This window comes from Kitasatospora sp. NPDC096140, from assembly GCF_040303045.1.
Lineage (GTDB): Bacteria > Actinomycetota > Actinomycetes > Streptomycetales > Streptomycetaceae > Kitasatospora.
Window position 1 is genome coordinate 1 of sequence record NZ_JBEOUW010000036.1, and the last position, 56,390, is coordinate 56,390.

At 74.2% G+C, this 56,390-nt stretch carries 50 protein-coding genes and 3 pseudogenes; 30 read left to right on the top strand and 23 right to left on the bottom strand.

Features of this window, described 5'->3' with window-relative positions:
- From ABT048_RS30280 to ABT048_RS30300, 5 genes are all read right to left on the bottom strand, one after another.
- The coding region (locus ABT048_RS30280; protein ID WP_350524728.1) for a transcriptional regulator at nt 1-746 on the bottom strand (746 nt) is incomplete at its 3' end.
- Nucleotides 747-939: 193 nt separating this feature from the next.
- A complete protein-coding gene (locus tag ABT048_RS30285) occupies nt 940-1,323 on the bottom strand; it encodes a hypothetical protein (protein WP_350524811.1) in 384 nt (127 codons plus the stop codon).
- A 726-nt stretch (nt 1,324-2,049) separates the two neighbouring features.
- Entirely contained in the window at nt 2,050-3,057 is a 1,008-nt protein-coding gene (locus ABT048_RS30290; protein ID WP_350524729.1) for an MsnO8 family LLM class oxidoreductase, read from the bottom strand.
- A gap of 50 nt (nt 3,058-3,107) precedes the next feature.
- Nucleotides 3,108-3,650 carry a DUF2269 domain-containing protein gene (locus ABT048_RS30295; RefSeq protein WP_350524730.1) on the bottom strand — a complete coding sequence of 181 codons (543 nt, stop codon included), beginning with the start codon at nt 3,648-3,650 and terminating at the stop codon, nt 3,108-3,110.
- A gap of 319 nt (nt 3,651-3,969) precedes the next feature.
- On the bottom strand, nt 3,970-5,169 hold the full coding sequence (locus tag ABT048_RS30300) for a peptidoglycan-binding protein (RefSeq protein WP_350524731.1): 1,200 nt from the start codon (nt 5,167-5,169) through the stop codon (nt 3,970-3,972).
- Between the two features lie 373 nt (nt 5,170-5,542).
- On the opposite strand from ABT048_RS30300, the gene ABT048_RS30305 reads away from it, so the two are divergent.
- The 4 genes from ABT048_RS30305 (at nt 5,543) to ABT048_RS30320 (ending at nt 10,369) form a co-directional block, all read left to right on the top strand.
- On the top strand, nt 5,543-6,886 hold the full coding sequence (locus ABT048_RS30305; RefSeq protein ID WP_350524732.1) for a DUF6271 family protein: 1,344 nt from the start codon (nt 5,543-5,545) through the stop codon (nt 6,884-6,886).
- On the top strand, nt 6,883-7,500 hold the full coding sequence (locus ABT048_RS30310) for a GNAT family N-acetyltransferase (protein WP_350524733.1): 618 nt from the start codon (nt 6,883-6,885) through the stop codon (nt 7,498-7,500). The genes ABT048_RS30305 and ABT048_RS30310 overlap by 4 nt, the downstream gene beginning before the upstream one ends.
- Before the next feature lie 165 nt (nt 7,501-7,665).
- Nucleotides 7,666-9,018: a hypothetical protein gene (locus ABT048_RS30315; RefSeq protein ID WP_350524734.1), complete on the top strand. Its 1,353-nt coding sequence runs from the start codon at nt 7,666-7,668 to the stop codon at nt 9,016-9,018.
- A 280-nt stretch (nt 9,019-9,298) separates the two neighbouring features.
- The gene (locus ABT048_RS30320) at nt 9,299-10,369 is read left to right on the top strand and encodes a hypothetical protein (protein WP_350524735.1); all 1,071 of its coding nucleotides are present in this window, start codon (nt 9,299-9,301) and stop codon (nt 10,367-10,369) included.
- Between the two features lie 3 nt (nt 10,370-10,372).
- On the opposite strand, the gene ABT048_RS30325 is transcribed toward ABT048_RS30320, so the two are convergent.
- Both ABT048_RS30325 and ABT048_RS30330 read right to left on the bottom strand, forming a co-directional pair.
- Nucleotides 10,373-11,020 carry a response regulator transcription factor gene (locus tag ABT048_RS30325; RefSeq protein ID WP_350524736.1) on the bottom strand — a complete coding sequence of 216 codons (648 nt, stop codon included), beginning with the start codon at nt 11,018-11,020 and terminating at the stop codon, nt 10,373-10,375.
- Nucleotides 11,005-12,267, bottom strand: coding sequence for a sensor histidine kinase (locus ABT048_RS30330; RefSeq protein WP_350524737.1), 1,263 nt, complete (start codon nt 12,265-12,267; stop codon nt 11,005-11,007). Before ABT048_RS30330 ends, ABT048_RS30325 begins: the two co-directional genes overlap by 16 nt.
- A 305-nt stretch (nt 12,268-12,572) precedes the next feature.
- On the opposite strand from ABT048_RS30330, the pseudogene ABT048_RS30335 reads away from it, so the two are divergent.
- The 9 genes and pseudogenes from ABT048_RS30335 to ABT048_RS30375 form a co-directional block, all read left to right on the top strand.
- Nucleotides 12,573-14,183, top strand: a pseudogene (locus ABT048_RS30335) (AMP-binding protein); the annotation flags it as partial.
- Nucleotides 14,184-14,276: 93 nt separating this feature from the next.
- Nucleotides 14,277-14,600: pseudogene (locus ABT048_RS30340) on the top strand (acyl-CoA thioesterase); the annotation flags it as partial.
- Nucleotides 14,597-16,975, top strand: a complete 2,379-nt coding sequence (locus ABT048_RS30345; RefSeq protein WP_350524738.1) for an oxidoreductase — start codon at nt 14,597-14,599, stop codon at nt 16,973-16,975. The pseudogene ABT048_RS30340 and the gene ABT048_RS30345, both read left to right, overlap by 4 nt.
- Nucleotides 16,976-16,984: 9 nt before the next feature.
- Entirely contained in the window at nt 16,985-17,959 is a 975-nt protein-coding gene (locus ABT048_RS30350) for a carbon-nitrogen hydrolase family protein (protein ID WP_350524739.1), read from the top strand.
- Nucleotides 17,956-19,155, top strand: coding sequence for a cupin domain-containing protein (locus ABT048_RS30355; protein WP_350524740.1), 1,200 nt, complete (start codon nt 17,956-17,958; stop codon nt 19,153-19,155). The genes ABT048_RS30350 and ABT048_RS30355 overlap by 4 nt, the downstream gene beginning before the upstream one ends.
- 17 nt (nt 19,156-19,172) lie before the next feature.
- Nucleotides 19,173-20,066: a fumarylacetoacetate hydrolase family protein gene (locus tag ABT048_RS30360; protein WP_350524741.1), complete on the top strand. Its 894-nt coding sequence runs from the start codon at nt 19,173-19,175 to the stop codon at nt 20,064-20,066.
- Nucleotides 20,067-20,113: 47 nt separating this feature from the next.
- Nucleotides 20,114-20,872, top strand: a complete 759-nt coding sequence (locus tag ABT048_RS30365; RefSeq protein ID WP_350524742.1) for a maleate cis-trans isomerase family protein — start codon at nt 20,114-20,116, stop codon at nt 20,870-20,872.
- Between the two features lie 93 nt (nt 20,873-20,965).
- On the top strand, nt 20,966-21,895 hold the full coding sequence (locus ABT048_RS30370) for a PaaX family transcriptional regulator (protein ID WP_350524743.1): 930 nt from the start codon (nt 20,966-20,968) through the stop codon (nt 21,893-21,895).
- Nucleotides 21,892-23,511: an amidohydrolase gene (locus ABT048_RS30375; RefSeq protein WP_350524744.1), complete on the top strand. Its 1,620-nt coding sequence runs from the start codon at nt 21,892-21,894 to the stop codon at nt 23,509-23,511. The genes ABT048_RS30370 and ABT048_RS30375 overlap by 4 nt, the downstream gene beginning before the upstream one ends.
- Before the next feature lie 7 nt (nt 23,512-23,518).
- Here ABT048_RS30375 and ABT048_RS30380 read toward each other — a convergent pair whose 3' ends face one another.
- Together ABT048_RS30380 and ABT048_RS30385 are read right to left on the bottom strand one after the other, a co-directional pair.
- A complete protein-coding gene (locus ABT048_RS30380; RefSeq protein ID WP_350524745.1) occupies nt 23,519-24,037 on the bottom strand; it encodes a universal stress protein in 519 nt (172 codons plus the stop codon).
- A gap of 105 nt (nt 24,038-24,142) precedes the next feature.
- On the bottom strand, nt 24,143-24,760 hold the full coding sequence (locus tag ABT048_RS30385) for a hypothetical protein (protein ID WP_350524746.1): 618 nt from the start codon (nt 24,758-24,760) through the stop codon (nt 24,143-24,145).
- A gap of 92 nt (nt 24,761-24,852) precedes the next feature.
- Between ABT048_RS30385 and ABT048_RS30390 the strand changes: the two genes are divergently transcribed.
- The 3 genes from ABT048_RS30390 to ABT048_RS30400 all read left to right on the top strand — a co-directional run bounded on the left by ABT048_RS30390 (nt 24,853) and on the right by ABT048_RS30400 (nt 26,764).
- Nucleotides 24,853-25,494 (top strand): alpha-ketoglutarate-dependent dioxygenase AlkB, encoded by a 642-nt coding sequence (locus tag ABT048_RS30390; protein ID WP_350524747.1) that lies wholly within the window; start codon nt 24,853-24,855, stop codon nt 25,492-25,494.
- A 147-nt stretch (nt 25,495-25,641) separates the two neighbouring features.
- Complete coding sequence (locus ABT048_RS30395; RefSeq protein ID WP_350524748.1) at nt 25,642-26,424, top strand: VOC family protein; 783 nt, start codon at nt 25,642-25,644, stop codon at nt 26,422-26,424.
- Nucleotide 26,425: 1 nt separating this feature from the next.
- Nucleotides 26,426-26,764 carry a hypothetical protein gene (locus ABT048_RS30400; protein ID WP_350524749.1) on the top strand — a complete coding sequence of 113 codons (339 nt, stop codon included), beginning with the start codon at nt 26,426-26,428 and terminating at the stop codon, nt 26,762-26,764.
- Between the two features lie 35 nt (nt 26,765-26,799).
- Here ABT048_RS30400 and ABT048_RS30405 read toward each other — a convergent pair whose 3' ends face one another.
- The 3 genes from ABT048_RS30405 to ABT048_RS30415 all read right to left on the bottom strand — a co-directional run bounded on the left by ABT048_RS30405 (nt 26,800) and on the right by ABT048_RS30415 (nt 30,042).
- The gene (locus ABT048_RS30405) at nt 26,800-27,660 is read right to left on the bottom strand and encodes a carbohydrate ABC transporter permease (RefSeq protein ID WP_350524750.1); all 861 of its coding nucleotides are present in this window, start codon (nt 27,658-27,660) and stop codon (nt 26,800-26,802) included.
- The gene (locus ABT048_RS30410; RefSeq protein ID WP_350524751.1) at nt 27,657-28,637 is read right to left on the bottom strand and encodes a carbohydrate ABC transporter permease; all 981 of its coding nucleotides are present in this window, start codon (nt 28,635-28,637) and stop codon (nt 27,657-27,659) included. Before ABT048_RS30410 ends, ABT048_RS30405 begins: the two co-directional genes overlap by 4 nt.
- Nucleotides 28,638-28,731: 94 nt before the next feature.
- Entirely contained in the window at nt 28,732-30,042 is a 1,311-nt protein-coding gene (locus tag ABT048_RS30415) for an extracellular solute-binding protein (RefSeq protein WP_350524752.1), read from the bottom strand.
- A 421-nt stretch (nt 30,043-30,463) separates the two neighbouring features.
- On the opposite strand from ABT048_RS30415, the gene ABT048_RS30420 reads away from it, so the two are divergent.
- On the top strand, nt 30,464-31,270 hold the full coding sequence (locus ABT048_RS30420) for an IclR family transcriptional regulator (protein ID WP_350524753.1): 807 nt from the start codon (nt 30,464-30,466) through the stop codon (nt 31,268-31,270).
- Nucleotides 31,271-31,336: 66 nt separating this feature from the next.
- On the opposite strand, the gene ABT048_RS30425 is transcribed toward ABT048_RS30420, so the two are convergent.
- The gene (locus ABT048_RS30425; protein ID WP_350524754.1) at nt 31,337-31,876 is read right to left on the bottom strand and encodes an Lrp/AsnC family transcriptional regulator; all 540 of its coding nucleotides are present in this window, start codon (nt 31,874-31,876) and stop codon (nt 31,337-31,339) included.
- A 45-nt stretch (nt 31,877-31,921) separates the two neighbouring features.
- On the opposite strand from ABT048_RS30425, the gene ABT048_RS30430 reads away from it, so the two are divergent.
- From ABT048_RS30430 to ABT048_RS30440, 3 genes are all read left to right on the top strand, one after another.
- The gene (locus ABT048_RS30430; protein WP_350524755.1) at nt 31,922-32,830 is read left to right on the top strand and encodes an NAD-dependent epimerase/dehydratase family protein; all 909 of its coding nucleotides are present in this window, start codon (nt 31,922-31,924) and stop codon (nt 32,828-32,830) included.
- Nucleotides 32,827-33,717 (top strand): aldo/keto reductase, encoded by an 891-nt coding sequence (locus ABT048_RS30435; RefSeq protein WP_350524756.1) that lies wholly within the window; start codon nt 32,827-32,829, stop codon nt 33,715-33,717. Before ABT048_RS30430 ends, ABT048_RS30435 begins: the two co-directional genes overlap by 4 nt.
- Before the next feature lie 404 nt (nt 33,718-34,121).
- Nucleotides 34,122-34,832, top strand: a complete 711-nt coding sequence (locus ABT048_RS30440; RefSeq protein ID WP_350524757.1) for an alpha/beta hydrolase — start codon at nt 34,122-34,124, stop codon at nt 34,830-34,832.
- A gap of 167 nt (nt 34,833-34,999) precedes the next feature.
- Here the strand turns inward: ABT048_RS30440 and ABT048_RS30445 are convergent, their stop codons facing one another.
- Together ABT048_RS30445 and ABT048_RS30450 are read right to left on the bottom strand one after the other, a co-directional pair.
- On the bottom strand, nt 35,000-35,578 hold the full coding sequence (locus tag ABT048_RS30445; protein ID WP_350524758.1) for a universal stress protein: 579 nt from the start codon (nt 35,576-35,578) through the stop codon (nt 35,000-35,002).
- A gap of 259 nt (nt 35,579-35,837) precedes the next feature.
- Nucleotides 35,838-36,509: a TetR/AcrR family transcriptional regulator gene (locus ABT048_RS30450; protein ID WP_350524759.1), complete on the bottom strand. Its 672-nt coding sequence runs from the start codon at nt 36,507-36,509 to the stop codon at nt 35,838-35,840.
- A gap of 158 nt (nt 36,510-36,667) precedes the next feature.
- On the opposite strand from ABT048_RS30450, the gene ABT048_RS30455 reads away from it, so the two are divergent.
- The gene (locus ABT048_RS30455; RefSeq protein WP_350524760.1) at nt 36,668-37,486 is read left to right on the top strand and encodes an MOSC domain-containing protein; all 819 of its coding nucleotides are present in this window, start codon (nt 36,668-36,670) and stop codon (nt 37,484-37,486) included.
- A 204-nt stretch (nt 37,487-37,690) separates the two neighbouring features.
- On the opposite strand, the gene ABT048_RS30460 is transcribed toward ABT048_RS30455, so the two are convergent.
- Complete coding sequence (locus tag ABT048_RS30460) at nt 37,691-38,080, bottom strand: ribonuclease (RefSeq protein ID WP_502894095.1); 390 nt, start codon at nt 38,078-38,080, stop codon at nt 37,691-37,693.
- A 281-nt stretch (nt 38,081-38,361) separates the two neighbouring features.
- Here ABT048_RS30460 and ABT048_RS30465 point away from each other — a divergent pair, with 281 nt between their 5' ends.
- Both ABT048_RS30465 and ABT048_RS30470 read left to right on the top strand, forming a co-directional pair.
- On the top strand, nt 38,362-40,014 hold the full coding sequence (locus ABT048_RS30465) for a carboxyl transferase domain-containing protein (RefSeq protein ID WP_350524761.1): 1,653 nt from the start codon (nt 38,362-38,364) through the stop codon (nt 40,012-40,014).
- Between the two features lie 529 nt (nt 40,015-40,543).
- Nucleotides 40,544-40,918, top strand: coding sequence for an aggregation-promoting factor C-terminal-like domain-containing protein (locus tag ABT048_RS30470; RefSeq protein ID WP_350524762.1), 375 nt, complete (start codon nt 40,544-40,546; stop codon nt 40,916-40,918).
- Nucleotides 40,919-41,144: 226 nt separating this feature from the next.
- Here ABT048_RS30470 and ABT048_RS30475 read toward each other — a convergent pair whose 3' ends face one another.
- On the bottom strand, nt 41,145-41,603 hold the full coding sequence (locus ABT048_RS30475) for an HD domain-containing protein (protein WP_350524763.1): 459 nt from the start codon (nt 41,601-41,603) through the stop codon (nt 41,145-41,147).
- Between the two features lie 186 nt (nt 41,604-41,789).
- Between ABT048_RS30475 and ABT048_RS30480 the strand changes: the two genes are divergently transcribed.
- Nucleotides 41,790-42,716, top strand: a complete 927-nt coding sequence (locus ABT048_RS30480) for an AEC family transporter (RefSeq protein ID WP_350524764.1) — start codon at nt 41,790-41,792, stop codon at nt 42,714-42,716.
- A gap of 60 nt (nt 42,717-42,776) precedes the next feature.
- Here the strand turns inward: ABT048_RS30480 and ABT048_RS30485 are convergent, their stop codons facing one another.
- On the bottom strand, nt 42,777-43,214 hold the full coding sequence (locus ABT048_RS30485; protein WP_350524814.1) for a MarR family winged helix-turn-helix transcriptional regulator: 438 nt from the start codon (nt 43,212-43,214) through the stop codon (nt 42,777-42,779).
- A 163-nt stretch (nt 43,215-43,377) separates the two neighbouring features.
- Here ABT048_RS30485 and ABT048_RS30490 point away from each other — a divergent pair, with 163 nt between their 5' ends.
- Nucleotides 43,378-44,238, top strand: coding sequence for an alpha/beta fold hydrolase (locus ABT048_RS30490; protein ID WP_350524765.1), 861 nt, complete (start codon nt 43,378-43,380; stop codon nt 44,236-44,238).
- A gap of 745 nt (nt 44,239-44,983) precedes the next feature.
- Here ABT048_RS30490 and ABT048_RS30495 read toward each other — a convergent pair.
- The gene (locus ABT048_RS30495) at nt 44,984-45,247 is read right to left on the bottom strand and encodes a dsRBD fold-containing protein (RefSeq protein WP_350524766.1); all 264 of its coding nucleotides are present in this window, start codon (nt 45,245-45,247) and stop codon (nt 44,984-44,986) included.
- A gap of 351 nt (nt 45,248-45,598) precedes the next feature.
- Here ABT048_RS30495 and ABT048_RS30500 point away from each other — a divergent pair.
- Nucleotides 45,599-46,438, top strand: a pseudogene (locus ABT048_RS30500) (DMT family transporter); the annotation flags it as partial.
- 272 nt (nt 46,439-46,710) lie between these two features.
- On the top strand, nt 46,711-47,385 hold the full coding sequence (locus tag ABT048_RS30505) for a DUF6629 family protein (RefSeq protein WP_350524767.1): 675 nt from the start codon (nt 46,711-46,713) through the stop codon (nt 47,383-47,385).
- Between the two features lie 69 nt (nt 47,386-47,454).
- On the opposite strand, the gene ABT048_RS30510 is transcribed toward ABT048_RS30505, so the two are convergent.
- The gene (locus ABT048_RS30510) at nt 47,455-48,843 is read right to left on the bottom strand and encodes an MFS transporter (RefSeq protein ID WP_350524768.1); all 1,389 of its coding nucleotides are present in this window, start codon (nt 48,841-48,843) and stop codon (nt 47,455-47,457) included.
- Complete coding sequence (locus ABT048_RS30515; protein WP_350524769.1) at nt 48,840-49,457, bottom strand: ArsR/SmtB family transcription factor; 618 nt, start codon at nt 49,455-49,457, stop codon at nt 48,840-48,842. Before ABT048_RS30515 ends, ABT048_RS30510 begins: the two co-directional genes overlap by 4 nt.
- A gap of 297 nt (nt 49,458-49,754) precedes the next feature.
- Between ABT048_RS30515 and ABT048_RS30520 the strand changes: the two genes are divergently transcribed.
- Entirely contained in the window at nt 49,755-50,567 is an 813-nt protein-coding gene (locus ABT048_RS30520) for a histidine kinase (protein WP_350524770.1), read from the top strand.
- Between the two features lie 128 nt (nt 50,568-50,695).
- On the top strand, nt 50,696-52,423 hold the full coding sequence (polX, locus tag ABT048_RS30525) for a DNA polymerase/3'-5' exonuclease PolX (protein ID WP_350524771.1): 1,728 nt from the start codon (nt 50,696-50,698) through the stop codon (nt 52,421-52,423).
- A 139-nt stretch (nt 52,424-52,562) separates the two neighbouring features.
- Here polX and ABT048_RS30530 read toward each other — a convergent pair whose 3' ends face one another.
- Together ABT048_RS30530 and ABT048_RS30535 are read right to left on the bottom strand one after the other, a co-directional pair.
- A complete protein-coding gene (locus ABT048_RS30530) occupies nt 52,563-53,441 on the bottom strand; it encodes a carbohydrate kinase family protein (RefSeq protein WP_350524772.1) in 879 nt (292 codons plus the stop codon).
- Nucleotides 53,442-53,444: 3 nt separating this feature from the next.
- Nucleotides 53,445-54,455, bottom strand: a complete 1,011-nt coding sequence (locus ABT048_RS30535) for a pseudouridine-5'-phosphate glycosidase (protein WP_350524773.1) — start codon at nt 54,453-54,455, stop codon at nt 53,445-53,447.
- A 198-nt stretch (nt 54,456-54,653) separates the two neighbouring features.
- Between ABT048_RS30535 and ABT048_RS30540 the strand changes: the two genes are divergently transcribed.
- Nucleotides 54,654-56,318, top strand: a complete 1,665-nt coding sequence (locus ABT048_RS30540) for a peptide-N4-asparagine amidase (protein ID WP_350524774.1) — start codon at nt 54,654-54,656, stop codon at nt 56,316-56,318.
- Nucleotides 56,319-56,390: the final 72 nt, after the last annotated feature.

The window sequence follows — 56,390 nt, forward strand, 5'->3', positions numbered from 1 at the left end:
GCGCCGGGCCCCGGCGCGACGGGCCCCGGCGCGACGGGCCCCGGCGCGTCGAGCAGTCCGGCGGCGGCCAGACGGCGGACGTCCGCCGTGACGCCGAAGCCGGAGCGGCCGAGCAGGCGGGCCAGGTCCGCCGGGGTTCTTCGGCCGTCGGCGTGGTCGATCAGCTCCCGGCGCCGCCGACCGGGCGGACGGTGGGACGGCAGGCGGTTGTGCTCCACCGGGCGGACCGGGGCGGTGTCGAGCTGCGCCCAGGGCCAGATCCGGTCGAGCAGCCGGCCTCGGCGCTCCACCTCGCGGCGGAGCCGGTCCGGCTCGACCGTCGCGACCGGTCCGAGCCAGTGCCGGACGTCCGACTCGAACCGCCAGAGGCCGCCGCCCGGATCGGCGAGGACGAAGAAGGCGGCGTCGAACAGCGTTCCCAGGTGGCCGAGTTCGAGCTCTCCCCGGGTCAGCAACCGCCGTTCGACCAGGACGTCACCGACCCGGGCCTGCGGGCCGTGGACGCGGACGAGGTCCGCCCAGTCCTCGGGAGTGATCCGGCCGCAGCCGGTGAGCAGGTCGGCCAGGCCGGGTGCGCGCGGGGACTCGGCGCCGGCCACCGCGCCGTCGACGAGGTGGAGGGTGCCGAGCGGACCGTGCAGGGCGCCGGTGGCGCGACGGCCGGCGAGCAGGGCGAGCGCCTCGCCCGGGGTCTTCGGTGCGGCGTACTCCGTCGGGGGCGGGACGGTGCCGATGGCGGCGGTCACGCGGGCCACCGCCGGGAGGCGGCTTCAGGGGAGGATGCGGGTGCGGAGATGGAGGTGGATCCGGATCCGGGTGCGGGTACGGGTGCGGGTGCGGGTGCGGGTGCGGAGGCTGGTCCGGAGCCGGCGGCAGGACGCGTCGGCGGCCGAAATGCGACGGGCAGCCGGAGGGGTTCGGGTGTCACGGACGTCGGGTTCACCCCAGCACCAGCTCCTCGGCCAGCGCCTGGAGGCGGAAGCGGGCGACGGCGAGGTTGCCCGCCGTACGGTCCAGCCAGAGATGGAGGACGAGCCGGCTGTCGAAGACCGTGTCGATGAAGCGGATCAGGTGGTAACTCCGGCCGGCAGTGACGATGATGTCCTCCAGCGGCGACCGCCGGTTCTCCGCCGCCGTGAAGGTCTGGCTCTCGACGGCCGCTCGGACCAGGTCCGTTGCCTCGGCGGCGGAGGTCTCGTGCTCGCCCGTCGGGCTTTCTCCGACGCTGCCGAGGGCGAGCCCGCTACTCCAGTCGACCAGGCTCGCGGCGCGGGCTCCGGCGATTTCCATCGCTCCGGAGAGGCATTCGTCGATACCCGGCACACCGGCTCCTTCGCGGGGTCTGGGCGGCCGGGCGCTCTGCGGCACCGACCGGATCGCCACCAGCAGTGGCAGGTTCGACACGGAAGGCTACTGCCGGGGTTCAGTCTGACGAACGTTCCAATGGCATATTCACATCATTAGCGGCTGGTTCCAGCCAAGGTATGACGATTCATCAGACCGGCCCGGGTGGGCAAACCCGCTGGCCCGCCCACCGTTCGGGAACGGTGCTCATCGGCCACCTGGCACGGGACCTTGGCCGATACCGGGCCGACGGGGAGGGTTTCGAGCCCAGGAATGCGATAAAGGGACGAACGCGCGGGAGGCGAACACCTGAGCCCTGGCCATGAGCGGCGCTCATGTCGAACGCGATGAGGCACGCTCATGGGCAGCGCCATGAGGGGCGCTCATGGCGGCCCTCATGAGGAACCGCGATGAGGCAGGCTCATGGGCAGCGGCCATGAGCAACACGCATGACGAAGGGGCCCGTTCCGCTGGACGGAACGAGCCCCTTCGAGTGGAGCGCCAGGCCCGGATCGCACGGACTCTTCCTACTGAAAGTAGGACGTGCTCTGGTAGCACCGCTGACGCATGTTCGAGAGATTCGCTCTCCGGAAGATCACTTCCTCTCGACGGACAGAACAGTAGCAGGTCATCGGGCCTGCTCAGAAATCGAGCCGGACGGATCGTGGCTGGTCGGCCCGGTACCGCCCGAGGGGTGCCACCGGCTCAGGCCTGGCCGACCGCCTCGGCGAGCAGGCGGTAGGAGTCGAGCAGCGCGACACGGTCGTAGGTGCTGGTGGTGACCAGGAACTCGTCAGCCCCGCTGCGCTCGACCAGCGCGGCCAGCTCGGCGGCGGCATCGTCCGGGGTGCCCGCGATGTGGCCCTTGAGCGACTGCTCGTACGCGGCCCGCTCCCGCGCCGTCATAGCCCGCGCACGGATCTCCGCGGCCGGGGCCAGCGGCGGGAACTCGCCGTGGGTGCGGGAGTACGCGCCGGACCAGGCCTCCGGGACGAGGAGCTCCTGGGCCCGCTCGGCGGTCCCGGCGACCGCGACCGTGCCCGAGACCACCACGTACGGCTCGGCGGCCTGCACGGAGGGACGGAACCGGGTGCGGTAGCGGTCGATCGCCGCGAGCATCCGCTCCTCCCCGCGCGCGGCGGCGATGACCAGCGGCAGCCCGGCGTCGGCGGCCAGATCGGCGCCGGCCCCGGTGGCCAGCACGAAGGCCGGAACGTGCAGTCCCTCCGCGGGCCGGGCATGGACACCGCGGTGCGCCTGCTGCGACCCGTCGAAGTAACCGAGCAGCTCGGCCAGCTGGGCGCCGAAGTCGTCCGCCGCGCCCTTCTCCCGCCCGAGCGCCCGGCGGACACCGTCGGTGAAACCCACCGAGCGGCCGAGGCCCATGTCGATCCGGCCGGGGAACAGGGCCGCGAGCACCCCGAACTGCTCGGCCACCACCATGGGTTGGTGGTTGGGCAGCATCACCCCTCCGGTGCCGACCCTGATCCGCGAGGTGGCCGCCGCCACCGCGGCGGCGAGCACGGTGGGTGCCGAACCGGCCACCCCCGGCACCCCGTGGTGCTCGGAGACCCAGAAGCGGTGGTACCCGAGCCGCTCGGCCTCGCGGGCGAAGTCCACCGTGTCCCGCAGCGCCCGGGCCGGCTCCTCGCCCTGGCGGGTGCGGGAACGGTCGAGCACGGAGAGCCTGGTGGTGGGCGCGGTGCTGGTCACATGGGTGGACAACGCCTGCCTGCCGGGTGGGCATTCCCCTTCCCCCGGCCTCAGGGGCCGGCCGGCGGTATTCGCGGACGCGTGCTCCCGGCCGTGCGGCGGCGGCCCCAGGGCTTGTACACCGACAGCACCACCGCGAACAGGTAGAGCGACAGGGCGATTGCCGGAACGATCACCGTGGTGTAGCGGACGACGCCGAGCTCCGACGCCCGGATCGGGCCGGTCGGATGCGCATCCACCGCGCGCACCGCGTCGTGCAGCCGGGCGGTGAGGGCGAAGACCGAGGCCGTCATCGCCGCCAGCGTCAGCCAGAACTTGGTGCTCACCCAGTAGTACCGGAACAGGCCCCAGGAGGTGCCGAGCCCGAGCACCACCCCGCTCAGGAAGGTGAGCAGGCTGAGCGGCAGCACCAGGGCATCGCCGAGCAGACCCATCGCCCGGTAGGCGGTGCGCAGCCGGTCGGCGTCCCCCGTCGTCAGCGCCGTCACCGCCAGGGTGAGCAGGCAGAGCATCAGCGCCAGCCAGCTCACCGAGGCGACGACGTGCAGGACGACCAGGGCCTTGCGCGCCCTCGGCGGCAGGATGCGATCCACCGATCGCCGCCTGCCGCCGGGGGCCGTTCCGGACGTCGCGACGGCTCCGACCGCCGCGGTGGAAGCGCCGGCCGCGGCGGAAGCGGTCGCACCGACGGCCCCGCCGGCCCCACCGGCTCCGGTGGACGAGCGCACGGGGTACCTCCTTCGAGTCGTGGCCACGGACACGACCCCGAGACTGTCCCGCTCGCCCCTCATCGGGCATCTGCCGACGGAAGTAACATCGGCTACTCCCGGGCGAGTAGGCGTCCCCACTCCGGACGCGCCGACACACCTCCCCCGGGAGTACCCGAGCCGCTCCCCCGGAGCTCCGCGCCGCTCAGTCGGCCACCGAGAAGCCCTGCGCCGCGCCGAGCCGTTGCAGCGAGGCCTGTCCGGGGATGCCGTCCGCCGCGCCCGCCTGGTACCCGCAGCGCCGCTGCCAGGCCGCGTACGCGGCGACCGTGCGGGTGCCGAAGGAGCCGTCCGCCCAGCGCTGGTCGAGCAGCCCCTCGTCCACCAGCGCCTGCTCCACGATCGCCACCTCGGCCCCGTACGTGCGGTGGCCCTGCTCGGCGCCCGGGTCGGTGCGCGCGGCGGAGACCACGTGGGCGACCGACACCGTCCGCTGCCCGGGGACGTAGCCGAGCAGCCGGTTCAGCGAACCCTCGCCGGGCACGCCGTCCGCCGCCTGCCCGGAGTAGCCCAGACTCCCCTGGTAGTCCGCGTAGTTCTCGGTGTCCGCGTCCGTCCAGGTCGGCCCGGGGCCGGAGTGGTAGTGGGCCCCGAAGCCGCGTGAGACGAGCGCCCGCCCGACCGCCGTGACCTGGTAGCCCTGGGCGCCGTAGCCGTACGACAGGCCGTTGATGGAGACCTGGTAGCGGGCGGGCGCCGGGGCCTGCGGGGGCACCGGGTGCTGCTGCGAGGGCGGGGGGTCCGGGGTTCCGGAGCCGGCCGTGAGGTCGGGCCAGGAGCCGGGGTCGGTGTGGTCGTTGAACGGCACGTGGGCGTGCGCGTACCAGCCCCCGCGGGTCTCCCACACCTGTTCGTCGCGGTGGCCGGAGAAGTCGACGGGCCGGCCCATCGGCCACACGTCGGGGACGCCCCAGGAGGCGATCCAGGCGTGGATCCGGCCCCAGCCGGCGCACGGGGTGTCGACCAGCCGCGGGTAGACCCGGCCCTGGTAGCGGCAGTACGGGAAGAACACCGCCTCGATCTGGATCACCACCCGCCCGGCCCGGTTGGTGCGGGTCGGGCTCGCGGTCGGGCTGAGCAGGCTCTTCGAGCGGGAGTCGGCCGGGAACAGCTGCGCCGTGCGGCCGCTGAACGGGTCCCAGACCAGGTGCGGCGCGTCGCCGGCGCCGCTGCCGGTGAAGTAGCTCACCAGGTCCTCGTAGGGGCACCAGTCCTGCGGTGCGGCGGCGGTCGCGTTGCGGTCCCAGGTGATGTGGGCGATGGCCTTCGGCGGGTACTGCTGATCGGTCGGTGCGTGGTCGCCGAGGTCGTGGACCTCGGCACCGGGAAGCCACAGGTCGGGCATTGCGGTCTCCTCCGAACGACGTGAGGGCGTCGCATCCGGTATCGGCAGGTCCGCGGTCCGGATTGACCCTTACGGCGCAATGCGCGGCACTGAACCCCTCCCGCTCGCCCGGACGTTCGACCACACGGGGGGTGCTCGTCCTCACGTGCGAAAAGAGCGCCGGGGCGCCGGGGTCGGGCCGCGCCGGGGCGGGCGGCCGCCGGAGGAGGGTGCGCGCGAGCCCCACCGGAGCCGCGCTGTCAATCGTTGACATCACAAATGGTCTAGTCCACGGTAGTCCAGCGGACCGGCCGAACCCCTTTCCCGGGCATCCGTGTGCATCCAACTCGCCTTCGTGGCATCACATCTGACGACTCGACGGAGAACCCCAGCCATGCGGAGAATCTGCCTCGCCCTGCCCACCATGCGGCCCTGCGCCGGCACCATCGCGGACCTGGCCGAGGAGGCGGCCCACGCCGTCGCGAACTTCGGGGTCGAGGTGCACCTGCTCGTCCTCGACACCAACGACGCCGCCGGATTCGCGGAGAACGCGGGCGCCGTGGCCGCACTGGCCCCCGCCCCCGGCGTGGTCGTCCACCACCTCGGCGAGGCGCAGCAGCGGACGTTCCTGCGGCGGGTGACCGAGCGCTCCGGCGCCCCCGACCCCGACCTGCTGCTCGACCTGATGCTCCCGCCGGCCGTCGCGTACGGCGCCTGCACGAACCGGCTCTTCCTGGCCGCGGCCGCCCTCGGCTGCACCTCCGTGCACCAGCGCAACGACGACGCCGACTTCCAGACCGTCGACGGCCGCAAGGTCTTCCCGATCCACCACGAGCTGCTCTCGCTGGGACGGCCCGCGGGCGAGGCGGCGGCCGTGGTGACCCGGTCCGAGCTCGACCCGGCCGACGCCGACAAGCCGGTGGTGCTGGTCGGCGGCTCCTTCATCGGCGAACTGTCCGTGGACGTGGGCGAGATCCGCGAACTGGACCCGGCCGTCTACCACGACGTGGTGGGCCTGTGGGCCCCGCCGCTGTGGTCGGAGGAGGAGAGGAACGCGGTGGTGGAGGCCTCGTTCAGCGGTGCCGGCGCCGAGCCGTTCACCGCCGACGACTCCGTGCTCGGCGTGCCCGACATCTGGCACGTCGACATGTGCAACATCGCCCTGGACCGCCGGGTCTACGAACTGCTGCCGCTGCTGCCGTCGACCGAGACCATCGGCAGCGACTACTTCCTGTCGCACGTCGTGCTCGACGCCGGCCTGCCCGGCGTCGTCCACAACCGCCACATCGTCAACTACTACACGCCCGAGCGCCGCACCGGCCCCGGCTTCGTCGCCTACCAGCTGCGGTTCGTCAAGTTCCTGCTCTCGATGCTGTACCTCTACCCGGTCTACGGCGAGATGATGGACCTCGGCGGCGCGCTGCTGGACGACCGCCACGGGCTGCGGGTCGAGCCGATCCTCGACTCGGTGCGGCGCAGCGCCCACTGGGACCGGTCCCGGAACGAGCACTGCCTGGACGTCCTGGACCGCTCCTACCGCAAGCTGGGCGGCAAGTACGCCGAGCTCGCGGACGTGGTGGCCGGGCGGCGGCAGCGGCTCCTGGACGAGGCGCAGCAGGACGTCGAGCGGTGGGCGGTGCTGATCGAGGCCTGGGCGGCGCTGGTGGCCGCCGCCCGCGCGGAGGGGTTGCCCACGGCTGCGGAGGGGTCGGCCGCGGGTACGGAGACGGCGCGGTGAGCGGCGGCGCGGTGGGCGGTCCGGTGAGCGGCGGCGCGGTGAGCGGCGGCGCGGTGGGCGGTCCGGTGAGCGGCGGCGCGGTGGGCGGTCCGGTGAGCGGCCCGGTGAACGGCCCGGTGAGCGACGGGCTCCGGATCCGGCAGCTGGTCGACGACGACTGGGACGCCGTGGCCGAGCTGGAGCACGCCGCCTACGCCGCCGACGGCCTGTCCGAGGGCCGGGAGGCGCTGCAGTCCCGCGCCCGCAGCTCGCCCGCCACCTGCTTCGTGCTGGAGGAACGCGGCCTCGTGCGCGGCTACCTGCTGAGCCTGCCGTACCCGCCGCTGCGCTGCCCGGACCTCGGCCGGCCGGAGGTGGCGGCCTACGAGTCGCGCAACCTGCACGTGCACGACCTGGTGATCGCCGAGGAGCTGCGCGGACGGGAGGTCGCGCTGGGCTTCATGCGGCACTTCCGGGAGCAGGCGGTCGGGCAGGGGTACGAGCGGATCTCGATGGTCGCGGTGCGCGGGGCGGACATCCTGCTGCGGCTGCTCGGCTACCGGGCGCACCGGGAGGTCGCGGTGCCGGAGTGCTACGGGCGGCGGGCGGTGTACATGTCGATGCCGGTGGACTGAGGGCCGCCTTCCGGCCCGACTGCACGGCCCGGTCCAGTCCGGGCCTGCCTGGTCCCACCAGGTCCAGTCCGGGCCTGCCTGGTCCCACCAGGTCCAGTCCGGCCCTGCCCGGTCCGCCGCGATAATCGGCGGCGGGCCCGGCCGGTGGGCGGGCACAATGCCCGGATGCCGGAGCTCCTGTACGCCGTCGCCCTCAACCCCGCGCTGCCGAGCGGCCTCCTCGGCCGGCTGATCGACGCAGCCGACGCCGACGAGGAGCTGGCCCTGGCCCTCGCGGACCGGCCGGACCTCGGGCCGGAGCAGGTCCGGCGGCTCGCCGCACGCGACCGGGAGACCGCCGCCCGGCTCGCCTGGGGTGGTCTGCTGCGCGCGGAGGACGTCGACCCGGTCGCCCGGCCCCTCGTCGCGCTCGCCCTGCTGGACGAGGGACGCGGCGATCCGGCCTGGGCAACGGCGCTGGCCCGGCACCCGGACCCGTACGTCCGGATGCGGCTCGGGGCGTGCCCGGGGCTGCCGGACGAGGCCGCCGACCTCCTCGCGGAGGACGAGGACACCGACGTGGTGGGCGAACTCGGCCTGCACACCGGCCGGACGGACCTGCTGGCCCGGCTCGCCGGACACCCGGAGACCGAGGTGCGGCGGTGGGTCGCGGCGAACCGGGCCGCGCCGCCGGAGCTGCTGACGGCGCTGCTGGCCGACGAGGTCCAGGTCCGCCGCCAGGCGGCGGGCAACCCCGCGACCCCGGGTACGGCGGCCGCCCGGCACGTCGACGACCACCCGCTGGTCCGCCAGCAGCTCTCCGAGCACCCCGGACTGCCCGCCGGGACCTACCACCGGCTCGCGGAGGACCCCACCCCCTGGGTCCGGGGCAACCTCGCCGAGAACCCCGGGATCGACCTGGCGCTGATGCACCGGCTCGCCGAGGACGACGGGTACGACGTACGACGCCGACTCGCGCACCACCCGGCCGTCCCGCTCGACCTGCTCGAACGCCTGGCCGTCGCCGTCCGGATCGGGGCGACCCTGCTGCCCCGGATCGCCGGCGCGGAGCCGGCCGAACTCTCCCGGCTGGCCGGATCGGCGGAGCCCCGGGTGCGCATGCTCGTCGCCCGGCACCGCGACCTGCCCGCCCCCGTACGGGACGCGCTCGCCGCCGACGCGGACGCCGCGGTGGCGACGTCGGTCGCCCCGCACCCCGGCCTCACGACCGGGCAACTCATCGCGCTGCTCGACCGGTTCGGCACCAAGCTCGCCACCGCGGTGGCCGCCAACCCGGACGCCCCGACCGCACTGCTCGACCGCATCGCCACCACCGAGCCGGTGCCCGCCAAGGCCCTGCGCGCCATCGCGGCGCACCCCCACGCCGGCCCGGAGGCGCTGGCCCGCGGCCTCGCCTCCGCGGACCGGCGCACCGCCGAGGCCGCGGCGGGCAATCCGGCGCTGCCGCCGGAGGTCATCGCCGCGCTGGCCGGGGAGGCCTGGTCGGCCGGCACCGAGGGGAGCGGGAGCAACCGGTAAGCGGAGCCCGGGAGGAACCGGCAGCCGGAACCCGGGAGCAACCGGTGGCCGGAGCGCGGCCGGTGGGGGCTCCCCGAGCGCCTCGAACGCGGTTCCGGTCCTGCGGACGCCCGATCGGCCTGCAGCCCCGCCTTCCCCTTCCGTACCGGCTACGTCCGGGAGTGGTTGCAGTTGCGTCTCCGTTCCATCTCGGCGGGGGTACGAAGTACCGGCCGGTCCGGGATCGTGGAAGCTAACGACTGGTCCGGCAAGGGGAGTTGCCATGGGGGACGGCCGCGCGATGGTACCCGGCGTCGTGGAGGCGCTGCTGGTCGACGGGCCGCACCGGGCGGTGGCGGACGTGGTGCGGGCGCGGCTGCGGCTGGTGCCGGAAGGTGCGCGGGCACTGGACGCGGCCGAGGCGGACCCGAAGGACGGGCCGGCGCGTACGCAGCTGACCGCCGCGGTCGCCCATCTGCTCGCCTCCGACGAGGCGTTCGCGCAGTACCTGGCGACGACCGGGCTGGGGCGGCCCGCCGATCCGCCGACCGTCCAGCTGCGGAACGAACCCGGCACCGTGCAGCTGCGGACCGGCCCCACACCGCCCCCGGCGAGCCCGACCACCGTGCAGCTGCGGACCGGCGCCACCCCGCCGCCGTCCGGCCCGACCACCGTCCAGCTGCGGGTCGATCCGGTGGACGCCCGGGCTGCGGCTTTCGCCGCACGGCGCAGCAACACCGGGATCGTGCTGGCGCTCGTGGTGGTCCTGATCGCCGCCCTGGTCGCGATCGGGATCCACCTGGGATCCCGCCCGCTGCTGAAGCCGGGCGGGCCCGGTCTGGCGCACGCCGCGCAGCCGTTGCGCGACCCGGCGCTGGTGCAGGGCGTGCTGCCGGACGCGCGGGCGGTGCCCGGCGGCTGGCAGGTGCGCAGCGGGCCGCAGTCGGGGAAGGGGACGGGCGGCGACGTGCCGTGCCTGCTGCCGGACTCCTGCGACCGGCAACTCGCCTACGCCACCGTGACCTTCGCCGCAGCCGTCCAGAGCGTCGAGCTCAGCGTCGTCACCTTCGACTCCCCCGAGACGGCCGCCCGGGCCTTCGACACCACACTCGACCGCACGGCCGGCGAGGCCTCCGGGGCGGTGGACCTGCCCCGGATCGGCGACCAGAGCGCGACCCGTACCCGCGGCTCCTCGTCGGCGGTGGCGCTGGTCCGGGTCGGCAGCGTGGTGCTCCTCGTGCACGACACCGGGATCGGCGCCGCGGCCACCGCGCCCGTGCTCACCGTGTTCGCCCGGCTGCTCGCCGACCGCGCGCGGCAGGCCCAGGACGGCCGCACCCCGGACGCCGTCGCCCGGGACACGACCGACTGACGGTCAGGGCTTGTTGAGGTAGGCGAGGACCGCGAGCACCCGGCGGTTGCCGTTCTCGTCGTCGGTGAGGCCGAGCTTGCCGAACATCGAGGTGGTGTACTTGCCGATCGCGCTGTCGCTGAGGAACAGCCGTTGCGCGATGGCCTGGTTGGACAGCCCTTCGGCCATCAGGGCGAGCACCTCCGACTCGCGCGCGGTGAGCCGGTCGAGCCGCCGGTTCGAGGGGGCGGAGGAGACCAGCGCCGCGATCACCGCCGGGTCCATGGCCGTCCCGCCCCCGGCCACCCGCTCCAGGGCGTCGACGAACTGCTCGCCGTCGAACACGCTCTCCTTGAGGAAGTAGCCGATGCCGCCCGCGCCGTCGGCCAGCAACTCGCGGGCGTACAGCTGCTCCACGTGCTGGGAGAGGATCAGCACGGGCAGCCCGGGCACCTCGCGGCGGGCGGCGAGGGCCGCCTGCAGGCCCTCGTCCGACTGGGTCGGCGGCATCCGGACGTCGACGACGGCGGCGTCCGGACGGTGGGTCAGCAGGGCGTCCAGGGTCTCGGGTCCGGTGGCGGCCGTGGCGACCACCTGGTGCCCGTAGGCCTCCAGCAGGTGGACCATGCCGTCCCGGAGCAGGTAGAGGTCCTCGGCTACAACGATTCGCATGGCACCATCATCGTCGCACGGGTCGGCCCGCCCTCGGGGCTGGTGATCTCCAGGGTGCCGTCGAACACCGCGAGCCGGCGGCGCAGGCCCGCGAGTCCGCCGTCCTCGCGCACCACCACGCCGCCGCGGCCGTCGTCCTCGACGTCCACGACGATGCCGGTCTCGCTGTGGGCGACGGCGATCCGTACGGCCGTCGCCCGGGCGTGCTTGGTGGCGTTGGTGAGCAGTTCGGCGACCCCGAAGTACACGGCGGACTCGATCGGCGGCTCCAGCCGGAACCGCCGCTCCGCGGTGACGGTCACCTCCAGCGGGCTGTTCAGGGCAAGCGCGTGGACGGCGTCCACCAAGCCGCGCTCGGTCAGCACCGGCGGGTTGATCCCCCGCACCAGGTCCCGCAGTTCGGCCAGCGAGCTCGCCGCGCCGGCCCGGGCCGACCGCATCAGCGCCCGGGCCCGCTCCGGGTTCGTCTCCATCAGCTTCTCGGCGGTGGCCAGCGAGAGCCCGAGCGCGACCAGGCCGGCCTGCGCACCGTCGTGCAGGTCGCGTTCGATCCGGCGGATCTCGGCGGCCTGGGCGACCGTCACGTCCGCCCGCTGGGAGGTCAGTTCGTCGACCCGCTCGGCCAGCAGCATCGCGGCGGAGGGGCCGAGGAAGCGGACCGCGACCGGCTCGACCAGCCGCCAGGCGTACGGGGCGCAGGCCACGGCCGCGACCGCGGCGAGCACCCCCACCAGCCTGGCGACCGGCTCCGGCCGGACCAGTCCGAGGACCGCCGTGGCCGCGGCGGCCGGCGGGACGGCCGCCGCCAGGCCCGCCGTGAACGGCGCGATCCCGGTGAACCGCAGGTCGCGCCAGGTGGCCGGGTCGCCCCACCAGGTCCGCCACGACTGGTCCAGCACGGCGTCCCGGCGGCTGCGCTCGTAGGAGTGGCCGTTCCACCAGTAGCCGGTGGACATCCGGGTGACCGGCCCGGGCTCGCGGTACCCGGCGGGAACGACCGTGCCGGTCCACCGCTCGACCAGGAAGCGCACCGCCCGGCAGACGGGCCGGGCCAGGGCCGGCGAGCCGGTGCACACCAGCACCACCGGCAGCAGCCACGACCACGGGTTCGCCGGGCCCCACCCGATGCCCAGCGCCACGGCGGCGGCCCACACCGCCGGGATCAGCAGGGTGACGACCGCCACCGCGCACGCCCGGGCGAAGCCCACTCCAGCGCGCACCCCCCACGAAGCCAGTTGTCCGATCATCCCCGCTCCTCGACCTCCGTTCGATGCCCCCACTCTGCACCAAGCGGAGCCCGCCGCGGCGCTGGTCAGCGCAGAAGTGGGGCCGGCCCCACCCCTCGGTGCGTCCACGCCCACCCCTGCCTGCACCCGGGGCGCACCCGCCCGTCCGTCCCGGGGCCCACTCGACCGTCCGCCCGGGGCCTGCACCGCCGCCGGGGACGGGGTGGATCGGGGCCGTCGCCCGAATGCATGTATCGCTCTCTTGACTGGCGTCACCGACGCGCCATACTGGCCTCACTCCCGCTCGCACGACGAGGTGCCCGCCCATGGAGCTCTCCCCCTCAGCGCACGTGGACACATACTGCCGAGACCACCTCCCGCCCTTCGAGCAGTGGCCCGAACTCCTCTTCGAACTACCGGAGTTGGCCTACCCCGACCGCCTGAACTGCGCCACCGCCCTGCTCGACGACACCATCGACCGCCTCGGACCCGAACGCCGCTGCCTGCTCACCCCCACCGAGCAGTGGTCCTACGGCGAACTGCGCGACCGCGCCGACCGGATCGCCCGCCTGCTGACCGAGGACCTCGGCCTCGCCACCGGCAACCGGGTGCTACTACGCGGCCCCAACACCCCCTGGCTCGCGGCCTGTTGGCTCGGCGTACTGAAGGCCGGCGGGGTGGTCGTCACCACCATGCCGCTGCTGCGCGCCACCGAGCTCACCGAGCTCACCGGCATCGCCAAGCCCGTGCTCGCCCTCTGCGACCACCGCTTCCTCGCCGAACTGCGGCAGGCACGGACCCCTGGCCTGCGGATCCTCGCCTACGGCGGCAGCGATCCGCAGGACCTCACCGCCCGCTGCGCCGCCAAGCCGCCCGGCTTCACCGCCGTCCCGACCGCCGCCGACGACGTCGCCCTGATCGCCTTCACCTCCGGCACCACCGGCCGCCCCAAGGCCACCCTGCACTTCCACCGCGACGTGCTCGCCAACGCCGACACCTTCTCCCGCCACCTGCTGCGCCCCACCCCCGACGACCTCTTCGCCGGCACCCCGCCGCTCGGCTTCACCTTCGGCCTCGGCGGCCTGCTGGTCTTCCCGCTGCGGGCCGGCGCCGCCAGCCTGCTGCTGGAGCAGGCCACGCCCGAGCAGCTGGCCGAGCAGGTCCGGCAGCACCGGGTCAGCGTGCTGTTCACCGCGCCGACCGCCTACCGGGCGATCCTGGCCGCCGGGCTGGCCGACCGGCTGGCCGGGGTGCGGCGCTGCGTCTCGGCGGGCGAACCGCTGCCCGCCGCGGTCTGGCAGGCCTTCCACGCGGCCACCGGGCAGCGGCTGATCGACGGCATCGGTGCCACCGAGCTGCTGCACGTGTTCATCTCGGCCGCCGACGAGGCCGTCCGCCCCGGTTCCACCGGCCTGCCCGTCCCCGGCTACCGCGCCGCCATACTGGACGACCAGGGCCGCCCGGTACCGGACGGCGAACCCGGGCTGCTCGCCGTCAAGGGCCCGACCGGCTGCCGCTACCTGGACGACGAGCGCCAGCTGAGCTACGTCCGGGACGGCTGGAACCTCACCGGCGACACCTACGTCCGCGACCGGGACGGCTACTTCTGGTACCAGGCCCGCAACGACGACATGATCGTCTCGGCCGGCTACAACATCGCCGGCCCCGAGGTCGAACAGGCGCTCGCCACCCACCCCGACGTGGCCGACTGCGCGGTGGTCGGCACACCGGACGAGCGGCGCGGCAGCGTCGTCACGGCGTACGTGGTGCTGCGCCCGGGTATCCCGGCCGGGCCGGACACGGTGCGCGACCTCCAGGAGCACGTCAAGCGCACCATCGCCCCCTACAAGTACCCGCGGACGGTCGAGTTCGTCACCGAGCTGCCGCGCACCGCGACCGGCAAGCTGCACCGCGCCGAACTGCGGCGGCGGGCCTCGCGCACCCCGGCCAGCGTCGCCATCGAGCGCCGGGTCGAGTGGTCCGACACCGACGCGGCCGGGCACTACCACTTCTCCGCCGTGCAGCGCTGGGCCGAGGCGGCGGAGGCCGCGCTGCTGCGCCGCCTCGGCCTGGCGGAACTGTTCGGACGGATCCCCCGGGTGCACTTCGAGGCCGACTACCGCGAGCGGCTCTGGTTCGGGGACCTGGTGCGCACCGAACTGCGGGTCGTCCGGGTCGGCGGCTCCTCGCTGCACTACGCCTTCGAGGTGCACGGCCCGCAGGGCCTGGCCGCGAGCGGGCGGATGTCGGTGGTGCACGCCGCACCGCACACCGAGGGCGCCGAGCCGTGGCCCGCGCCGGTGCGCCGGGCGCTGACCGAGGCCGGTCCGCAGCAGCCGGAGGTGGTCGCATGAGCGGCACCCCGCACCCGGCGCCCGCCGGCGCCCGCCGCATCGCGGTGATCGGCGCCGGGCCCGGCGGGCTGTACTTCGCCGCCCTGGCCAAGCAGCTGGCGCCCGACCGGGAGATCACCGTCTTCGAACGGGACGGCCGGGAGGACGAGTTCGGCTTCGGCGTGGTCTTCTCCGACGAGACCCTGGACGGCATCGCCCGGGCCGACCCGCGGGTGTTCGCCGCGATCAGCGCCGAGTTCGCCCGCTGGAGCGACATCGACATCCGCTACGCCGGCGAGGTCCGCACCAGCGGCGGGCACGGCTTCGCCGCCCTGGACCGCAACCGGCTGCGCGCCGTCCTGCAGCAGCGCTGCGCCGAGCTGGCGGTGGACGTCCGCTACCGCACGCCGGCGCCACCCGTCGAAGAACTCGCGGCCGAGTACGACCTGGTGGTGGCGGCCGACGGCATCCACTCCGGCACCCGGGCGGCGTACCCGCAGGCCTTCCGCCCCGAACTCGACGAACGGCACTGCCGCTACATCTGGCTCGCCACCGACAAGGTGTTCGAGGCCTTCACCTTCATCGTCGAGCGCCACGACTTCGGCGTGCTGCAGGTGCACGCCTACCCGTACAGCGCCACCCGCTCCACCTTCATCGTCGAGATCGCCGAGGAAGCCTGGCGCCGCGCCGGTTTCGAGGCCCTCGCCGCACGGGAGTTCGCGCGCGGCGAGAGCGACGAGCGGAGCGTGCGGCGCTGCGCGGAGCTGCTCGCCGACCACCTCGACGGCCACCGGCTGATCCCCAACGCCTCCCGCTGGATCCGCTTCACCACGGTGCGGAACACGAGGTGGCGCCACCGCAACGTGGTGCTGCTCGGCGACGCCGCGCACTCCGCGCACTTCTCGATCGGCTCGGGCACCAAGCTGGCCCTGGAGGACGCCCTCGCCCTGGCCGCGGCGCTCAGCGAACAGCCCACCCCGGAGGAGGCGTCGGCCGCCTACGAGGCCGAGCGGCGCCCGGTGGTGGAATCCACCCAGCGCGCCGCGCAGGCCAGCCTGGAGTGGTTCGAGACCGTCGAGCGGCGCGCCGGGCAGGACGCCGACCGGTTCGCCTTCAACCTGCTCACCCGCAGCCGCCGGGTCACCTACGGCAACCTCCGGGCCCGCGACCCCGCCTTCGTGGACGCCGTGGACACCGCCTTCGGTGGCTCGCCCGGGGTGCCGCCGATGTTCCGGCCGCTGAAGCTCGGCGCGCTGGAGCTGCACAACCGCGTCGTGGTCCCGCCGCTCGCGACCTTCACCTCCCCGGACGCGCTGCCCAGCGCCTTCGACCGGGCCCAGCTGACCGGGCACGCGCTCGGCGGCGCGGGGCTGGTCCTCGCCGGGATGACCGCGGTGGCTCCCGAGGGCCGGGCCACCGACCGCTGCCCGGGCCTGTGGAGCGACCGCCAGGAGGCCGCCTGGCGCGAACTCGTCGAGGCCGTGCGGGCGGTGAGCGACACCCCGCTCGGCATCCAGCTGACCCACGCCGGCCGGCGGGGCGCCACCGCCGTGCCCGGGCCGGACGGCATCGGGCGCCCGCTCGCCGAGGGCTGGCCGCTGCTGTCCGCCTCGCCGATCCCCTGGGACGCCGACAGCCAGGTGCCGCACGAGGCCAACGAGGTCCACCTGGCCGCCGTCACGGCGGACTTCGCCGCGGCCGCCGAGCGAGCGGCACGCGCCGGTTTCGACGTGCTGGAGCTGCAGTTCGGCCACGGGCACCTGGTCTCCTCCTTCCTGTCCCCGCTCACCAACCACCGCACCGACCACTACGGCGGCCCGCTCGCCGGGCGGCTCCGGCTGCCGCTGGAGGTGCTCGGCGCCGTGCGCGCCGCCTGGCCGGCCGGCCGACCGCTGCTGGTCCGGATCTCGGCGAGCGACTGGGCGCCCGGCGGCACCACCGAGGCCGAGGCCGCGGCGATCTGCCGCGCGCTGGCCGAGGCCGGGGCGGACGCGCTGGACGTCTCCACCGGCGAGGTCGTGGCGCACCAGCGCCCGCCGTACGGGCGTGGCTACCAGACGCCGTTCGCCGAGCTGGTCCGCGCCGCCACCGGCCTGCCGACCATCGCGGTCGGCGCGATCTCCGGGCCCGACGACGCCGACTCCGTCCTGCTGGCCGGGCGGGCCGATCTGATCGCGGTCGGCCGGGCCCAGCTGTACGACCCGCTCTGGACGCTGCACGCCGCCGCGGACCAGGGCTACACCGGGCCGGGCGCCCGCTGGCCCGAGCCCTGGCGGGCGGGCAGCCGCAAGCCGCCCGGCCCGGGCGCCGACCGGGTCGCCCCGCGGCTGCACCTGCTGCGCGAGCCGCCCGCCCCCGTCCACCGCCGTTGGCGGCCGACCCCGCCCGAGGAGTGAGGAGGACCCGTGCTCCGTCTGCCCCGCTTCACCGCCGCCGCCGTCCAGGCCGCCCCCGTCTACCTGGACCCGGCCGCCACCGTCGACAAGGCCGTCGCACTGATCCAGGAGGCGGCCGGCCGCGGCGCCGAACTGGTGGTGTTCCCCGAGGTCTTCGTGGCCGGCTACCCGTACTGGAACTGGACGATGACCCCGGTGCAGGGCTCGCCCTGGTACGAGCGCCTGTACCGCGCCGCCGTGGACGTCCCCGGCCCGTACGTCGACACCCTGCGCGCCGCTGCCCGACAGGCCGGCGTGGTGCTGGTGATCGGCGTCAACGAGCGCGGCCGGCACAGCCTCGGCGTGCTGTACAACACCCTGCTGATCATCGACTCGGACGGCGAACTGCTCAGCGTCCACCGCAAGTTGGTGCCGACCTGGGCCGAGAAGCTGACCTGGACCCAGGGCGACGGCAGCACCCTGAAGGTGCACCGCACCGCCGTCGGCCCGCTCGGCGCGCTCGCCTGCGGCGAGAACACCAACACCCTGGCCCGCTTCACCCTGCTGGCCCAGGGCGAACTCGTCCACGCCGCCAGCTACATCGCCCTGCCGGTCGGCCCCGAGGACTACGACATGGCGGAGGCGATCGCGGTGCGCGCCGCGGCGCACTGCTTCGAGGGCAAGCTGTTCACCGTGGTCTCCTGCTCCACCATCTCGCCCGAGATCGTGGACCTGATCGCCGGCGAGGACCAGCAGGTCCGCAAGCAGCTCGCCCGCCCGCGCAGCGCGCTGTCCGGGATCTTCGGCCCCGACGGGCGCGCCGTCACCGAACCGCTGGTCGACGAGGAGGGCATCGTCCACGCCGAGATCGACCTCGGCCGCTGCATCCAGCCCAAGCAGATGCACGACATCGTCGGCCACTACAACCGCTTCGACGTCTTCCGGCTGCACGTGAACGACCGACCGCTGCGGCCCCTGGTGTTCCCCGAGGAGGAGGAGTCATGACCGGTCAGGACGATCGTGCCCGCGGCACCGGCCGCGAGGACGGCGACGACCTCGGCACCACCCTTGGCAATGACCTCGACAATGACCTCGGCGACGACCGGATCGGCCGGGCCCGCGTCACCGACAGCCCGGAACTCCTCGCCTACTACGAGGAGTTGGCCAAGCACGAGGCCGGTGCGCTGTGGACGGTGGCCAACGAGATCGAGCCCTGGTACCCGCAGCCGAAGTCCGTCCCGGCGCTCTGGCGCTACGCGGACCTGCGCCCACTGGTCCACAAGGCGCTCCCGTTGGTCAAGGCCGACGACGCCGGCCGCCGGGTGGTAATGCTGGTGAACCCCGGACGCCGCGAACTGAGCGCCGCCGTGGGCCTGTTGTACACCGGCCTGCAGATCATGGGCCCCGGCGAGGCGATGACCGCGCACCGCCACCAGGCCTCCGCACTGCGCTTCGTCCACGAGGGCACCGGCGCCTGGACGATCGTGGACGGCCAGAAGCTCAAGGTCGGCCCGCGCGACTTCGCGATCACCCCCAACAACACCTGGCACGAGCACGGCAACGAGTCCGACGACGCCCCGGTGATCTGGCAGGACGGCCTGGACATCCCGCTGGTCAACACCCTCGACGCCAACTTCTACGAGGTCCACCCGGAGCTGTACCAGCGCCCCGGCCCGGTGGTGAACTCCTCGCTGCTCAGCCACGGCGGCAACCTGCTGCCGTACGGCGTCGAGAAGTGGACCCGGCCGTACTCGCCGCTGCTCGGCTGGCCCTGGGAGCCCAGCTACCACGCGCTGTGCCAACTCGCCCGCGCCGCCGAGGGATCGCCGTACGACGGCGTCATCATGGAGTACACCAACCCCGCCACCGGCGGCCCGGTGATGCCGACCATGGCCGCCCACCTGCAGCTGCTGCGCCCGGGCCAGGCCACCCGCGCCCACCGCCACACCGGCTCGGTCGTCTACACGGCCGCCAAGGGGCGCGGCGTCTCGGTGATCGCCGGGCAGCGCTTCGCGTGGCAGCAGGGGGACGTCTTCGTCGTCCCGTCCTGGGCCTGGCACGAACACGCGAACCTCGACCAGGGCGAGGACGCCTGCCTGTTCTCCTTCAACGACTTCCCGGTGATGCACTCGCTCGGCCTGTACCGCGAGGAGGCCTACCCGGAGCACGACGGGCACCAGCCCACCACGACCCCCGCCTGACCAGGAGACCCGCCACCATGCACCTGTTGACCTACCTCGCGGACGGCGACGACACCCCGCGCCTCGGCGCGCTGCTCGCCGGGGAGCGGGTCGCCGACCTCACCGCCCTCGCCGGCGCCGCCGGGGAACGACTGCCGGACGGCCTCCTCGGGTTGATCCGCGCCGGGGAGCCGGCGCTCGCCACCGCACGCCGGCTGGTCGCCGGGTCGCCGGACACCCGGCCGCTCGCCGGGGTGTCGCTGCGGGCACCGCTGCGCCCCGGCAAGATCGTCGGGGTCGGCCTCAACTACGTGGAGCACGTGGCCGAGTCCCACCGCACCCTGGACACCGACCGCGAACTGCCCGACCGCCCGGTGCTGTTCGGCAAGCCGTCGACCGCCGTCACCGGGCCCGGCCAGCCGATCCGGCACAACGCGAACCTCACCAAGCAGCTCGACTGGGAGTGCGAACTCGCCGTGGTGATCGGCGAACCCGCCTTCCAGGTCGACGAACGGGACGCCCTGCGGCACGTGTTCGGCTACAGCATCGTCAACGACGTCAGCGCCCGCGACCAACGCCGCTCCGGCCAGTGGTTCTTCTCCAAGGGCCAGGACAGCTACGCGCCCTTCGGCCCGGTCGTGGTGACCGCCGACGAGATCCCCGACCCGCAGCGGCTCGACCTCTCGCTGAGGGTCAACGGCGAGCTGCGGCAGGACTCCAACACCCGCCACATGCTGTTCGGCATCGCCCGGCTGATCGCCGACATCTCCTCCGGCGTCACCCTGGAACCGGGCGACGTGATCGCCACCGGCTCCCCGTCGGGCGTCGGCGCCGGCATGGTCCCGCCGCAGTTCCTGCAGCCCGGCGACCTGGTCGAGGCGACCATCGAGCGGATCGGCACGCTCGCCAACCCCGTGATCGACGCCCGCTGAGCCCGCGCCCCCGCACCGCTCCGTCGCCCGAAAGGACCCTTCCCGCGATGTCGACGTACCGGATCGGCCAGATCGTCCCGAGCTCCAACGTCACCATGGAGACCGAGGTCCCCGCCCTGCTGCGGGCTCGCGAGGCGGTCGCCCCCGAACGGTTCACCTTCCACTCCAGCCGGATGCGGATGACCAGGGTCACCCCCGAGCAACTGCGCGCCATGGACGGCGAGTCCGACCGCTGCGCCGCCGAGCTCTCGGACGCCCGGGTGGACGTGATCGGCTACGCCTGCCTGGTCGCCGTGATGGCCACCGGCCCCGGCTACCACCGCGAGGCCGAACGGCGACTGCACCGGCGCACCGTGGAGAACGGCGCGCCGGCGCCCGTGGTCACCAGCGCCGGGGCCCTGGTCGCCGGGCTGCGGACGCTCGGCGCGGCGAAGGTCGCGATGGTCACCCCGTACCTGCGGCCGCTGGCCCGGACGGTGGTCGACTACCTCGCCGAGGAGGGCATCGAGGTGCTCGACCACGCCGCCCTGGAGATCGCCGACAACCTCGACGTGGCCGCCCACGACCCGGCCCGGCTGCCCGCGATCGCCCGCGGCCTCGCACACTCCGGGGCGGACGCCGTGGTGCTCTCCGCATGCGTGCAGATGCCCTCGCTGTCCGCCGTCGAGGAGGCCGAGCAGCAGCTGGGCAAGCCGGTGGTGTCGGCCGCGATCTGCACCGCCCACCAACTGCTCCGCGCCCTCGGCCTGCCCGCCTTCGCCCCGGGGGCCGGGCAGTTGCTCTCCGGCGCCTACGCGGAGGTCTGAACCGGCGGGGACCGACGCTATGATCACCACCGGTCACCGGGTCGCCACCCGGTGGCCCGGTCACCGCCGATCGCCGGGGAGGAGCGCCCACGCATGTCGGAGACCACGCCCCGGCCGAGTTCCCTGATCCACACCGTCTACGGCGAGTTCGTCCGCCGCCTCGGCGGCTGGATATCCATCGCCGACCTGATCGCGCTGATGGCCGAGCTGGACGTCGACGGCCCGGCGGTCCGCTCGGCGATGTCCCGGCTGAAGAAGGCCGGCACCCTTCACCAGGAACGCCGCGCGGGCACCGGCTACCGGCTCGCCCCCGCGATGGAGCCGGTGTTCGAGGAGGGCGACCGCCGGATCTTCCACAGCCTGGAACCCGCCGAGCTCGCCGACGGGTGGGTGGTGGCGGTCTTCTCAGTGCCCGAGTCCGAGCGCGCCCACCGCCACCAACTGCGCTCCCGGCTGAGCTGGCTCGGCTTCGGCAACGCCGCCCCCGGCGTCTGGCTGGCCCCCGCCCGGCTGCTGCCGGACGCCCGCCGCCTGCTGGAGCGCCTCGGGCTGAGCGCCTACGTCCACCTCTTCCTGTCCGCCGAGTACGCCGGCTTCGCCGATCTCCGGACGGCGGTGGCGGGTTGGTGGGACCTCCCGGCGATCGAGGCGCAGTACGCGGCCTTCACCGACGCCTGGCGCCCGGTGGCCGAGGACCTGCGCGAGCCGGGCCCGCCGCGGGCGGCGGGAGCAGACGGCCCGCCGATGACACCGGACACGGACGGCCCGCCCAGGGCAGCGGGAGCAGGCGACCGGCCCCGGATCGACCCGGCCGAGGCGTTCCGCGCCTACGTCCCGATGCTCACCCAGTGGCGCCGCCTGCCCTACCTCGACCCCGGGCTGCCCGCCCCACTGCTGCCCGCCGACTGGAACGCCGTCCCGGCCCGGGCGGTCTTCGCCGAGTTGCACGGACTGCTCGCCGAGCCCAGCCTGCGGTACGTCGAGAAGGTCACCGGTCTGTCCCACCCCCAGGAGCCGTCATGACCCCCCAGCCCCCCGCCGATCTGCTGATCCGTGCCGCCGCCGTGCACACCCTCGTCCCCGGCGAGCCGCCGCGGCGCGCGATCGCCGTGACCGACGGACGGATCACCGCGCTCTCCCCCGCCCCCGACGGCCTGGACGCCCTGATCGGGCCGGCCACCGAGGTCGTGGACGCCCCGGGCTCGACCGTGCTGCCCGCCTTCGACGACACCCACACCCATCTGATCCTGGCCGCCCAGAGCGTCCACGGGGTGCCCGTGCACCGGGCCCGTGACCTGGCCGGATTCCTCGACCTGATCCGCGAGCGCGCCGCCCGCACCCCTGCCGGGCAGTGGATCCACACCACGGTGAACTGGCAGGAGGTGCTGCTGGCGGAGCAACGGATGCCCACCACCGGCGAGTTGGACGGCGCCACCGCCGAGCACCCGGTGCTGGTGCGCCGCGGCGCCTACAACATGGTGCTCAACTCGGCGGCGCTGCGGCTGGCCGGGATCACCGAGGCCACCGAGGCCCCGCCCGGCGGCGTGATCGAGCGCGACGAGCAGGGGCGGCTCACCGGTCGGCTGATCAACCGGGCGATCGAGCTGGTCGAGCCGGTGCTGCCGAGCCCCACCCTCGCCGAGCGGATCGACGGCCTGCGCGCGGCCTCCGCGGACTACGCCGCCACCGGGATCGGCACCGTCCGCGACTGCCTCGTCCCGGTCGAGGACCTCGACGTGCTGGACGCGGCCCGGGCCGAGGGCGCCCTCGCCGTCCGGATGCGGGCGCTGGTCTCCGGCTTCGCCGCCCGGACGCCCGAGCAGGTCGACGCCCTGCTGGAGCGGATGGACGCCTGGCGCGCGGACGGCCGTGACGACGACCGACTCCGGCTCTGGGGCGTCAAGTTCGGCATCGACGGCGGCTTCGAGGCGGGCGCGATGGAGGAGCCGTACCAGGGGCAGCCCTGCTACCACGGCCGGCTGCTCTGGGAACCGGACGAGCTGCTCGCGGCGGTGGACCGGGTGGTCGAGCGCGGTTGGCGGGTCGGCGTGCACGCCTGGGGCGACCGCGGTCTGCGCGTCCTGCTGGACGTCTTCGAGCGGGTGCTCAAGCGCCACCCCGGCCTGCCGCCCGGCACGCTGGTGGTCGAGCACGGCGGCCTGGCCCGCCCCGACCAGCGGGCCAGGGCGATCGCGCTCGGCATTCCGGTGACCGTCCAGCACCCGCTGCTGCACGACGGCGCGCTCACCCAGCAGCGGGCCTGGGGCGAGGAGCGCACGGCCGCGCTCTTCCCGCTGCGCGAGTGGCTGGACGAGGGCGCGCTGCTCACCGGCGGCTCGGACTTCCCGGTCGGCCCGTACGGCGCGATGGTCTCGGTGTGGGGCATGACGACCCGGGGCACCACGGCCGGGATCGTCGGCCCGGAGCACGCGATCGACCGGTCCGAGGCGGTCGCGCTGCACACCGTGAACGCCGCCCGGCTGACCGGCGAGAGCGCCGTGCGCGGCAGCCTGCGACCGGGGGCGTTCGCCGACCTCACGGTGTGGCCGCTCGACCCGCTGGACTGCCCGGTGGAGGCGCTGCGCGACCTGCGGCCGACCCGTACGGTGGTCAACGGCCTTTCGGTTCACCTGTCCTGACTGTTCGTCAGGCAGCGACCAGCTCCCGCAGGTCGATGCCGCGGTGCAGCGCACGCAGGTCCTCGTGCAGGGTGGACGGCGGGACGACGAGCACGCCGCAGCGCGCCTGCTCCAGGCAGTGGCGGGCGACCGAGCGCCCGGTCATACGGCGCAGCCGGGCCCGCAGGCCGTCCTGCTCGCCGGTGCTGATCACCAGGAGGTCGCCCGGGCGGTCGGCCAGCTCGGTCAGCACCGCTCCGGCCTCGCCGCGCACGACCAGCGGGCGCACCGGCACCCCGATCGGGAGCCCGCCGAAGGCCTGTTCCAGCACGGCCGCCATCCGGGCGTCGGCGAGGTCCTGCCAGGCGCGCAGCAGCGGCGGGCACGGCCGCGCGCGGTAGTTGCGCTCGCCGCCGACCGGCGTCCAGGCGAGCACCGGGACCAGCACGGCCTGCCGGATCCGGGCCTCCTCCGCCGCTCGGTGCAGGGCGGTCAGGCTGTGCAGCGAGCCGTTGACTCCGACGATGACGCGGGCGCCGTCCGACATGATCCTTCACTTTCCGATGTCAAGCCTCAACAGTGTCTGCGATTATGCTGCCATGCTTTCGGGCTCGCCTGCAAATCGAAGGCATTAACTGAATGTCGCCTTGCATCATTCGGAAGGATCGGCAAACTCCGCGGGCCCGCCGTCCTCCCGCCGGACCTCCTGGAGCAGCCCCCAGGTGAAGTCCGCCGTCCACGCCCGCACCCGCCCGCCGGCGTCCGGAGCCTCGAAGTCCAGGCGGAACCTGGTCGGCGCACTCCCCTCCCGCGGTACGGCCGTCGGGAACGCTGCTCCGACGTCCCCCACCACACAGCCCCACGGCACCAGGTCGGCCACCGTACGCAGCTCGGGCGCCGGGACGCCGGGCGCCCGCACCAGCCACTCGTTCAGCACCGGGGAGCCGATCTCCGCCGGCCCGAGCAGGACCTCGAAGCGCAGCTCCGGCCAGAGCGGCAGCGTCCACTGCCGCGCGGTGCACGCAAGGTCCCCGATCCGGCGCGGCACGCTCGCCTCCGCCGGCCCGAGCACGGCGGCGTGGCGGGCCGCGCCGCGCGGGAACCGGGGCGCCCGGACCATCGCCTGCCACCGCTTGTTCGCCTCCCGCATCGAGGCCCGGTCGGCGCCCAGCCGCCGCACCGCGTCCTCGACCGAGCCCGGCCGGAAGTCCGCCATCCGGCGCAGCAGGACCAGCTGGAACTCGGTCACCCCGAAGCCGTTGATCGCCATACCCGCAGGCTACGACCCGGGGCGACGGCCCGAGGCGATCGCCGGAACCATTCGTTCGAGCACCTGTTCGAATGAAGGCGTACGCTGGCCCCATGCACGGCACCGTCCCCCTCCAGCCCTCGCTGTTCGACGACGCGGACCGCGAGGGCGTCCGCCTCGGCCCGATCGACGGCCTGCGGCGGCAGGTGCTCGGCGACGGCGCCTGGCTGGACGTGCTGCCGGGCTGGCTGCACGGCGCGGACGAGCTGTTCGAACAGCTGGCCGCCACCGTGCCCTGGCGGGCCGAGCGCCGCGAGATGTACGAGCGGATGGTGGACGTCCCCCGCCTGCTGGCCTCGTACCCGGCGGACGCCGAGCCGCCGCACCCGGTGCTCGGACAGGCCCGGGCAGCGCTGAGCCGGCACTACGCCGACGAACTGGGCGAGCCGTTCCGCACCCTCGGGCTCTGCTACTACCGGGACGGCCGGGACAGCGTGGCCTGGCACGGCGACCGGATCGGGCGCGGCGCCCGCGAGGACACCATGGTGGCGATCCTGTCCGTCGGCGAGCCGCGCGTCCTGGCACTGCGGCCCCGGCACGGCGGCTCGACGGTCGTCCGGCGCCCGCTCGGCCACGGCGACCTGGTGGTGATGGGTGGCTCCTGCCAGCGCACCTGGGAGCACGCGATCCCCAAGACCGCCCGCCCGGTGGGCCCGCGGATCAGCATCCAGTTCCGGCCGCACGGCGTCGCCTGAGCCCCCGGTCGGCCCGGCCCCCGGTCCGTCCGCCGGAGCCCCCGGTCCGTCCGCCCGCGACTCCGGCCGGTCCGTCCGCCTCCGGTTGCCGCGCACCTGCCCGGCGCGGACGCTGACCAGTGGGACCGGTGGCACCAGGAGGGCGGCATGCCGAAGGCGGGCAGGTACCGCGAGGGCGTCCCGTGCTGGGTCGTCCTGACGACCCCGGACGCCGCGAGCGCGCAGCGCTTCTACGGCGCGCTGTTCGACTGGGAGTTCGTCCCGACCGGCCCCGCCGAGTCGGTCGCCACCCGGTACGGTGCCCAGGTCGCGGCCGTCGGACAGGCCCCTGACCGGGCCCGGAGCGCCGCCTGGACCACCCACCTCGCCTGCGCCGACCTGCACCGCACCACCGCGCTCGTCCGCGCCGCCGACGGCCGGATCGTCCGCGAGCCGTACGAGGTGCCCGACCAGGGCCGGGCCGCACTGGCCGTCGACCCGCTCGGCGCCGCCTTCGGCCTCTGGCAGGCGGGCACCATCGAGGGCGCCGGCCTGGTGGACGAACCCGGTGCCCTCGCCTGGAACGAGCACCTCTCCCCCGACCCCGACACCGCACGCGCCTTCTACCGCCGCGTCTTCGGCTACACCTACGACTGGCCGAAGGCGGGCCACACCCTCGCCCGGGCCGCCGGCCACCTGGCCTGCAGCATCGGCCCGTCCGCCGCCGGCGCGGACCCGACCGACCCGACCGCCACCCGGGCACGCTGGCTGGCCCAGTTCGGCACCACCGACACCGACCGCGCGGCCGACCGGCTGCGCGACCTCGGCGGAACCGTCCTCACCGGACCCGAACCGACGCCGTACGGCCGCGCCGCGCTGGTCCGGGACGACGCCGACGCGGTGTTCGTCCTGGTCTCCGTCCCTTCCCACGAGTCCGCGGAGGCGGCCTGAGATGACCGGTGACCAGCTCGACCCCGAGCACCGCTTCGCCGCCCTGGTCCGGGAGACGGCCGGCCTCCCCGGTGTCACCACGCCGGGTCCGGGCCGCCGCTTCGGCTCCGACGCCCTGAAGGCGGACGGTCACATCTTCGCGATGCTGTCCGCGGGCCGCCTGGTCCTCAAGCTGCCGCGGGCCCGGGTGGACGAGCTGGTCGCGGCGGGCGAGGGCACGAACTTCGACGCGGGCAAGGGCCGCCCGATGCGCGAGTGGCTCGCCCTCGACCCGGCCTCCCCGCTGTCCTGGTCCCGACTCGCCCGCGAGGCGTACGCGTTCGTCCACCGGGAGGGCTGAGCCCGCCGCCCGCCGACGGCCCATCACCGCGCGCATCAGTCCTTCACCGCCCCCGCCAGCCCCGACACCAGCCTCCGCTGCACCGCGACGAAGAAGACCAGCACCGGCACGGTCATCAGCGTGGACGCCGCCATGATGCCGCCCCAGTCGTTCTCGTCCGGCTTGAAGAAGACCAGCAGCGCCGACGGCAGCGTCTGGTTCCGCGTGGCGCTGATGATGAACGTCTTGGCGAAGACGAAGTCGTTCCACGCCGTGATGAAGGAGAACACGCTGGTCGCGGCGAGGCCCGGGGCCACCAGCGGCAGCAGGATCCGCCACAGGATGCGGGCGCGGCCGGCGCCGTCGATCTGCGCGGCCTCCTCGATCGAGACCGGGACGGCGGCGACGAACCCGCGCATCATCCAGATCCCGAACGGCAGGGAGAACGCCAACTGCACCAGGACCAGCGAGGCCAGGGTGTTCAGCCCGATGCCGGGGACGAACCGCCCGGCGTCCCGGAACATGAAGAACAGCGGGATGGTCAGCGCCTCGACCGGAATCATCTGGGCGATCAGGAACATCACCATGACGGTGGTGCGGAACCTGAACCTGAAGCGGGTCACGGCCACCGCAGCCAGGAACACCACGACCGCCGAGAGCACCACCACCGACAGCGCCACCAGCAGGCTGTTCGCGAAGTACCGGCCGAAGCCGTCCACGCCGAGCACCTGGCGGAAGCTCTGCAGCGTGGGGTGGGCGGTCCACGGCCTCGGGTCCAGCGACTGCACCTCGCCCTTGGGCTTGAAGGCCGAGAGCACCATCCAGAAGATCGGGAAGGCGGTGACGACGGCCAGCAGGACCGCGGCCGCGTCAGCGCCGAGCCGCCACCGACTGCGGGCGTTGCGAAGGGAGTTCACAGCTCGTTCCCCGTCCGTCGCAGGCTGCGGATGTAGAGGACCGTCGGGATCACCAGGATCAGCAGCATGATCACGCCGATCGCCGCGCCCAGCCCGTACTGCGAGGAGGCGAACGCCTTCTGGTACGCGTACACGTTGAGCACCAGGTTCTGGCCGGCGATGCCGCCGCCCTCCGTCATGACGTAGATCTGGGTGAAGACCTTGAAGTCCCAGATCACTGACTGGATCACCACGATCGTCAGGATCGGCCGCAGCATCGGCGCGGTGACCCGGCGGAAGGTGGTCCAGGTGTTGGCGCCGTCCAGCGCGGCCGCCTCCAGGACCTCCTCCGGGATGGCGCGGATGCCCGCGTAGAGGGTGACCATCACGAACGGGAAGGAGTGCCACACCACCACGGCGCCGACGACCAGGAACGCCGTCCACTTGTCGTAGAACCAGTTGAACTCGTGGAAGCCCGAGAGCCCGATCCGTTCCAGGGTGTGGTTGACCAGGCCCAGGTTGGTGTCGAACAGGAAGCTCCACACCGTCGAGCCGGTCATCGCCGGCGCCGCCCAGGCGGCCATCGCCGCAGTGGTCAGCACCAAACGCGGCCACCGGCCGACCTTGGTGAGCAGCACCGCGAGAGCGGCGCCGACGGCCAGGGTCGCGAGCACGCAGAACGCGGCGAAGCCGACCGTCTGCAGCAGCACCGACCAGAACTGGTCGTCCTCCAGGATCTGCGTGTAGTTGCCGAAGCCGACGAAGGAGGTCGGTGCGCCGCCGGACGCCTGGGGCTGCCCGAAGTCCAGGACGGACAGCAGCCCGAGCTGGTAGATCGGGTAGCCGACCAGCGGGATCAGGATCACCGCGGCCGGCAGGAGCAGCAGCAACGGGGGCCTGCGGCGCCGGCCACCCGGGGGTGCGGCCGACGCTCTGCTCCCACGCCGCCGCTGCGGGGAGGGCGGCACCGGCGGCGCGGTCGTGGTGGATGCGGACACGTGCGGACCTGCTCTCTGTGACGAACCGGTAGGGGGACCGTCGAGGCGCGGCTGCCATGGCTCGGCTGTCGGCGCGCGACTGTCAGCGCGGCTGTCAGTGCGCGGCGAAGGCCGAGTCGATCTGCGCCGCGGCGTCGGCGGAGGCCCTGGCCACGTCCGCCTTGCCGGTGACGACCTGCTGGAGCAGCGTCGGGATCACCGACTGGGCGTCGATCTGCGCCCACGCCCGGTCCAGCGGCACGAACCTGGTGCCGGCCGCGATGGTGTCGGTGAACGGCTTCAGGAACGCGTCCTTGGCCGCGACCCTGCCGCTGACGGACGTCAGCGTCGGCAGGTTGCCCATCGCGTCGTACATCTGCTCCTGGTAGGCCGGACCCGCCAGCAGTTCGGCGAACTCGACGGCGAGCGTGCGGTGCCTGGCCGCCTTCATGACGCCCAGGTTGTTGCCGCCGGCGAAGGCGGGGGCGATGGAGCCGGCCTTCTCGCCGGGCAGCGGCACCACGCCGTACCTCCCCTTGGCCGCGCCCGCGTCCACCTTGCCGCGGTTGGAGTTGAGCAGGATCGCCATCGCCGACTTCCCGGACGCGAACAGGTCGACGGTCTTGCCGCCGGTCAGGTCCGCGCACTGCTGCGCGGGGCAGCCGTCGGCGCCGAACAGGTCGGTGTAGCGCTTGATCCCGGCCTGCGAGGCGGGCGAGCCGATGGCCGCCTTGAAGGCGGTGCCGTCCTTGGCGGCGATGTCGCCGCCCGCGTCCCAGACGAAGGGCAGCGCGCCGAAGGTGTACTTGCCGCCGACCGCGATGCCGAAGGTGTCCGGGTGCGCGGCGTGGATCTTCCGGGCGGCGGCGACCAGTTCGGCGTACGAGGTCGGCGGGGTGAGCCCGGCCTCGGTGAACAGGTCGGTGCGGTAGTACAGCGCCCGGACGCCGACCCACCACGGCAGTCCGTAGGTCCTGCCGTCCACCACGGCGGTCCTCGCGATGGCCGGGTCGAGGTCGCCCCGGTCCTTCCACCGGTCCAGCTCGGCGCCGATCTCGGCGAGACCGCCGGCGGCGACGTAGCCCGGCAGGTCGGTGTTGCCGAACTCCACCAGGTCGGGGGCGCTGCCGGGGTCGTTGAAGGCGCCCTTCATCTTGGCGGCGCGGGCCGAGGCGTCGGTGTCGATGTAGCTGACGTTCACGGTGACGCCCTGGTGGGAGGACTGGAACTCGCCGACCGCCTTGGCGATCACGGCCTCCTTGGCCGCGTTGCCCGCCTCGTTGTACAGCCAGACCTGCAGGGTGCCCGTCCGGTCGTCGCCGGCCCGGTCGCCCGCCGACGAGGCGGTGCCCGGCGCGCAGGCGGTGGCGGCCAGGCAACCGGCGGCGAGCACGGCGGCCACTGCGGTCCGTCCGGTGAGTCGCATGGTGGAGACCTCCCCTCCCGACAGCTGCCGCCGGGACGTGCGCCGCCGCGGGCCGCTGACCGCGGGACGGGCACGTCGAAGCAGGCCCTGACCGGGGCCGATGGTGGGTGAAGTGGTGGGGGTGGGGCAGGGCGCAGCGCCCGGGTGCGGCGACGTCGCCTGCTCGATGGCAGGGACGTTAGGCGCGGGCGATCGGCGCCAACAAGAGGGGGTCGGCGAAAGTTTTGCACTGCACAACGTTGTGTCGAGGATGCGGCGTTCCGACCGCGAACGGGTACGTTCTGACCACCGCCACGGCCGGCGCCGCCGACGACCGCGGAGGCAACGACGCCAACGACGCCGCCGACGACGGAAGGCGGAGGAGCGGCGGCAGAACCCACCAGGGAACACACCCGGGAACACACCAGCAGGGAAACGACCCATGACGGAGACGGCACCCAGGAAGCCCGCGACCGAACGCAACCAGTCCTCCTCGCTGCGCCGCGCGCTCGCCGTCCTCGGCCACGTCCGCGACCACGGCGACGGGCGCGGCGTGCCGCTGGCCCAACTCGCGGAAGCCCTCGGCCTCAACAAGAGCACCGTGCTGCGACTGGCCGGTCCGCTGCTGGACGAGCACCTGCTCGACCGCGACCGCGAGACCGGCTGGTTCCGGCTCGGCCACGGCTCCCTGCGGCTCGGCCAGGCCTACCTGACCACCCTCGACCTGCGCAGCGTCGCCGCCGAACACCTGCGCCGGCTCCAGCGCGAGGCCGGCGAGACCGTCCACCTGACGGTCTGGCAGGCGCCCGGGATCGTCTACCTGGACAAGGTCGAGGACGAGACCAACGTCCGGATGGCCTCCCGGGTCGGCAGCCGGGCCCCGGCCTACTGCACCGCCACCGGAAAGGCGATCCTCGCCTGGCTGCCGGAGGAGGCCGTCACCGAGGTGGTCACGGCCGGCCTGCGCCCGATGACCGCCTGGACCATCTCGGACGAGAGCCGGCTGCGCGCCGACCTCGCCCGGATCCGCGCCCGCGGCTACTCCATCGACGACCGGGAGAACGAGCCCGAGGTGCGGTGCGTCGCCGCGCCGATCTTCGACCACACCGGGGAGGTGACGGCGGCGCTCTCCGTCTCCGGGCTCACCTCCCGGATGACGGCCGCCCGGGTGCGGGCGCTCGGGCCGGTCGTGGCGCAGGTCGGCCTGCGGATCTCGCGCGAGCTGGGCTCCGACCGGCAGCCGTCGTGAACGCGTCCTCGCTCGCGTTCCCGCGTACGTCCTCGCTCGCGTTCCCGCGTGCCCTCCGGCGCTCCGTCAGTCCGAAGGCAGCAGCGCCCGCTGGTCCACCGGCGACGACAGGATCACCGAGGTGGTCGTCCGGCCGAGCACCGAGATCGCCTCGATCAGCTCCTCCAGGTGGGCGGTGTCCCGGGCGGCGACCTTGAACACCCAGCAGTCCTCGCCGATCACGTGGTGCACCTCCAGCACCTCCGGCCGGCTCAGCAGGTCCTGACTGCGCAGGTACTTCACCGTCATCCGGGCGTGCGGCGAGACCCGCACGAAGGCGCGGATGCCGTAGCCCAGCCGCTCCGGCGCGACCAGGGCCGCGTAGCCGGTGATCGTGCCGCTCGCCTCCAGCCGGCGCACCCGCTCGCCGACCGCGGCCGGGCTGAGGTTGACCCGCCGGCCCAGCTCGCTGAGCGTGATCCGCCCGTCGGACTGGAGCAGCTCCAGCAGCCCCAGGTCGACCGCGTCCAGACCCCCGCCGACGCCGCTCCGGGAGCCCACCGACGAATCGTCGGCCGAACCCCCGGACTGCCGTCGGTCTTTCGGTCGCAGCGCCTGAACTCCCATGATCACCCCTTCATCGAACCGCGCCGCACCATAACACTTGTGGGCATGGAAAACGTGCTCGTCATCGGGGGAAACCGCTACTTCGGACGGCAGTTGGTCACCCGGCTGCGCGACTCCGGAGTCCGGGTCAGCGTGCTCAACCGGGGCTCGACACCGCCGCCTCCCGGTGTCACCCGGCTCGTCGCCGACCGTACGGACGAGGCGGCGCTGACCAGCGCACTCGCCGGGCAGGACTTCGACACGGTGATCGACCAGGTCTGCTACACCCCGCAACAGGCCGAACTCGCCGTCCGCGCCTTCGCCGGACGGACCGGCCGCTACCTGATGACCTCCACGATCGAGGTCTACGACACCGGCGAGCCCCGCCCGGCGGACCGCCGGCTCGCCGAGTCCGCCGTCGACCCGGCCGAGTGGCCGGTCCGACTCGAACTCCCTTGGACTGAAGCCGAGTTCGTCGAGTCCTCGTACGGCGAGGGCAAGCGCCAGGCGGAGGCCGTGTTCACCCGCGGCGCGCCCTTCCCGTTCGTCACCGTCCGGCTCGGGCACGTCCTCGGCACCGCCGACTTCACCGGGCGGCTGGCCCACTACACCGAACGGATCGAGGCCGGCCTGCCCGTACTGGTGCACCCGGAGAACCTGCCCTCCTCCTACACCCACGAGGACGAGGCCGCCGCCTTCCTCGCCTGGGCGGCGGGCGAACGGTTCACCGGCCCCGTCAACCTCGCCTCGGACGGCGAACTGACCGCCACCGACCTCTGCGACCTGCTCGCCGCCGGCCGCCCGTACCGCACCGCCGCACCCGAACCCGGGCAGCAGGCCTCGCCGTTCTCCTTCGACCGCTACTACGGCATGGACAACTCCCGGGCCCGCCGGCTCGGCCACCCCCTCTCGCACACCCGCGACTGGCTGCCCGGCCTGATCGCCGCCACCCGTGGACAGGAGCTCCCCGCATGACCACCACCACGACGACCCGCCTCCTCGGCACCGTCCGGACCAGCGCCATCGGCCTCGGCGCGATGCCGCTCTCCGTCGAGAACCGCCCCGACGAGGCCCGCGCCATCGCCACCGTCCACGCCGCGCTGGACGCCGGCGTCACCCTCATCGACACCGCCGACTCGTACCACTGGCACGCCGACGAGTACGGCCACAACGAGGAACTGATCGCCCGGGCCCTCGCCGCCTACGGCCCGGACGCCGACCGGGTCCTGGTCGCCACCAAGGGCGGCCGCGGCCGCCCCGGCGACGGCACCTGGACCGTCAACGGCGACCCGGCCCACCTCAAGCGCGCCTGCGAGGGCTCACTGCGCCGCCTCGGCGTCGAGGCGATCGACCTCTACCAGCAGCACCACCCGGACCGGAACGTCCCGTACGCCGATTCGCTCGGCGCCGTCCGGGAGCTCTACGAGGAGGGCAAGATCCGCGCGGCCGGCATCTCCAACGTCGACGTGGCGCAGGTCCGGCTCGCCCGGGAGATCCTCGGCGACGCCCTGGTCTCCGTCCAGAACGAGTACTCCCCCGCCGTCCGCAAGCACCAGCCGGTGCTGGACCTGTGCACCGAACTGGGCCTGGCCTTCCTCCCGTGGAGCCCCCTCGGCGGCATCGGCCGCTCCGCCGAACTCGGCGGGGCCGGCCGGGAATTCGCCGCCGTCGCCGCCGACCGCGGAGTCAGCCCGCAGCGCGTCGCCCTCGCCTGGCTGCTGGCCACCTCCCCGGTCACCATCCCGATCCCCGGCGCCAGCCGCCCCGAGACGATCCGCGACTCGGCCACCGCAGGGGAGTTGGTACTCAGCAGCGAGGAACTGGCCCGCCTGGAAAACGCGAATGGGGCCCGGCACCTCTGAAAGGCACCGAACCCCATCCGAATGTAGAGCGCCAGGCCCGGGTCGCACGGACTCTTCCTACTGAAAGTAGGACGTGCTCTGGTAGCACCACTGACGCCTGACGAGGAATCATCTCCCTCGCGACAGGAGAAACATTAGCACCCCAACGAGCGAATACGGAATCCCGGGAAACACCCACCCGCAAACCCCACCCTCGGAAAGCACGAATGGGGCCCGGTACCCCTGAAAGGCACCGAACCCCATCCGAATGTAGAGCGCCAGGCCCGGATTGCACGGACTCTTCCTACTGAAAGTAGGACGTGCTCTGGTAGCACCACTGACGCCTGACGAGGAATCATCTCCCTCGCGACAGGAAGTACAGTACCAGCTCAGTGATCAGTCACCGAATCGGAGGCAAACCCTTCATGGACAGCGCACCATTCGAGGTCGTTCCGTACGCGGACGGGCGGTTGTCGGACGTGCACCGGCCGACCACGGGTGCCGCCGGGCCGGCTCCCGTCGTCCTGCTCTGGCACGGCAGCGGCCCGAACGAGCGGGATGTGCTGCGCCCGTTGGCCCGGAAGGCCGCCGCCCGCGGGCTGCTGGTGCTCGTCCCGGACTGGAGTTGCCGGCAGGCGGACGGCGGCGCCGCCGAACTCCGCGCCTCCCTCGCGCATGCCCGCCGGACCGCGGCCGCCTTCGGCGGGGATCCGGCGCGCCTCGTGCTGGCCGGCTGGTCGCTCGGCGGCCGGGAGGCGATCGCGGTCGCCACCCACCCGGACACCCCGGCCGAACTCCGCCCCAGCGCCGCCGTCGGCATCGCCTCGCAGTACACCGACCCGGCCGTCACCACCGGCGACGCCCCGATCGACCACCTGACCTCGGGCCCCTCCCCGGTCCCGATCTGGCTGGTGCACGGCACGGCGGACGAGATCGTGGACGTCGAGCACACCCGCAAGCTGGCCGCTGCCGTCCCGACCGCCGCGCTGCTCGAACTCCCCACCGACCACGCCGGCGTGGTGATGACCGCCTACAGCCCCGAGGCCCGGCGCTGCCTCCCCGCCACTGACGCCGACACCCTGGAGGCCGGCCGCCGCACCGCCGCCGTACTCGCCCAGGCGGCCGGTCTGTCGTGACACGGGGGGCTGTCGTGGCCGGACGGGACGATCGGCTGGTCCGCCGCCACCGCGAGGTGGGCGACGGCGGGTACGGCACGGACGGCTGCCCGCTCCGGCCGTTGCGGCGGATCGCGGGTCACCGGCTGTGATCCACCGGCCGTGATCCACCCGCCGTCACCCGCCGGTCAGTTCCGCGCCGCCGGCGCCCACCGACGGTACCCGTGCTCCAGCGTCCGCAGGTCCCGGAGCAACGGAGGGTGCGGGACCGCCAGCACCGGGCAGGTCGCGTGCCGGACGCAGTAGGCGGTGACCGAGGGGTGCACCAGTCGGGCGAGGCGGCCGCGTTCGCGCCCGGCGCCGAGGACGAGCAGGTCGCCGGAGCGGTCGGCGCACCGCACCAGGGTGTGGCCGGTGTCGCCCCGGACGGCCTGGCAGCGGAGTCGGACACCCGCGTACCGGCCGGCGAAGGCCTCGTCGAGGGCCTGCCGCAGCCGGGCCACGGCGTCGTCGCGACCGGCGGTGATGACCGGCGGGCAAGGGGTGCGGCGGTAGCCGAGTTCGTCGCCCGGCGGCGTCCAGCAGAGCACCGCGAGCACCTCGGAGTCCGTGCGCCGGGCCTCGGCGACGGCGTGGTGGAGGGCGGCGAGGCTGCCGAGCGAGCCGCTGAGGCCGACCACGATCCGGCCCTCGTCCGCACCGCCGACCTCGCCGGCCACGCCCGCCGTGCCCGCCATGCTGTCGACGCCGTCCGCGCTGTCCGCCATGCTCCGCCCTGCCTCTCCTGCCGCACCCTCGCCGCGGCCGAACCGGTCGAAGCGGCCCGACCGGCGGACCATCCGCGTGCGAGCGCTCCGTCGCACCTCAGCAAAACGCCCCGCGACCGCGCGCCCGCCGCCCGTTGACGAGGCCCTGACGCGGAGCTTGCCGTTCCGTACGCGTCCCTGATGCCGAGGAACCCCGCATCAAGGGAAGCCGCGCCGAAGAACCCCGTGCCGAGGGGACCGCGCCCCGGAGGCCGCTCGCTCAGGCCTGCGGGGGCTCCGCCTCCCAGAGGTCCGCGAACATCCGGTCGAGGTGTTCCTCGCCGATCGGCGGGACCGGCAGCGGGTGGGTGGCCTGGGTGCGGAAGCCGTCGAGGAGGAGGGCGAGGTAGCGGCGCCAGAGGTCGGGGCGCAGCTCGGTGGTGGCGGGCAGGGCGCGGCAGAGCGGGCCCAGCAGGAACAGCAGGTCCATGGTGCCCACGTCGCGGCGCATGGTGCCCTGTTCCTGGGCGCGGGCGATGAGGCCGCCGACAGTGGTGGCGTGCTGCCGACTGATCTCGATCATGCCGGGGATGACCGGAATGGCCTGGGTGACCAGGTCGTTGATGCCCTGGTCGGCGGCGACGAGTGCGAAGATCTGCTCGAAGTACCGTTCGAGGCCGGTCCAGGCGTCCTCGGCGGAGAGCGCTTCCTCCCCGGCGGCGGCCAGGCCGGCGCCGACGTCCGCGAACACCTCGCCGATCAGTTCCTCGCGGGTCGGGAAGTGCCGGTAGAGGGTGGCGTTGCCGACGCCGGCCTCCTTGGCGATCTGGTCCAGCGGCACGTCCAGGCCGTGCCGGGAGAACATGTCGCGGGCGGCGGCGAGCAGCAGGTCGCGGTTGCGCTGCGCGTCTCGCCGGAGCCGTCCCGGAGGGTTCGCGCTGCTCGGTGCCATGCACCCGACCCTAGCAAGCGCGTGGTCGGGGACGGCGTGCCGTCCGGCGGCTCCGCCCCCCGTCACCGCGTGCACGCCGCCGGGTCACACCCGCACCTCCTGTCACGTCTCTCAATTACCCTACGGAGTCGTCGAGTCCAGGATGATCGGGGGAAGTCATGGCGAGGGTGACGGAGTTGCGGTACTACCCGGTGAAGGGGTGTGCCGGGGTCTCGGTGGAGCGGGCCGAGTTGACCCGGGCGGGGTTGGCCCACGACCGGGCGTTCATGGTGGTGGACGAGGGGGGCGTGTTCCGTTCCCAGCGCCGGGACCCATTGCTGGCCGCCGTCCGTCCGGCGGTCGAGGACGACGGGCGTCTGCTGCGACTCGCCGCCGCGGGGGTGGAGCCGGTGGCGGTCGGGGTCGATTCCGACGGGCCGCGCCGCGAGGTCCGGTTGTTCGGCGCACCGTTCCTCGGCATCGACCAGGGCGACGAGGCCGCCGGCTGGCTGTCCGAGGTGCTGGGTGCGCGCAGCCGGCTGGTCCGGGTGCCGCCCGAGCACGACCGGGTGACGGACGGCCTGACCCCGGGCACCTCCGGCTACGCCGATAGCTGCGCCGTGCACCTGCTGTCCCGTTCCACGCTGGACGGCTTCAACGCGGTGTCCGGCGCTCCCGCGTTGTCCGCGGAGCGGTTCCGCCCGAACCTGGTGGTGGACGGCTGGTCGGAGCCGCACACCGAGGACCTGACCCGACGGATCGCGGTGGGCGGCGCCGAGTTGGGTTACGCCAAGCTGGCGATCCGCTGCGCGGTGACGATGGTGGACCAGTCCAGCGGTGCCAAGGTCGGCCCGGAGCCGTTGCGGACGCTGGCCCGGTACCGCAGGGCGGCGGCGGGCGGGGTGGCGTTCGGCAGCAAGTTCGCCGTGCTGCGGCCGGGCACGCTGCGGGTCGGGGACGAGCTGGTGGTGGAGGCCTGGGGGCCGTCGGAGCTCTGACCGGGGCTGCGCCCGCGACGGCCGGGCACCTCCGGGGTGCGGCAGGGCACGGCGGGCACGGCGGTGGTCCGGCGGGTCATGAGGGGTACGGCGGCGGTCCGGCGGGTCATGAGGGGTACGGCGGTGGTCCGGCAGCGGCGCCGCGGCGGTACCACGGTGACCCCGGCGGGGAAGTGCGCCGGGGCCACCGCCGTACCGGGAGGGTCAGCAGCTCTGGTCGACCAGGTAGAACGTGGCGTAGTGGTCGCCGGTGTAGTAGTCCTCCTGGTAGTTCTGGCCGGTCACGATCCGGCGGGCGCCGCGGGTCGGCGAGCCCGGGGTGACGACGGTGTACTCGTGGTAGTACCCGTAGTACTCGCTGGGCAGGACGTGCTCTCTGTTCTGGAAGACCACGCCGTCCTGGGAGTAGGGGAACGGCCCGTCGGAGGCGATCAGGTCGAGGGTGTCGGCGGCCTCGGACGGGAGTGCGGAGAGGCACACCGAACCACTGACGGCGTGCGCGTCGGTGGCGACGGCGACCGGCGCGAGGGTCATCAGGGCGACGGCGGTGACGGCGGCAGCGCGGGACTTCCACGCGCGTAGAGTGCGAGTCATGTCCCCCAGTGTGGCGATACACCGTCAACTCCGGAAGCCCTCCTTCCAAATGTTAACCAGCGGGTAACTCCCCTTTACCTGAGGCGACTTGGACCGTATCCCGACCGCATCGACTCTCCTCCAGCGCCGTCCACGAACCATCCCGACGGTTCAAGGGTCGACCGCCATCGAACTGGCGTCGAGGCCGTCCCGCCCCGTTCCGCGGGCTCTCGCCGCGCCCGGACCGCGCCGCATAGAGTGACGGATCACGACGGACCGGAACGATCTCTGACGGGGTGGGCATGGCGGCGAACGAGGACGACGACAAGGCGCGGACCACCCCTCCGGCGCCCGCCGCTGCGGCGCAGGCCGCATCGGCCGGACACACCACGCCGACCGCTCCCACCGCGCACCAGCTGATCGGCCTGCTGGTCGACCCCGGCAGCTTCCGCTCCTGGGACGAACCTCCGCCCGGCCCGCCCGCCGACCCCGACTACCGCGCCTCGCTCGACCGGGCCCGCGGGCGCACCGGCCTGGACGAGGCCGTCCTCACCGGCCGCGGCCTCATCGACGGACGGCCGCTCGCCCTGGTCGCCTCCGAGTTCGGCTTCCTCGGCGGCTCGATCGGCGTCGCGACCGCCGAGCGAATCACCCGGGCCGTCGAACGCGCCACCGCCGAGCGCCTGCCGCTGCTCGCCCTGCCGGTCTCCGGCGGCACCCGCATGCAGGAGGGCTCCGCGGCGTTCCTCTGCATGCTGCGGATCACCGCCGCCGTCCAGGCCCACCGCGCGGCGGGACTGCCCTACCTCACCTATCTGCGCAACCCCACCATGGGCGGGGTCTTCGCCTCCTGGGGCACCCTCGGCCAGCTGGTGTTCGCCGAACCGGGCGCCCGCCTGGGCTTCCTCGGCCCGCGGGTGTACGAGGAGCTGCGCGGCGTGGAGCTGCCGCCGGATGTCCAGCGGGCCGAGACGCTGGCCGCGCGGGGACTGGTGGACGCCGTCGTCCCGCCGCAGGAGCTGCGCGAGCTGGTGCGCCGCACGCTCGCTGTCCTCACCGCGACGCCGCCGCCTCCCCCGGGCGCCCCTTCCACCGACACCCCTTGTACGGACACCCCTTATACGGACACGGCCGCGGACACCGGCACGGGCACCCCTCCGGCGGAGGCCCCCGACGCCGCACCCGGGCGCCCGGACGCCTGGGACTCCGTCCGCCGTACCCGCCGCCCCGACCGCCCGGGCACCCGCGAGCTGCTGCGGCGCACCACCGAGGAGCTGGTGCTGCTGGATTCCCCGGGTGGCCGCGGCGGCGCCCTGGTCCGCGCGCTCGCCGTCCTCGGCGGCCGGCCCGTCCTGGTGGTCGGCCAGCAACGGCAGTCCGCGGAGCACGAGCGCCCGTTCACCGCGGACGATCTTCGGGCCGTCCGCCGTACCGCGCGCCTGGCCGAGCAGCTCGGGCTCCCCCTGGTGACCGTGGTGGACACAGCGGGGGCCGAGCTGTCCGCCGAGGCCGAGCGGGACGGCATCGCGGTGGAGATCGCGCACTGCCTGACCACCCTGCTCGCACTGCGCACCCCCGTCCTCGCGGTGCTGCTCGGCCAGGGCTCGGGCGGCGGAGCGCTCGCACTGCTCCCGGCCGACCGGGTGCTCGCCGCCGGCCACGCCTGGCTGGCGCCACTGCCACCGGAGGGCGCCTCGGCGATCGTCCACCGGGACGGCGTGCATGCCGCCGAGCTGGCCCGGGCGCAGGGGATCGGGGCGCACCACCTCGCGGAGGTCGGGCTCGTGGACGAGGTGGTCCCGGAGCTGCCGGACGCGGCCGACGAGCCGGAGGCCTTCTGCGCCCGGCTCGGACACGCGGTCGGCACGACGCTCGGCACCCTCGCGGCGTCCACCGAGACGGACCGGCTCGCGGCCCGGGCGGTACGGCACCGGCGGCTGGGCGACCTGCGCTGACCGGGCCCGCTCGGAAGTGGGTGTGACCTGCGGCGATCGCGCGCTCCGGGTGTGGTGCCGGTCTCAGCACCGGGTTGATCGTCTGTACCCAAAGTGCTCCCGCAGGACCCGCGGGTGACGGCTTCCGGGACTCAAACGGTGAGTGCGCTCACACGGAATCAACGTCCACGACGGACCGTAGTAGGCCTGCCCGAACCATCGGCCCGATCGGCCCGCCCCCCGAGCCCCTCACGTCGGCACACGTCAGAGCCGGTCCGCGCGCTCCGCGCGACCGGCCCTTCGAATCCACGGCGGCCGCTCGCCTACGACTGTCGGTCGTAACGAGAGGGTCTTGGCGGTGGCCGATCCGGTCTGTCAACAATGGCTCTCGTCGCCAGCCACACCGGCTCCTGTCCCGCCGGTGAATGGCTTGTCGCTGAGTCACGCCCCGCAACCGTTTCGGCCCCTGTCCGGCCGTGGTCCTGGGCGGGGCGTGACTCGGCCCAACCTGATTGAGGTCTTCTTCTTCATGCCCGCTTTCAAGCTCCGTATGCGTACTTCGGCCGCGATTCTTGCCGGCGCCGCCGGTCTGACCGCCCTGGGCGCCGGTGTCCTGCCCGCCACCGCGAACGCCGCCACCGTGTCCCCGAAGACCATCGCCGCCCAGATCGTCCCGGCGAGCCAGCTGGCCTCGTTCAACCAGATCATCTCCCACGAGTCCAGTTGGAACGTGACCGCGACCAACCCGAGCTCGGGCGCCTACGGCCTGGGCCAGGCACTGCCGGGCTCCAAGATGGCCTCGGCCGGTGCCGACTGGAAGACCAACCCCAAGACCCAGATCAAGTGGGCCTACGACTACATGAACTCCCGCTACGGCAGCCCGAACGCCGCCTGGTCCTTCTGGCAGAACCACCACTGGTACTAAGCCGGACCCCATCGGCTCACTGATTCCCTCCTGCCCCTGACCACTCCCCTCACCCCGGGGGTCGGACAGGGACCACCGGGGTGCCCGAGAGGGCCCGGACCCGCGCGATCCGCGGGCCCGGGCCCTCTCGTGGTTCCCCGGGCACCCCGGCCTGCCGCGACGACCCTTCCGCTACGGCCCGCCCCGCGTTGAGGCCGCAAGCCGGAAGCCGGAAGCCCGCCGGGCGTCACAGCTCCCCCGTCAGCCCCAGCAGCTCGCGCATCCGCGTGTACTTGGCGGCCAGCCGCTCGGCGGTCGCCCGGTCCAGCGAGGCCAGCCGGGCCGGGTCGGAGTTGTGGGCCAGATCGGCACGCTTGACCAACAGCGCGCCCGGCGTGGCCAGGATCCGCGCGGTGTACTCCTCCAGCGGCTCCTCCGGTCGCCGGGTGAGCGCGTCCACGATCGTCTTGGTCTCCTCGGACAACGCGGCCCCCGCCAGCCATTCCCGGCTCAACCGGTCGTCCTCGACCGTGTCGTGCAGCCAGCCCGCGGCGATCTGCGCCTCACTGCCCCCGCGGGCGGCCGTCCCGTGCGCGACCGCCGCGATGTGCTCGCCGTACGGGTGGCCGTTCTTGTCCACCTGCCCCCGGTGGGCGCGGCGTGCGATCGCCTCCACCTCGGACAGGCTCAGGTACTGGTCCTCCACGGTTCACCCCTCGCGTCGCCACTCGGCTGCTCGCCCATCGTAGGCCCGTGATCGCCGGGCCGGCGGCCACTGGTTTACTGCCCCGGGGGTTCAGCGGCTCAGGGGGTCCACCGGCTCGCGGGTCGAAGCCTCCGGCGGGCGATCCCCGCCGCACCCGGCAGACACGTCCGAGCGATCCGAGGAACCATGCCATCCCTGCATCCGCTGCTGTCCGGCTTCGCCCCGATCTGGGCGCTCACCGCGGTCGGTTACCTCGTCGGCCGCACCGGCCTGCTCGGACCGCACGCCGAGGCGGTGCTCAACCGGTTCGTCTTCCACGTGGCGATGCCGGCCGCGCTCTTCCTGATGATCGCCCGCACCCCGCTGGGGCGCTTCGCGAACCCGTCGATGCTGGCCTTCGCCGCCGGCACCGCCGTCGCGACCGGCCTCGGACTGCTCGCCGGGCACTTCCTCTTCCGGCGCAAGCCCGGCGAACTGGCGATCGGCGCGATGGCCTCGGGGTACGTCAACTCCGCCAACCTGGGCATCCCGGTGGCCGTGCAGGTCGTCGGTGACGCCTCCTTCGTGGCGCCCGTGGTGCTGTTCCAGATCCTGCTGGTCACCCCCGCCGTCCTCGCCGTGCTGGACGGTGGCGCGGCCGGCCGCCGGGCCCTGGTGACCCTGCCGGTGCGCAACCCGATCCTGCTCGCCACCGCACTCGGCGCCGTCGTCTCGGCGACCGGGGTGCACCTGCCCGCCGAGCTGAATCGTTCCTGCGAACTGCTGGGCGGCGCCGGCGTGCCGACCGCCCTGATAGCCCTCGGCATCTCGCTCCACAACCGACCGCCGGCGGACGGCCGTTCCCGGCGGGCCGAGGTCGGACTGACCGTCGCGATCAAGACCCTGCTCCAGCCGCTCGTCGCGCTCGCCGTGGCCGGCCCGCTGCTCCACCTGCCCGCCCACCAACTCCTCACCGTCGTCCTGTTCTCCGCACTGCCGACCGCGCAGAACGTGTACACCTACGCCCGCGAGTACGGGCAGGGCACGGTGCTCGCCCGGGACGCGGTGCTCTGGTCGACGCTGGCGTCGATGGCGACGCTGTCGGTGATCAGCTGGACCCTCGGGCCGGCGTAGGCCCCGCCTCCCCCTGGCGGTCCTACGCTCACCTGGCTCAGATGACCGCCAAGACGCTCCCTACCGGTCCTGGCGGGCGGCGGCGACCACCCCGGTCATGGCCTCCAGGAAGCGCCGGGCCGTGGCCAGTTCCGCCGGGTCGAACCGCCGCATCCCGGCGAGCAGATCGCCGATCAACCCGCCGAAGAAGCCCTGCCCCAGCTCCATCGCCCGCTCCTCCACCAGCAGCCGCACCCTGCGCCGGTCCTGCGGGTCGCGCTCGCGGCGGATCAGCCCGAGCCGCTCCAGCCGGTCCACCAGAGCGGTCGTGCCGGCCGAGTTCAGGTGCAGCGCCTCACCGAGCCTGCCCGGGGTGACCACCTCCCCGGCCCGGGAGGCGTCCAGCAGGTGGATCAGCGCGCGCAGGTCGGTCGGATGCAGACCGTTGCGGGACGCGAACTCGGCCCCGAAAAGGTCGAGTTCGACCGTCAGACCGCGCAGCAGGTGGACCAGCCGCATCGGTTCCTCAGCTTCGGACACCCTGTCGTCCTCCCTCGGGCAGGCCCGTGTCATGATTCTCTCGATCAGCGAGATAGTTGTTGAGCGAGACACTCACTCGGCGAGATACTTGCCGAGCGAGTGGTTCCGCACGCCATCACACCACACCCGCGGAGGCCCGACATTGTCCGCCCGCACCGCCACCTTCCTCGCCGCCTATGACACCCTGCTGGCCCGCTGGCCCGCCCCGGTCGAGGCCCTCACCGTCCGCACCGACCACGGCACCACGCGGATCAACGCCTGCGGCCCCCGGGACGGTCGGCCGCTCGTCCTCCTCCACGGCGGCGGCGCCACCTCCACCATGTGGTTCGCCAACGCGGCCGCCCTGGCCCAAGCCGGGCACCGCGTCCTCGCCGTCGACCTCATCGGCGACCCCGGGCGCAGCGTCCACGACGGCACCGCACTCGACGGCGTCCCCGGACTCCTCGGCTGGCTGGACGCCGTGCTCGACCGACTCGACGTCCCCGAGGCCGACCTCTGCGGCCACTCGTACGGCGGCTGGATCGCCCTGGAGTACGCCCTGCACGCCCCCGCGCGGGTCGGCCGGCTCACCCTGCTCGACCCCAACCTGTGCTTCGCCGGCTTCCGCCCCGGCTACCTGCTGCACGCCGTCCCCCTCTTCCTCCCCGGCCGCACGCCGGACCGCGCCCGTTCCTTCCTCGACTGGGAGACCGGCGGCGGTGCCCACCTCGACCCCGACTGGCGCGAGGTCTACGCCCTCGGCTACGCCGACTTCCCGGCCTCCCGGGTCGTCACCGGCCCCCGCCCCACCCCCGCCCGCCTCGGCGCCCTCACCGCCCCGGTCCTCACCCTCCTCGCCGCCCGGAGCCGCACCCACCACTCGGCCCGCGTCGCCGAGACGGCCCGCCGCGCCCTCCCGTCGGCGGAGGTCGCCGTCCTCCCGGACGCCACCCACCACAACCTGCCGATGGCCGCCGCCACCGAGGTCAACCGACGCCTCGTCGACTTCCTCTCCAGGGGCTGACGACCGACTGCTGCCCGCCGGCACCCACCGCACCCTCCCGTCGTCGGCAGCAGCAGCAGCGGGAGCGCCGACCGTACGCTGCCCGGCACCGGACACCCGGATGCCCTGCCGGCTCCGGGCCGGAGCCTCCGGTCGGCGGCCCCCGGTCGACGGCGCCCCGTCGGCCTGCCCCTCACCGAGCGGGCACCGGCGCGCGCCGGTTGAAGGTGCTGAAAGTGCGTCACGACCGCCCCGAGCTCGCCTGGGGCGGTCGGGGCGTGGAGGCCGGGGCCGGCGCTTCGCCGGTTCCGCGCCACCCGACTGGACACCATCGAGCGCTGAGTGCTGCGCCACCAGCCGGACCGGCTGGTGGCCGGTGCGACGACGCCGTGGGATGTGACGGCGGGGGCCTGGCGTCGCCGCCACCCGGGCCGTACCGCGGCCGAACGGACGACGCCGTGGGCGCCGTGGGCACGGTGGACGTCGTGGACGTCGTCGGCCGCGCGTATCGCGTCAGCATGTACGGCTGCCGAGCTGCCCGAGGCCTACCGGGCCGGGGAGGAGACGCTGCGCTCGACGGCGGACCGGCGCAGCCGCACCCCGTTCCCTACCTGGTGGACAGCCCCCGGTGGGCGAGCCACGGAGGAGAGCCCTACCACGCACGCCGCAGCGGGCCGCTCTGGGCGGGGACGGCCGTGGACCGTACGACCGCGCCGCCCGGACCGTGCCCGCCGTCGCCGCCAGTAGGTGCCGGCCGTGGCCACCGTCAGTAGATCAGGTACCCCGGACGGTGTCCTTCGTCGTCGATCTCCCCGGTGGCCTGCGCCCGCAGCTTGCGGGACAGTTCCTCCAGGGCGCGGGAGGCCGCGACCTCCTCGCCGATCCTGGCGAGCGGACGGTCGTCGGCGCTCTTCACGGCCTCGCCGTGCGCGCTCAGACCCGGCGCCCTCGCGCCCGTCAGCCTGGCGTCGCACGCCGTGTGCACGCCGTCCTCGTCGAATGTCAGCTCCACGTCCCACTGGTTGTGCATGCCACACCTCCTGGCGCCGGCCCCCGTCGCGCCTGTCCTGAGCGGCACGGACGGTGACCCGTGGCGGCCGCTCACACCAGCGTGCGCCTGCCCCGCCCGTAGCGGCAAGCGCGGCGGACGGCACCGGGCACGGCAGTACCGGCACGCGCCGTGGCACCGCCCGGCCGGCAGCCCGGCCGCCCGCAGCGGCTCGGCTGCCGGCCCGGCGGGCGTTCGGGGCGGCGCCCGCGCGTCGTGTCCGATCGGCCCGGCCGACGCCCCGGCGGTACGCTGACGGAAGCGGGCCGCGACCGCGTATCCACCTCGAACCCGTCGGCGCGGCGCGGGCAGCGACAACCTGGTGGTCCCCCTGTGGCGGTCTTCCTTCTCGCCCTCAGCGCGGCCTGTTGTCTGGGTCTCGGCTTCGTCCTCCAGCAGCACGCGGCGCAGCGGGCCCCCCGTGCCGACCTCCTGCGATGGCGGCTGCTGCTCGACCTGATGCGGATGCCCCAATGGCTGCTCGGCACCGGGTTCATGGTCAGCGGGCTGATCCTCTCCGCGCTCGCGCTCAACCAGGGCGAGGTCTCCCTGGTCGAACCGCTGCTGGCCACCAATCTGCTGTTCGCCATGGCGCTCGCCCGGATGCTGACCGGTCAGACCCTGGGCCGCTCGGGCTGGGCCGGGGTGTTGCTGCTCGGACTCGGGGTGACGGCCTTCATCGTGGCCGGGAAGCCGACGGGCGGTGGGGCGCCCGCCGGGGAGCTGCGGCACTGGCTGGTGGTCGGCACGGTGGTCGGACTGGTCGTGCTGTTGGTGTCGATGGCCCGGCGGCTGCCGCTGTTCGAGGAGGCGACGCTGCTGGCACTCGCGGCCGGACTGCTCTACGGCCTCCAGGACGCGCTCACCCGGACCACCACCCAACGCCTCGACCACGAGGGGCTGTCGGCCGTGCTGCGCAGCTGGCAGCCGTACGCGGTGGTCGTGGCGGGCGTGGTCGGCCTGCTGCTCGTGCAGAGCGCCTTCGAGGCCGCGCCGCTGCGGATGTCGCTGCCGGCGCTGACCGCCGCCCAGCCGCTGGCCGGGATCGCCTGCGCGGTCGGCTTCCTCGGCGACCGCCTGCGGACCACTCCGAGCGCGCTGGCCTGGCAGTCGGCCGGGATGCTCGCGATCGTCGTCGGGGTGATCGTGATCGGCCGACACCCGGCGATGCCCGGTACCGTCCGCGACACCTTGGAGAGCATCGGGGCGGCCCCTGAGACCGGTGCGGAGGCCGACGCGGAGAACGGCGCGGGGGGCGGTTCGGCGAACGGTACGGGCGGGCCTTCCGAGGGCCGGTCGGCGGACGGACCCGACGGCCGGTCCGAGGACGGCACCAAATCCCACGGCGGCCCCGACGACGGACCCGACGACACATCCGGCGACCCCGGCAGCGGGCCCCCCGGCGGCCCCGGCGACGGACACGGGAAGTCCGGCTAGAGGCCTCGATGTGCTGGAGCGCGCAGGCGGACGCCGTGGCCGGTGGGGTGGTCGCGGCGGCCGGGGTGGCGTGTCTGGTCCGCGCCCGTCGGGCGGGCCACCCGGAGCGGCTACTGCTCGCCGCGCTTCCTCTGGTGCTGGGTCTGCACCAGCTGATCGAGGCGCTGGTCTGGCTGGGTACGGACGGTGAGCTGTCGCCGGCCCTCGCCGGAGCGGCCCGGACCGCCTGGGCGGTGATCGCCCTTCCGCTGTTGCCCGTGCTCGTCCCGGCCGGGGTGTGGTGCGCGACCACCGGACCCCGTCGGCGCGTGCTCGCGGCGCTCACCCTGCTGGGCGCGGCCGTCGCCGTCCCGCTCGCCGTTGCTGTCGCCTCCCACCCGGTGGCGGCCACCGCACACGGCCACACCCTCGTCTACGCCGTCGGCATCCCGCACCCGGCCGTCCTCCTGACCGGCTATCTCCTGGCCACGGTCGGTTCCCTCCTCGCGAGCGGCGACCGGCTGCTGCGCCGCCTCGGCCTCGTCACCGCCGTGGGGGCCCTGGTCTGTGCCCTGTTCTGGCGGCTCGCCTTCATCTCCACCTGGTGCGCCCTCGCCGCCCTGGCGGGTGTCCTGCTGTTCCAGTGGGCGGGCCACTCGCCGGTCGCGGAGGGCGCCGAGCGGATCGCCCGACCGGTCCGGTGAACGGCCCCCCGAACGGCTCCCCGAATCGGCCCCGCGAATCCGCCCCGCCAACGGCCCGGCGAACGGCGCCTACGAGTGCGTCGGGACCGGCTCCCACCTGTCGTCCGCCACCTGCGTGCTCCCGGTGGCTTCGCCGCCCGAGCCTGCCGAGTGGCCCCGGAGCTTGTCCATCTCTCGCCACTCGGGCCGCAGTCCGGCCAGAGTCGTGGTGGCGAAGTAGAGGGCGCCCGCTCCGAGCAGGCTGGGTATCAGGCCGACCAGGGCCACCGCCGCACCGGCGACGAGGCCGCCGAGGGGGATCCCGGCCCAGGCGAGGGAGTCACCGAGGGCGTGGACACGGCCCAGCAGGTGGCGGGGCACCCGCTCGAAGAGCACCGCGCCGAGTATCGGGTTGAGGAAGCCGGAGCCGAAACCACCGATCGCGAAGACGGTGAGCACCACCCACATGGGCGCGCCCAGGGCGAGCACCACGAACCGGGGCGCGCCGCACAGCAGGAAGCCGACGAAGAAGACCGTCCGACGGGGCAGGCGGGAGGCGACGGCCGCCGCGATCAGGCTGCCGACGACGGCCGTGGCGCCCATAGCTCCGGTGGTCAGACCGATGGCGGCCGGTCCGTTTCCGGACTCCCGCGCCCAGACCGGGACGAGGACGGTGATGAAGCCCGCGTCGAGGAGGTTGGTGATGCCGACCATCACGGTCACGGCGAGCAGCAGCGGCTCGGACCGCAGGAAGGCGAAGCCCTCGCGGAACATCCGCCAGTAGCCGGTGCCCTGCTCGCCCTCCCCCGCCGACCCGGGCGACCCCGTGGCCGCGCCCGGGAGGGCCGGGCGCCCCATGCCGCGCGGCAGCGCGAGGGCGATGATCAGCGACCCGAGGGCGAAGGTGGCCGCGTTGACCGCCAGCCCGGCCAGCGGGCCCATCAGCGCGACCAGCCCGCCGCCCGCCGCCGGACCGATCGTGGAGGCCAGCCGCTCGGTGACGCCGGACAGCCCGGTGGCGCGCTCCATCGGCACCTGGGCGCGGTCGGCCGCCTCCGGGACCATGACCGACTTGGCCAAGTCCCCCGGGCCGCGCATCGCGCCGATCACCGCGACCATCACCAGCAGCACCCAGAAGGGGAGCAACCCCTGCGCGTGCAGCAGCGGGACCAGCCCGGCCGCGGTGGCGCTCAGCGCGTCCGTCGTCCAGGACACCACCCGCGGCCCGAGCCGGTCGACCACCGGCCCGGTCAGTGCCTTGACCAGCACGTACGGCGCCATCTCGGCGAAGGCGACCAGGCCCGTCATGGTGGCGCTGCCGGTGGTGGCCAGGACGAACCAGGGCAGGGCGATGGCCGAGACGCGCGTGCCCGTCACGGAGACGGCCGTGGCGGTCAGCACCCCGACCAGCGGCCGGAAGCTGCGCGCGGGCGGGTCGACGGTGCCGGCGGTGCCGACGTCGACGGTGGTGCTGGTCATGCGGATTCCCCCTCGGTGGTGGTGCCGCTCGGATCCGGCAGGACGTGGACGATCACGGAGACCTGCTCGCTGCCCTCCGGGAAGGGCCCGTCGGCGTCGATCCGGCGGTAGCGCCCGATCACCTCGGACAGCTCGCCGGTCAGCTGTTCCGCCTCGACGGGAGTGAGCTGCAGGATCAGGTCACTGAGATCCGTCACCCGGCGCCACTCGCGCGGCATGGTCTCGAAGGCGTCCAGCGCGCGCTGGCCGGTCAGGCTGTGCACCGCCAGGACGGACCGCAGGAAGGCGACGGCCGTGTCGGGCTCCTCGTCCGCCATGTCGTCCCCCGTCCAGAGCGTGAGCCGGTGGGCCGAACGCCACCAGCGCTCACGGGCGTTGCCGCGCTCACGGTCCTCCTCGACGAAGCCCGCGGCGGCGAGCTGGCGCAGGTGGTAACTGGTGGCCCCGGAGTTGAGCCCCAGCTGTGCGGCGAGCCTCGTCGCCGTGGACGGGCCCTGCTTGCGCAGCAGCCCGACCAGCTGCATGCGCACCGGGTGCGCCATCGCCTTCATGCCCCTGGCGGTGATGGCGATGTGCGGGTCGTCGCTGTGCTTCCAGCCGCTGTCCTCGGTCATGGCAGGAGCCTAGAACCACAAAGGATCCTTTGCAAAGGGTTTTCTGCGAAGAGTTCTTTGCGGTCGGCCCCGGGCCTCCCACGGATCCCGGAAGGGCCTGGTCACCGGGGGCCGCCCCGCCGCTCGGCGGGTGCCCCACCGGCCGCTCGGCGGGGGCGCGGGCCGGGTTCGCGTCCCGGGGCGGGATTGTCACCTGGGCGGGCGGGGCGCAGGCTGGCAGGAGGGCCGGGGAAGCGGCCCGCCCCGGTCGGCCGCGGAACCGATGACGGCCGCCGGTGAGGCACGAGGGGCAGGGCGATGGCACACGGGAGGCTGTGGGGCTACGTCGCGTCGGGAGCCCGGGCGCTCGCCGCGTTCGGCGGCGCGTCCGGCGCGGGCGGCGCCGGACGCAGGAGCGCCGTCGGACGCGCGGGCGGCCCGGTCGCCGTCGAGGCCGAGGAGGGCCCCGGGCCGTTCCAGTCCGGCACCATGACCGCGCCCAGGGCGCTCACCCGCGTGGAGCTGGAGCGGCTGCGGTGGACCGGCCGGCAGGCCGGCTGCGAGCCGACGGCCCGGCACGTCCAGGTGGCCGACGTGGTCCGCCGGGTGGTGCGCGGCGGCGGCCGCTCCGCGACCGTCACGGTCCGCATCGCACCCGGGCTGCCGGTGGTGGCCGGGGACGCCCGGCGCCTGGAGGCGGCCCTCGCAGGACTGGTCGACCACGCGATCCGGCGCAGCCCCATGGGCGGCCGGGTGCTGGTCCGCGCCGAGGTGGCGGGCGGCGGGCGGCGTCCCGGCCCGACCGCCTCGACCCGCGACCGGGAGCACGACCCGGACCGCGAGCGCGGCCGGGGCCGGAACCGCGCCCGGGACGGCGCCCGCGACCGCGCCCGGGACGGCGGCCCGTACGGCGGCGGGGGACGCGGCCGGGTGGAGATCCGGATCTCGGACCGGGGCACCCACGAGCCGCCCGGCGCCCGCGAGGGGCTGCTCGGGGGCGTTCGGCCCGGCGGCCCGGTGGGCCCGGCCCTGCACAGCCTGGTGCTTGCGGCGGGCGGCCGGCTCGCGGTCGAGTCCACCCCGGGCGGCGGACTGACCGTGGTCCTGCTGCTGACCGTCGCGCACGACTGACGGCGCTCCCGGCGCGACCGGCGCACCGGCCCCGACGGCCCCGACGGCCCCGACGGCCCCCGCGACGCCCTCCCCCGGGCGACGCCCCACACCCGGCGAACCCGCCCCGCCGAACCTAGACTTGCCCCATGCCCCGGCTCAACGACCAGGTCAGGGAGCTGCTCCAGGAGTACGCCGACCTGATCAACATCACCGGCGGGGACGCCTTCCGGGCCCGCGCCTACGAGAAGGCCGCCCGAGCGGTCGGCGGCCACCCGGAGGACCTCGCGGGCCTGGACGTCAAGGGTCTGCAGCAGATCCCGGGCGTCGGCAAGTCCACCGCCGAGAAGATCGCCGAGTACCTCGGCTCGGGCAGGATCACCGCCCTGGAGAACCTGCGCGCCGAGATCCCGGCCGGCGTGCGGGAGATGATGGCCGTCCCCAGCGTCGGCCCCAAGCGCGCGCTGGCCCTCTACCGCGACCTCGGCATCTCCTCGGTGGACGAACTCGCCGACGCGGTCCGCGCCGACAAGCTGTCCGACCTGGCCGGCTTCGGCGAACGCAGCGGCGAGAAGATCCTGCACGGCATCGAGCTGATGCGGCAGTCCGGCGGCCGGACCCTGCTCGACACCGCCACCGAGCTGGCCGATCAGCTCGTCGCCGCACTCTCCGCCGTCCCCGGCTGCACCCGCTGCGCGTACGCGGGCTCGCTGCGCCGGATGCGCGAGACGGTGGGTGACATCGACGTGCTCGCGACCGCCGAGGACTCCGCCCCGCTGATGGCCGCGCTCACCGAACTCCCGTACGTGGCCGAGGTGATCGGGAGCGGGACGACCAAGACCTCGGTGCGCACCACCCAGGGCGTCCAGGTGGACCTGCGGGTCGTGCCGGAGGAGGACTGGGGCGCGGCGCTGGTCTACTTCACCGGCTCGAAGGCGCACAACATCAAGCTGCGCACGATGGCCGTGCGGGCCGGGCTGAAGCTCTCCGAGTACGGGCTGTTCGAGGTGGACGGCGGCGCCAAGGTGGTCTCGGAGACCGAGGACGAGGTGTACGCGGCGCTCGGCCTGCCGTGGATCGCCCCGACGCTGCGCGAGGACCGGGGCGAGATCGAGGCCGCCCTGAACGGTGAACTCCCCGACCTGGTCCAGGAGTCCGACCTGCGCGGCGACCTGCACACGCACACCGACCTGACCGACGGGCTGGCCACCCTGGAGGAGATGGTCGACACCGCCGCCGCCCGCGGCTACTCCTACTTCGCCGTCACCGACCACGCGCCGAACCTGGTCATGCAGCGGATGACCGACGAGAAGATGCTCGCCCAGCGCGAGCAGGTGCGCCGACTGGCCGACCGGCACAAGAAGTTGAGGCTGCTGCACGGCACCGAGCTGAACATCGACCCGGACGGCGGGGTGGACTGGCCGCCGGAGTTCCTGGCCGGCTTCGACGTCTGCGTGGCCTCCGTGCACTCGCACTTCACCCTCGACCGCGCCGCCCAGACCCGTCGGCTGATCCGGGCCTGCGAGAACCCGTACGTGCACGTCATCGGCCACCTCACCACCCGGCGGATCGGCAGCCGCGGCCCGATCGACGTCGACCTGGACGCGGTGTTCGAGGCCGCCGCGCGCACCGGCACCGCGATCGAGATCAACAGCTCCCCGCAGCGGCTCGACCTCCGGGACGAGGACATCCTGCGGGCCAGGCGGCACGGCGTCCGGTTCAGCATCGACAGCGACGCCCACGCCACCCCGCACCTGGCCTACCCGCGGTTCGGCATCGGCACGGCGCAGCGCGGCTGGCTCACCGCCGAGGACGTGGTCAACACCTGGACGTGGCAACGGTTGAAGCACTTCCTCCGCAAGGACGCGCTGCGCTGACACCGTCGACGACGCCCACCCGGCCGGCACCCGCCCGGCCTCGAACGCCCCGCCGACACCCGCCCACCGTCGAACGCCCCCCGGGGGGAACCCCGGGCGGCCCCGGAAGCACCGGAGCCGCCCGGAGGCCCGCCCGCCGTCAGCCCTCGCCGCAGGAGGCCCCCGGTGACGCCAGCACCCGGGCCGCGCTGCGGTGCCCGAGCCCGGCCGCGTGCCGCAGGTCCCCGGTCTCCAGGAACCCGGCCAGGAACCCCGCCGCGAAGGCGTCCCCGGCGCCGGTGAGGTCGCGCACCACCGCCACCGGCGGTACCGGCACCGTGAACAGCCCCTCGCCCGGCACGTCGACGGTGGTCGGTGCGGGGCCCGCCTTGGTGATGACCGTGGTCTCCGCCAACCGGGACCGGTCGGGCCCGGGCAGTCCCTCCACCAGCAGGCCGAGGAAGGCGGACTCCGAGCGGTCGGCGAACACGAAGGTGGGCGCCGACTCGGCCAGCAGGGTGAGGAACCGCTCCCGACCGAACCGCTCCAGCATGCCGGTCGAGGAGGCGTCCACCGAGGTGGTGCCGCCCGCCTGCCGGACCCGTGCGAGGGCGTCCACCGCCGTGGCGCCGACCGGCTCGCCGTCGAAGGAGTAGGCCGGCACGTGCAGGTGGGTCAGACCGGCCAGCCACTCGTCCGGGACGCGCTCCAGCAGCGTGGCGGCGCCCCGGTCGGGCAGCATGGTCCGCTCGCCGTCCCGGTCGATCAGCACCACGACGGTGCCGGTCCGGCCGCGCCGGGACACCCGTACGTCGACGCCGTGGCCGCGCAGTTCGGCGACCACGGCGTCGCCGACCGCGTCCTCGCCGACGCAGCCGAGGAAGCGCGCCGGGCACTGCCCGGCGGCGAAGCGGGCGACGTTGGCCGCGCTGCCTCCGCGCCGCCGGAAGACCCGGGCGCCGGAGTCGGTGCCGTGCCGCAGCGGGCCGTCGACCCACACCACGACGTCCTCGACGAGGTCGCCGAGCACCCCCAGCACGGCTCAGGCCCCGGTCTGCGCGGCCGGAGCGGTCGGGGCGCCCGGCGCCTCCGACTCCCCCGAAGCAGCCAAGGTGGCAGAGAGGGCAGAGGCGGCCAGGGCGGTGGCGATCTCGCCGCCCAGCCTGACGTTGCCCCGGTACACCTCGACGTTGACCTCCAGGCTGCGGCCGCCGGTGTCGCGCCGGATCTGGTCCAGCAGGAAGGGGGTGGAGGCGTTGCCGGTGATGCCCAGGCGGTCGGCCTCGGCCCGGGCGCGGGCCAGGATGCCGTCCAGCTCCTCCGGCGGCAACTGCTTGGCCGGGTCGACCGGGTTGGCGATCAGGACGGCCTGCGGCAGGCCGAGCCGGTCGCGGGCGTCGATGACCTTCGCGGCCTCCTCGGGCGATCCGACGCTGAAGTTGACCTCGTGGCCGGAGTCGGTGACGTAGAAGCCGGGGTACTTGCGGGTGCGGTAGCCGATGACCGGGATGTTGAGGGTCTCGAAGCGCTCCAGGGTGGCCCGGATGTCGAGGATCGACTTCACTCCGGCGCTGACCACGGTGACCGGGGTGGCGGCCAGGGTGGTGAGGTCGGCCGACTCGTCGAAGCTCTCGGAGGCGCCGAAGTGGACGCCGCCGAGACCGCCGGTGGAGAAGACCCGGATGCCGGCGCGGTGGGCGAGGAAGGCGGTGGCGGCGACGGTGGTGCCGCCGTGCCGGCCGAGCGCGGTGACCACCGGGAGGTCGCGCAGGCTGACCTTGTCCAGGCCGTCGGCGGCCGAGAGTTCGGTGATCTGGTCGGTGCTCAGGCCGACCGTCGGAACCCCGGCGTGCACCCCGACGGTCGCCGGGACGACTCCCGCCTCCCGCAGCTGCCGTTCCGCCTCCAGGGCGACGGCCAGGTTGCGGGGGCGCGGCAGGCCGTGCGTGAAGATGGTCGACTCCAGGGCGACCACGGGCCGGCCGTCGGCGAGGGCCCTCGCCACCTCCCCGGCGACGTGGACGGCGGGGGTGCTGGGCGGAAGTCCGGTCATGATGCGCACTCTCTGTGAGATGCCGCCGCGGTGGGGGCGGCACGGTGTTCGGCGTACGGACGGGCACCACCCCGTCCACCACCCTTGGCCCTACCCCGTCCGCCGCCCTTGACGCTGGCATGCCACCGCCGGAAGGATGCCGGATCATCCCTCCGGCCCGTGGCAGCGCCACGGGCCGCCCGACCCCGGGGATCCGCCTTGGCCCTGCGCCCGCTGCTCCGCCGCGCCGCCGGCTTACTCGGTGCCGCCGTGCTCACCCTCGCCGGCACCCTCACCGCCGCCGGCCCCGCCCACGCCGACTTCGGCACCGACTACCACGACCCGGTCACCGCCACCAAGCCCCTCACCCGGCCCGGCACCCGCTCCTGCACCGTCGAGGCGATGCACCAACGCGAGTTCCGCAACGGCTACGGCAACCCGCCCGACACCCCGTACACCGCCACCCTCACCCCGCCCGCCGACTGCGCGGGCCCGTGGTCGGCGGTGGTGCTGGACCTCCACGGGCAGGTCGCGGGGCGGCAGTTCGACCGGATCTTCAGCGTCCGCGTCGGCGGCGTCCAGGTGATGCTCTCCTCCACCCCGGAGCCGTCCAAGGACGGCATCGAGTGGAACGTCGAACACGACGTCACCCGCTACGCCCCGCTGTTCGCCGCCGGTCCGCAGGAGTTCGACTTCGACCTCGCCAACGTCACCGACGCCACCTACACCGGTGTCTTCACGATCAGCGCGAGCCTGACCTTCTACACCGCGGACAACCACTGGCCGGCCGCCCGCAGCGCCGACCGACTGCTCACCACCGGCCCCTTCGCGCTCACCCGGGCCGCCCCCGCCGCCGGGCGCGAACTCGCCTTCCCGCAGAACCTGGAGCGCCTCACCGCCGAGGTCTACACCCGGGGCGGCGGCGCCTGCGAGGAGTTCGCGTACGCCTCCGCGCCCGACGCCTTCGTCGCCGCCAACCCGGGCCTCGGCCTCTGCGGCAAGGGCCCGTTCCGCGAACTGCGGCTCACCGTGGACGGCCGGGTGGCCGGCGCGGTCTGGCCGTACCCGGTGATCTACACCGGCGGCTGGGACCCGCTGCTCTGGCGGCCCGTCCCCGGCGTCTTCGCCTTCGACCTGCCCGCCTACCGGCTCGACCTGACGCCGTACGTGGGTCTGCTGCTCGACGGCCGCCCGCACACCGTCGGCGTCACGGTGAACGCGGCCGAGGCGCAGAGCAACGACGTCTGGACCGGCCAGGTCAACCTCTTCGCCGAGGTCGACCACGGCGCCGCCCGCACCAGCGGGCAGCTCACCGACTACCGGGTCGCCCCGGAGGCCGGCGCCGGCACCGCGCTCGCCGACCACGGCGGCGGCAGCGGCGACTGGACGGTCACCGCCGCCCGGCACGACGTCGCCCGGGGCTGGGTGCAGACCTCGCACGGCCGGATCACCACCGAGGTCCGCGACGACCTGACCTTCCGCTCCGGCCAGCAACTGCGCGACAGCGGCAACGACGTGACCCTGCACAACGGCACCGACCTCACCCGCACCACCTCGACCTGGGGCGGCGGGCCGCACCGCACCACCACCGTCCACGAGGGCGAACCGCTGGACGTCACCTACAAGGTGAGCCACGACGCAGTGGGCAACACCGACCAGACCACCGCGATGGACCTCGGCTACCACCGCGAGGCCACCACGGCGACCGGCGGCCACGTCACCGAGCGCGCCACCGTCGACCACACCCTGCGCCCGACCGCCCGGCGTCACGACGGCGACAGCACCGTGCGCACCGGCAGCAGCACGGAGGACTACCGCAGCACCGGGCCCGAGGGGCCGTACCACCGGACGCTGAGCTTCGTGGACGGGTGGCCGCGACCCTGAGCCCACCCCGGTGACGGGCCTGAGCCACCCCGGTGATCGATTTGCGAAAATTGCCCGGATTCATGCCGTTCA

Coding starts and splice junctions, on each gene's coding strand:
- ABT048_RS30300 (WP_350524731.1), bottom strand. CDS start 5,169: ATGCCCGACCTGTGGCTTCCCGGTGCCGAGGTCCACGACCTCGGCGAC.
- ABT048_RS30305 (WP_350524732.1), top strand. CDS start 5,543: ATGCGGAGAATCTGCCTCGCCCTGCCCACCATGCGGCCCTGCGCCGGC.
- ABT048_RS30315 (WP_350524734.1), top strand. CDS start 7,666: ATGCCGGAGCTCCTGTACGCCGTCGCCCTCAACCCCGCGCTGCCGAGC.
- ABT048_RS30320 (WP_350524735.1), top strand. CDS start 9,299: ATGGTACCCGGCGTCGTGGAGGCGCTGCTGGTCGACGGGCCGCACCGG.
- ABT048_RS30325 (WP_350524736.1), bottom strand. CDS start 11,020: ATGCGAATCGTTGTAGCCGAGGACCTCTACCTGCTCCGGGACGGCATG.
- ABT048_RS30330 (WP_350524737.1), bottom strand. CDS start 12,267: ATGATCGGACAACTGGCTTCGTGGGGGGTGCGCGCTGGAGTGGGCTTC.
- ABT048_RS30345 (WP_350524738.1), top strand. CDS start 14,597: ATGAGCGGCACCCCGCACCCGGCGCCCGCCGGCGCCCGCCGCATCGCG.
- ABT048_RS30355 (WP_350524740.1), top strand. CDS start 17,956: ATGACCGGTCAGGACGATCGTGCCCGCGGCACCGGCCGCGAGGACGGC.
- ABT048_RS30360 (WP_350524741.1), top strand. CDS start 19,173: ATGCACCTGTTGACCTACCTCGCGGACGGCGACGACACCCCGCGCCTC.
- ABT048_RS30365 (WP_350524742.1), top strand. CDS start 20,114: ATGTCGACGTACCGGATCGGCCAGATCGTCCCGAGCTCCAACGTCACC.
- ABT048_RS30370 (WP_350524743.1), top strand. CDS start 20,966: ATGTCGGAGACCACGCCCCGGCCGAGTTCCCTGATCCACACCGTCTAC.
- ABT048_RS30375 (WP_350524744.1), top strand. CDS start 21,892: ATGACCCCCCAGCCCCCCGCCGATCTGCTGATCCGTGCCGCCGCCGTG.
- ABT048_RS30380 (WP_350524745.1), bottom strand. CDS start 24,037: ATGTCGGACGGCGCCCGCGTCATCGTCGGAGTCAACGGCTCGCTGCAC.
- ABT048_RS30385 (WP_350524746.1), bottom strand. CDS start 24,760: ATGGCGATCAACGGCTTCGGGGTGACCGAGTTCCAGCTGGTCCTGCTG.
- ABT048_RS30390 (WP_350524747.1), top strand. CDS start 24,853: ATGCACGGCACCGTCCCCCTCCAGCCCTCGCTGTTCGACGACGCGGAC.
- ABT048_RS30395 (WP_350524748.1), top strand. CDS start 25,642: ATGCCGAAGGCGGGCAGGTACCGCGAGGGCGTCCCGTGCTGGGTCGTC.
- ABT048_RS30400 (WP_350524749.1), top strand. CDS start 26,426: ATGACCGGTGACCAGCTCGACCCCGAGCACCGCTTCGCCGCCCTGGTC.
- ABT048_RS30415 (WP_350524752.1), bottom strand. CDS start 30,042: ATGCGACTCACCGGACGGACCGCAGTGGCCGCCGTGCTCGCCGCCGGT.
- ABT048_RS30420 (WP_350524753.1), top strand. CDS start 30,464: ATGACGGAGACGGCACCCAGGAAGCCCGCGACCGAACGCAACCAGTCC.
- ABT048_RS30425 (WP_350524754.1), bottom strand. CDS start 31,876: ATGGGAGTTCAGGCGCTGCGACCGAAAGACCGACGGCAGTCCGGGGGT.
- ABT048_RS30430 (WP_350524755.1), top strand. CDS start 31,922: ATGGAAAACGTGCTCGTCATCGGGGGAAACCGCTACTTCGGACGGCAG.
- ABT048_RS30435 (WP_350524756.1), top strand. CDS start 32,827: ATGACCACCACCACGACGACCCGCCTCCTCGGCACCGTCCGGACCAGC.
- ABT048_RS30440 (WP_350524757.1), top strand. CDS start 34,122: ATGGACAGCGCACCATTCGAGGTCGTTCCGTACGCGGACGGGCGGTTG.
- ABT048_RS30445 (WP_350524758.1), bottom strand. CDS start 35,578: ATGGCGGACAGCGCGGACGGCGTCGACAGCATGGCGGGCACGGCGGGC.
- ABT048_RS30450 (WP_350524759.1), bottom strand. CDS start 36,509: ATGGCACCGAGCAGCGCGAACCCTCCGGGACGGCTCCGGCGAGACGCG.
- ABT048_RS30455 (WP_350524760.1), top strand. CDS start 36,668: ATGGCGAGGGTGACGGAGTTGCGGTACTACCCGGTGAAGGGGTGTGCC.
- ABT048_RS30460 (WP_502894095.1), bottom strand. CDS start 38,080: ATGACTCGCACTCTACGCGCGTGGAAGTCCCGCGCTGCCGCCGTCACC.
- ABT048_RS30465 (WP_350524761.1), top strand. CDS start 38,362: ATGGCGGCGAACGAGGACGACGACAAGGCGCGGACCACCCCTCCGGCG.
- ABT048_RS30470 (WP_350524762.1), top strand. CDS start 40,544: ATGCGTACTTCGGCCGCGATTCTTGCCGGCGCCGCCGGTCTGACCGCC.
- ABT048_RS30480 (WP_350524764.1), top strand. CDS start 41,790: ATGCCATCCCTGCATCCGCTGCTGTCCGGCTTCGCCCCGATCTGGGCG.
- ABT048_RS30485 (WP_350524814.1), bottom strand. CDS start 43,214: ATGCGGCTGGTCCACCTGCTGCGCGGTCTGACGGTCGAACTCGACCTT.
- ABT048_RS30495 (WP_350524766.1), bottom strand. CDS start 45,247: ATGCACAACCAGTGGGACGTGGAGCTGACATTCGACGAGGACGGCGTG.
- ABT048_RS30505 (WP_350524767.1), top strand. CDS start 46,711: ATGTGCTGGAGCGCGCAGGCGGACGCCGTGGCCGGTGGGGTGGTCGCG.
- ABT048_RS30510 (WP_350524768.1), bottom strand. CDS start 48,843: ATGACCAGCACCACCGTCGACGTCGGCACCGCCGGCACCGTCGACCCG.
- ABT048_RS30515 (WP_350524769.1), bottom strand. CDS start 49,457: ATGACCGAGGACAGCGGCTGGAAGCACAGCGACGACCCGCACATCGCC.
- ABT048_RS30520 (WP_350524770.1), top strand. CDS start 49,755: ATGGCACACGGGAGGCTGTGGGGCTACGTCGCGTCGGGAGCCCGGGCG.
- polX (WP_350524771.1), top strand. CDS start 50,696: ATGCCCCGGCTCAACGACCAGGTCAGGGAGCTGCTCCAGGAGTACGCC.
- ABT048_RS30535 (WP_350524773.1), bottom strand. CDS start 54,455: ATGACCGGACTTCCGCCCAGCACCCCCGCCGTCCACGTCGCCGGGGAG.